We start from the raw sequence: 56,967 nt of genomic DNA, 5'->3' as shown, positions 1-56,967 counted from the left end.
GGCGACTTTCTCAAAAACAACCTGCACAAGCTCGCTATCTTGAAATACGGCTTCAAGTTCCGCAAAGGCGAGATCACCGAGCAGATCGTCCATGAGTCGATGGAACACGTCTGCGGCAAATTGCTGGCCGACATCCGCACTTCCGGCAACCCGATGCGCGCCGTGATTCAGGGCGTGGACGACACTTGGGAAATCTGCCTGCTCAAGTTCACCGTGGAGATGATCGAGAAGTCCCAGAACATCAACCTCTTCGATTTCAAACGCCGAGGCCTCCTCGGTTGAGCGAGCATTGTTTGACGCGCAAATGGCACGCACCCAGATCAAACTGCTGATTTTCCTCATCACCGTGGGCCTCGTCGCCGGCACGCTGGCGATGGGTTACTGGGTTTACATGAACATCCTGCTCAAGGAGAGCCAGGTCGAAAACGACATCGCCGCCATGAAGGGCAAGGACCGACCACGCATTGACCCCGGCGTCCGCCGCTTTGAAGCCGCCGTCGATCTCATCCGCGCAGGCAAGATCGAAGAAGGCCGCGACGCCCTCTACAAGCTCCGCCAGCAGTTCCCCGACTCCGCCACCTGCGCCGACGCCATGCGCATCATCGGCGAAATCAACATGGACCAGCTCTTCTCCCCTGCGAACTCCGCAGGGAAGAAGGATTACATCGTGCAACCCGGCAACACTCTCCTCGGCATCGCCACGAAGCACGACACCACGATTGACTCCATCGTCCGTGCCAGCGGACTCATGAGCTTCAATCTCCAGCCTGGCGATCACCTCACCATCATCCCGATGGATTTCCATCTCGGCGTCAGCATCTCCAAAAAGCAGGTCATGCTCCTGCGCAAGGTCGGCGACAAGGAATACCTCTTCAAAGTCTATGACGCGAAGGACATCCGCCTTCCCCCCGGCACACGCCTGCCCGTCCAGATGGAACTCGCGGGCAAAAACGCCACATTCGAAGGCAAAACCATCCTCCCCACCGACCCGCACTACGCGGAGGCTGAAAAATGGATCTCGGGCACCAAGGCCGGTGTCGTGATCCGCACGCCTCCCGTCGCCAAAGCCATCCCCGTCGAAGCCCCCAAGGCTGCGGCTGCGAAAGGTTCGTCACCAGACGCCGCCCCGGTGCCACCTCCATCCGCAGCCTCTGAAACCGGCATCTTCCTCCCTCGTGAAGACATTGAAGAACTCTTTGCGCTTGTCCGCAAAGGCTCAAAGTTGAGCCTCGTGAGGTGATCCCCCTCAACCCCTTCCCCGCCCTGCCATGAAACAAGTTTTGGAATTCGAAAAGCCCATCGTCAAACTCCGCGAAGAAATCGAGGAGACAAAAAAGAAGCTCGCCACCAAGCCCAGCGACAAGCTCACCCAGCAGGTCGCCGACCTCGAGCGCAAGCTGGGCGACCTGCAGCGCGACATCCACGCCAACCTCTCCCCCTGGCAGCGCGTCCAGATCTCGCGCCACATCGCACGGCCTTACATGCTCGATTATGTGAAGCACATCTGCGATGAATTCGTCGAGCTGCACGGCGACCGACACATCGGCGACGACAACGCCATGCCTGCCGGCTTTGCCACCATCGGCGGACAGCGTGTCGCCATCCTCGGCCATCAAAAAGGCCGCGACACCAAGGAAAACCTCCTGCGCAACTTCGGCAGCGCCCATCCCGAGGGCTATCGGAAGGCCCTCCGCCTCATGCGCATGGCGGAAAAGTTCAGCCTTCCCATCGTCACCCTTATTGACACCCCCGGAGCCTTCCCCGGCATCGGAGCCGAGGAGCGCAACATCGCCGAGGCCATCGCCTTCAATCTGCGCGAAATGATGACACTCCGTACACCGGTCATCGCCATTGTCATCGGCGAAGGCGGCTCAGGTGGCGCGCTCGGCATCGGCATCGCAGATCGAGTGCTCATGATGGAAAACGCCTACTACTCCGTCATCAGCCCCGAAGGTTGCGCCGCCATCCTCTGGAAACACCGCGAGCACGCCCCGGAGGCCGCCTCCGCGCTCAAACTCAGTGCCCAGGACCTCTCCAAGCTCGGCATCATCGACGGCGTCATCCCAGAGCCCCTCGGTGGTGCTCACAACGACCCAGCCGCTGCTGCCGTATCGCTCAAAGACGCTTTGCTCAGCACGCTGACTGAACTCGGCAAAGTACCAACCGCCAAGTTGCTTGAGCAACGTTATCAGAAGTTCCGCGCTCTCGGCCAGTTCACCCAACAATAACCGAGATCACCGCTTCAAGCGGTTCAGTGTGTAGTAGGCCATGCGGTGCCACAGCGGCGTGCCGTCCTTGGCTTGGAGCTGCGGAAGCTCAAATTCATGCACATAACCTTCGCGAAGATTGGCGATGGTGACATCGAGAGTGAGACCGTCATCGCTGAGTTTAGTGGCGGAGATTTGCAGAGGCTTCGCATCGAGTTCTTCGCCGCCGTATTTGCTTTGGAAGGGGTAGGTGTAACTCTGACCGGTGAGTTCGCAGACTTTCTCGACAGGCAGAGTGAAGGTGAAGCGGAAACCGGTTTCGGTGAGTTCGAGCTTTTGCACATCGAGCGGCTTCTTCTTCGTCCAGACGATCTTTTGCAGGCCAAAGGGGCGGTTGCCCTTGCTGTTCCAGCCGCGGTTTGACTCGCCGACGACGAGGGAGCCATCCGGCAGCGTCGTCAAAGCCAGCGCGGCGCATTGCAGGCCGTCGATGAAGGGAAAGCAGGCTCCCTGGTACTCGCCGCCGACTTTTTCGAGGAAGACACGGTTCACGCCGCTGAGCACGAATTCTCCCATGAACAGCTGTTTCTCGAAGGGGCCGAATTTGCCACCGCTGCGGTCGCAGACGATGCCGGTGCCGCTCTGGCCCATCTTCACATACGGCAGCCACACGGCGGGTGGGCAGTAGCCGGGCACTTTTTTCATCGCCTCGGCCACGGTGATGCCATCGGGCTGCTTCGCGTTGATTTTTACCGGCGAATCCGGGCGCATGGCATCCGGAATGGAGTCGGCATGGCTGAAGTAAGCGCCTTTCCTCGCGTGGAAGATGGGCGTGGTGGGCATCCAGTTGCCTTGCTGGTCACTGACAAAGACATCGCCCTCGAAATTCGTGCCGATGCCGCAGGGACTTCGAAAACCGGCGCACCAGGGCTCCATCTGGCCGCTCGGTGAAGTGCGCACGACCCAGCCACGCCAGAGCGTGTCGCCTTTGATCATGGGCTTGCCCATGCTGCAATTCAGCGAGGTGTACAAATTTCCCGCGGCATCGAAAACGGGTCCATAAGCATACTCGTGGTAAGCGCCGCTCACGCCCCAACCTGCGGCGGCGGTGAGGTATTCATCGGCAGTGCCGTCGCCATCGGTGTCGCGGATCTTGGTGACCTCCGCACGCTGCGTGGCGTAAAGCGCACCCTCATGAAACGCGAGGCCCAGAATCTCATGCAGGCCGCTGGCGAAGAGCTTGAAGCCCTTTTCGCCTTCCACCCAAACCTCACCTTTGCGCAGCCCGACGGCCAGTTTGCCGTTTGGCATCACCGCAAGGCCGCTGGCTTCGAAATTGACGCCTTGTGGCAGGTTGTAGGTCTCGATGCGGTAGTAATCCTGGGCGGAGAGCAACGTGGGCAGGAGTAAAACGAGTTTTCCAACTCGTTTCAATGCTGCGCTGCTGGTTCGGGTAACGAGTTGGAAAACTCGTTCTACGTTCTTTACCATGACACGACCTCCTTCGTTTCTTTGCCTTTGGTTTTGATGGTGCGCTCGAAGTGGTCGCCGGCAGGCTTGAGTGTGTCTTCGACCTGCTGACCGTTTTCGCGGTAGAGGAAGGTCGGAACGCCGTCTTTGCCGATTCGATAGCCGCCGAAGACGCGTTCGCCTGCGACGGGGAGTTCCTTCACGTCGGTGCCTAAAGGTTTGATCGGGGGCATGGCGCGGTCTTGCCAGTTGCTCATCGCATCAAGGAAGCGGCCCTTCCACACGATGGCCCAGCGACTTGTTTTGCCGTCAAAGGCCGCGTTCAGGCCGCCAGGGAAGCCGACTCCGATGGCGTGCGTGCCGACGCCTTCGATGAAGCTGCGGAAGATGATGGGTTTGTCGGTGGGCTTGAGTTCGAAGTCGGCGGCGGACATGAGGCCTTCGGGTAGCGGTTGGCCTTCGACCTCGCGGAGGTAAGTCCAGATGCTCTCGATATCCTTGTCGGCCGTTTTGCGGCCCACAAACATCGGCGGCATCACCGTGCCGGGCTGCGTGACCTGTGGGTTGAGCAGCAACTCTTTGAAATACTCCGGCTGGAGTCGCTCCACCGTGTGCGTGAGGCGAATGACGGGCGGGCCGAGGGATTTACGATCTTTGAGGCCGTGGCATGAAACGCACGCAAGGCCCGTGGCACCGAGCAGCTTGCGACCAAGCTCGGCGCGGTGGTGTTTTTCGAGGCCGCTGACATCAATCTTCACAGGTGGATCGAGTTCGTCGGCCTCATTGAAAGCGCTGATGAGCATCTCCGTCTGCGCTTGGCCGAAGTTCGGCATGCGGATGTCCATGTAGGGCCTCACGCTGCCGTTTTGGCCCCAGAGGATTTTTTCAAACCAGCTGCGTGTGAGCTTGCGGCCGACCTTGTCGAGATTCGGTGGCAGGTGGGCGAGTTCGCCGAGCGATTCGGCGGTGGGATCGTTCACGCCAAAATACTGCGCCCGCGGATCTTCCGGGCCGCCTTTGCCGTCGCGATCATGGCAGGCGTAGCAATTGAGGCGGGACATTTGCCAGTCGATTTGCTGCTGTGCGGTGAGTTTCGGTGCAGGTTTCTGGATTTCCGACAAGGCGAGGCGCAGCGCTCGTTTTTGGAGATCGTTCAAATCGAAGCGTGGCGTGCCGGTGGGCTGTTTTTCGGCGAGGCAGCCTGCGGTGGGTGTTTGGATGGGACGAGGATGACCTGATTGACCTGATTGATGGCAGGCGATGCAATTCATGGCTGAAAAGAGCGCTTTGCCCTTTTCGATGCCCTGTTTCGGAATGTTCAGCGCGGCGCGGGCGGTGGCTTTTTCGGCGATGCGGCCGGTGTGGAGGTAGGCGGCCAGATCGGAGGCTTCTTGATCGCTGAGGCGCATGTCGGGCATGCGGCCTGCAGGACGTGTGTGGAGCGGATTCTTCAAAAAGGCGGCCAAGGCGTTGAATTCATACGCATCGGCCAGTGCGATGGGCACGGAGGCATTGCCCGGTTTTTCGACTTCGGCATCGGCGGGGACTTTGGGAGGCCGCACATCGAGCGCGGGCTCGTGGCAGGCCACGCAGCCGACTTTGTGGTAGAGGTCTTTGCCACGCTCCGCATCGCCGGCGGGCATTTTGTGCGTTTCGCCCTTCAACGAGGCCAGATACTCGACCAGCGCTTCGGCCTTTTCGTCATCGCCTTCTTCACCGGCGAAGAGGCCGGGCATTTGCGTGCCCTTTTTGCGATGCTGTGGGCTGCGGATCATGAGCCAGAGCGTGTCTTCATCGAGCCGCGAGCCCACCACGCTCAAATCCGGCGCGGGTTTCGGTTTAAGCCGCTCCTGCCATGCTTTCGGCACTTCATGACACGCGGTGCAATTCAGCTCGGCCATCAAAAGCAAGCCGCCCGTGACAAGATGCTCATCAGGATCTTCGGGCAGGTTGAACTGATCGAAGTTGAAGACGTAGGCGTGGTTGATGGGTTCGGCCTGCAAAGGGTGAGCATCCGATTGGCCGCAAAAGATCGCAGAGACCGCAAAGAAGGACAGGGCTTGGGCTCGATTCATGTTTTTGCGGTCTTTGCGTTCTCTTGCGGCTGTTAAATGCCCATCTTTGCACGCTCAGCGTCCAGCGCCTTGATCCAAGGGCCGATGAAATGCCCGCTGTCATGATACGTGCGTCCGCTGAACATGTGCTGGTCGATGACGCAGGGTTCGTTCACATAGATGCCGCCGCAGATTTCGAGGTCGAACTTGCACTTCGCGACGGTGGCCATACGAAGGCCTTTGACGATGTCGGCACGGGCGGGGATCTCGACGCCGTGGCAGACGCTGGCGCAGGGCTTTTTGTTGTCCCAGAACCATTTGGTGATGCGCAGCAGGTCGGCGTCTTCGCGGATGTATTCCGGTGCACGGCCGCCGCTGAAGAAGATGCCGACGTATTCCTCGGGCTTGATGTCCTTGAAAGCGATGTCGGCATCGATGCTGTAGCCTTCCCATTCCTTCGTGATGGTCCAGCCGGGTTTGATCTCATGCAGCACCATTTGATACTTCCGCTTTTCCGGCGCGGCGACGACCGGCTTGTAGCCGCCTTCGATGAGACGGTAGAATGGGTAGAGCGTGTCAACGGTCTCGGTGGCGTCACCGACGATGAGGAGGACTTTGGCTTCAGGCATGGGGAGTGAGTAGTTTGTGGGATTGAAGAAGAGAAATCATAACATGAGGCGTTTCACGATCGGAATAAACGCTTTAGCGTGGCATCCTTCATTCAGACTTTGGTTTCGCTGCTTCAGGTTTTGCAGCAGCACATCAGCTTGCCTTTTTCGCCTCATAGAGGGACGCGATGCCAAACGTGAGCTGTTTCGCGCACGCCGATTGAAAGCCGTTCGCGCAAATCAGCGCCTCCATTTCCTTGCCGGATGGGAAGCGCTCGATGGAGCCGCAAAGATAGACGTAGGCCTCGCGCTGGCCTGTGATCCAGCCGGCGATCCTCGTCATGACGTGTTTCAGATAGAACAGATAAAGCTGACGGATGCCAGGGATGCGCGGAATGGAGAAATCGAGCACAAAAAGGGTGCCGCCGGGTCGCAGCACACGGCTCATCTCCTGGAGCGCGGCGGGCCAGGAGGCCATGTTGCGCAGACCGAAGGCAACCGTGAGCACATCGAAGACATCATCCTTGAATGGCAGCGCCATGCCATCCGCCGCGATGAGTTGGTGAAAGCGGCGTGCTTGCGCCTCGCGCATCATGGGCACGGAAAAATCGGCTCCGAGCACCTTCGCCTCCGGGCAGGCCTTTTGAATTGCCTGGGCGAGGTCGCCGCTGCCGGTGGCGAGATCGAGGACAAGCTTCGGCTTGAGCTGCACAATGCGATTTGCCGTGGTGCGACGCCACAGGCAGTCGATTCCCAGGCTAAGAACGTGGTTGGCGAGCACGTAACGCGATGCGATTCCCGCAAATGCCTTCCTGACGAATCCTGCGTCTTGCATGGTGATTTGATCCGGTCCCCCGGCAATGCCAGGGGTTGATGGTGCTCACGAAAGGACTCGAACCTTCACGATGTTACTCACTAGAACCTGAATCTAGCGCGTCTACCAATTCCGCCACGTGAGCAACGCAGGGGGTCGGGTGACCGGGAAGCGAGTTTTGACCAAGGCCCGGATTTCTCAAGCGGGAAAATGAGTTTCTTCTGGCGGTGCACGGAGGTTCAGGCTAGTCGCATCCGCATGTCCTTCCGCCTCGAAATGCTCCAAGTGGCCCGTCTTGCGCCCAAGCTGCTCGGAGAGTCTGCGGAACTTGTCGAAGGCTTCCTGCAATCGCGCATCTCACCAGCGGGCGGCTTTTTGGACCGCGATGAGAAGCCTGACCTCTATTACACCGTGTTCGGGCTGGAGGGTTTGCAGGCGCTGTCCGTGAACGCGTCGAAAATTCCTGATGTGAGGCCCTGGCTCGCTGCTTTCGGTGACGGAGCAGGACTGGACTTTGTACATTTATGCTGCCTGGCACGTTGCTGGGCGAACGCCGGCATCGTTGATCTTCCCACGGCATCACGCGAGGCATTGGCGTCGCGTATTGAGGCGTTTCGTTGCGCGGACGGCGGTTATCATCAGGCACCGGGGCGCAGCAAGGGCAGTGCCTATGGGTGCCTGCTGGCCTGGGGTGCCTATCAAGATCTCGGTGGTCTGCCACCTGAGCCGTGGCGGCTTGCGGAATGCATGGGCGGCCTACGCACGAAGGACGGCGCATGGTCGAACGAGCCGGGCATCCCTGTTGGCTCCACCACGGCAACGGCGGCGATGGTGGCGCTTCATCGCCATCTGGACATGCCGCCGCCACCAGAGGCCGTGGAGTGGTTAATGAAACAATGCCTGCCACAAGGAGGCTTCCTCGCGCTGCCGGCGGCTCCCCTGCCCGATCTGCTCTCCACCGCCGTTGCTTTGCACGCGCTGGACGCCGTGCAGGCGGATTTTTCCCATCTCAAAGAGCCCTGTCTCGACTTTGTGGATTCGCTTTGGGATGCCACTGGAGGATTTCACGGCAACTGGACCGACGACACGCTGGACTGTGAATATACTTATTACGGTCTTCTCGCACTCGGGCATCTCAGCCTCTGAAACACAAAAAACCCGGACATCTCTGCCCGGGTTTTCTGTGAGAATCTGCGTGATTGCGGATCAGGCGAGAGCTTCCGTAAGAATGCGACCACCGTTGACGATGTCGATCGGACGGACGCCATCAGCGACAATGCGCTTCTCACCATTGATGCCGAGGAGGCGATACATGGTCTTGGCAAGATCTTCCGGACCGACCGCGTCACGATCTGGCTCACCACCGAGGGCGTCAGAAGCACCGTGGATGTAGCCTTCTTTGACACCACCACCAGCAAGGGCGACTGAGAACACGCGCGGCCAGTGGTCGCGGCCGTTGGTGCCGTTGATCTTCGGCGTGCGGCCGAATTCGGAGCTGACCATGACAAGCGTGCGCTTGAGCATGCCGCGTTCTTCGAGATCGGTGATGAGACGTGCGAAAGCTTGGTCGAAGCTCGGAGCCTGGCCTTCAAACGCCCCCTTAATGTTGGAGTGGTGGTCCCAGCCGCCGTAGTTGACGGAAACCATGCGGACACCGGCTTCAACAAGGCGACGGGCAAGCAGGAAGCGCTGACCGGCGGAGTTGCGGCCGTATTCGTCGCGGAGCTTGTCGCTTTCCTTCGAGATGTCGAAGGCCTCACGGGCTTTCTGGCTGCTGATAAGGCCGTAGGCGGCCTGATAGAAGCTGTCCATGGCACTGATGGAGTCGGCTTTTTCCACCGCCTTGAAGTGCTCGTCCACTGCGCCCAGAAGGTTGCGGCGGCGGTCAAAACGCTTTTCATCAACGTCCTTTGGCGTGAGGAGGTCACGCACGCTGAAACCACGATCAGCCGGGTCGCTGCCAAGCGCGAAGGGACCGTAGGCGCTGCTCATATAGCCCGTGCCCTGTTCAGGAGCAAAGACGCTTGGCACCACCACGTAGGGAGGCAGATTGTTGCGGCTGCCCTGCTCGTGGGAGATGATGGAGCCGAAGCTGGGGAACTTGATCGCCGGGCTGGGGCGGTAACCGGTGAACATGTTGTGGGTGCCACGCTCATGAGCGGCCTCACCGTGGGTCATCGAGCGGATGACGGTGAGTTTGTTCATGATCTTGGCGATGTTCTGGAACTTCTCACCGACATATTCTCCGGGGATGGAGGTCTTGATCGGCGTGAAAGGACCACGGTAGTCCGGGGAAGCAAAGGGCTTCGGATCCCAGGACTCGTGCTGGGCCATACCACCCGGGAGGTAAATGTGAATCACCGAATCGGCGATCGGCTTGAAGGTTTCCACCTCAGGCATCATCGGAGCGGCCTGAAGACGGAGAAGCTCTGGCAGCGAGAGGCCGAGGCCGCCGAGCATGCCGACGTAGAGGAAGTCACGGCGGCTGGCACCGGAGCGCAGATCAAGGTGGTTGCCTTGGCAGAGAGGATGCATTTTCATATCGTTTGATGGGGGTGTTGTTGCTGGAATCGTGGGCAATTACGAGAGGAGGCAAGCCTTCTTGCAAATCTTGCGAAAAATTACGCAATTCGTGATCTTCGGCAAGAATCCCTTTATTTTAAGACCCAACCGGATTGCACAAATTGATGAATCCAAACTTGGAAATCAGCCGTGGCGTCCAAGGGAAACTTGAGCCTCAAGATCATCGGCACCGTCGCATCATTGCTCTTTTGCACCCAGTAGTCGATCTCCCTGGCCATCGGACTCGACTTGCTCACGTATCCGTAAACCACCTTGGCTCCTGGTTCGGAGATGTTGCGCAGGCTGTAGCATGCGAGTTCCGCAGGATTGCCGAACTGGTTCTCATAATGCCCTGCCGGCGAGACCAGCACGCGGAAAAGCGACGGGGTGGCAGGCTTTGAATCGATGAAATCGGACCAGGCCATCTCACCTGCGCCAACAAACGATTCCCAGTCCACACGCGGACCTTCGGCGGTGTGCTCAACGGTGGCCAGACGTCGGCCTCCTCCTTGGAAAACGACCACATGCTCGCTGAGCTTCGCCGAGACATCCGCCGCTTCGACGATCGAATCGAAAGGAATCGGTCCATCGGCGTTTTTGGCGTAATACGCGCTCATCAGAGGTGCCACGCGCAGCTTGTCGCGCGCCAACAGAGCGCGCTGCTTCCAATCAGCCGCTTGCAGGAATTTGCCCAGCACAGCCTCGGCGGCCGCCAGCTTGGCAAGGCTTTCAGTGTTGACCTTGTTCGTGGTAGCCTGGGCTGTCTTGAGTTGCTCGCTGCCCGGAGGACGAAAAACCAGATTCCCGGAGGTGACCGGCGGCTGGATTTCTTCTGGTTGGATCATTGAAGCCGTCGCAGAGGGTTTTGTTCCTTCTTCTTCAACGGGTTGCTTCACCAAACGCTGATCATCGGAGGAGCGCAGAATGGCCATGACCAGCAATCCAACAACGATCACAGTCACAAAAACGGCCCCGATCACCAGACGACGGCGGAACTGGTGAATCTCAGGATCCATGCGCATGCGTTCGAAAGCGTCTCCAGGCAGCGGCTGCGGCTCGTCAAAAGCCTTGGTCTGCGGAGGAGTCACCGGAGCGGGTGGCTCGTTCTGTCCCATCAAAAGAGCCCGCCGCTTCGTTTTCGTGCTTTTCTCCGCCATCTGCAGCATCACGATCTCACCGCATTCCGGGCATGGACGCGAACGTGTCACCGTCGAGGCCTGGATTTCGACAGTTTTTTCGCAGTGAGGGCAGACAAGGGTGGTGGCCGGCATTCTGGGCTGAACGATTAGGGGAGAAAATCAGTGTGTCTTCGGGAATGGCTGGTCGCAACCTGCGGTTGATTCAATTTCCCATCCAAGCCAGCGCCACACCGCCGCGTGAGCGCAGGCGCTGCAAGCCCCAGCTCATCATGATGCGGGCGTCCTCCCAGATGTATTTGGTCTTCGTGCCGAGCTGTACCAGGATCACCTCCCGGCTGCCGCTGGCGGCACTGGAGATCAGGCAGCGTCCGCTGGCCACCGTGTAGCCCGTTTTCATCCCGTTGCACTCCGGCATCACACCGAGCAGCTCGTTCGTGTTCTCCAAAGTCACCATGCGTCCGTCCGCGCGACGGAAGGTGTAGTATTTCCGGCGCACCACGTCACGAATGATGCCATTGCGGTAGCACGCCATCGCCACGCGGGCCATGTCCCGAGCTGTCGAATACTGCCCGCCAACCGTAAGGCCATGCGGGTTCTTGAAATTCGAGTTCGTGCAGCCCAGCGAGCGCACCTTCGCGTTCATCTTCGCCGCAAAGGCGCTGATGCTGCCCGCGTTGTCGCGCGCAAGAACATTCGCCACATCATTCGCGCTCTTCACCAAAAAGGCATAAAGGAGCGTGCGCCGCGAATACACCTCTCCCGGCTTCAAGCCCAGCCGCGTTGGCTCCACCGCCACATCCGAGGCCTGCACGCGAACCATTTTGTCCAGATTTCCCGCGTCGAGCACCACCAGAGCCGTCACCAGCTTCTGCGTGCTGGCCACCGCCCTCGCGGTTTCAAAACTGCGACCCGCCAGATGCTGCCCGGTGCGCGCATCGAGCAGCAAATAAGAGGCGGCACGGATCGAAGGCCCGGTCGTCGCCACCAGCATCGGGCTTTCCGGCAGCAGTACAGGCATCACCTGCGCGCTGTCGCCCTCGGCATAAAGATGCTGCGAGTTTGGGGCGACCGGGATCGCCTTCACGACGCCAAAATCAGCGCAACTGCTCAGCGACACGCAGGCCGCCGCTGTCATCAAAATCGGGATCAATCTCATCATCATGGGAGGCAACGCGGCACATGACCGCAGTTTTCATGCCGGGCAGCCCGGGCCCGCGCATCTATGCCACCGGGCATGCGTTGTCAAACCTTGCGCCCCTGCGCTCCCGCGCCATCATCGCCGCCACCATGGCACTTATCATCAACGGCGAACACATCGACGACGAAATCATCGAGGCGGAGTTCCGCCAAATTAAAGGACATTTCGAGCGCACCCTCCAGGTCGCCTGCTGCGAGCGTGATCCCGAGTTTCGCGGCATGGCCAAGGACAACCTCATCTCCCGCGCCCTCCTCGGCCAGGAGAGCCGCCGCCGCTTCCCCGAAGTGCCGGAGGCCGACGTCACCGCTCGCCTGCAAAGGCTCATCGACGAGGCCGGCGGTGAAACTCAGTTCTACCTCAACATCGGGATGCCCGTCAAAGACGAGGCCATCATCCGCGAGAACGTCTCCGGCGGCGTCCGCCTCGACAAGACACTGCAGGAAATCTACCAGCCCGAACCTGAGCCCTCCGAAGCTGAATTGCGGACGTGCTACGAGAAAAACCTCAAGCATTACATGACCGACGAGGAGATCAAAGCCTCCCACATCACCAAAAGCCTCCAGGGAGCCACGAGCCGGCAGGACGTGTATCAAACCATGCGCGATCTGCGCTCCCAACTCCTCGCCGGAGCCGATTTTGCCAGACTCGCCGAAGAACACCGCGCCGACGAGCAGCAGCAGATCGACCTCGGCTGGTTCAAACGCGGCGAGTTCATGGAAGAATTCGAGATCATCGCCTTTTCGATGGGCGAAGGCGAAATAAGCCCCGTTTTCACCACCCAGCTCGGCTTCCACATCTGCACCGTCACTGGCCGCAAACCATCCGTCGCCCGTCCCTTCGAAGAGGTGAAGGAAGACGTGAAACATCGCTTCCTCGAAGAGCACCGCGACAGAAAGTTCAACACCTTCCTAGAAAAACTCAAGACAGCTGCCAAGATCGAGGATACCGATCCGCCCGATGAAGGCGTGAATTGCGGCCATTGAGCCTGTTGGAGTTACCTCAAACGCCTTGGCTTACTGCCACATCGAATGACGAATGAGTAATTCCGAATGACGAATGAATGTTGAAAGTCGAATGCCCAATTGAAGCATTCATTCGTCATTCCTCATTCTGGTTTCGTCATTCCTAACTCACTTTCGACAAGACCGGCACCGGTGTCCGCGTGGTCGTCTCATCCGGCTCCGGCAGCGAGTCCACTGGCGGCGGACCAGGAAAATTGTCATCCACGAAGCGTCGCCACGTGTCACGAGTCTTCTGCGAGATCATCCCCTGCACCGTGTCTCCGCATTTCCCGCAGATCATCACGCTGTGGAGCAGCGAGATGCCTTCGCACACGCCCGTGATCACAAAATCGTCCATCCCAGGCGCGTCGCGTCGCGCATTGCACACCGCGCACGAGTCCAGGCCGCGGTCCAGCGTGACCTCCTCGTCCTGGAACTGGGCCAGGCGCTTTTTCGACTCCTGGGAGAACTCCTCCATCATTTTCGTGCGGCAATGGTCGCACAGCGCATACTCCATCACGCACTCGCCGCGTTTGTAGGCCTTCGAGATTTGAAATCCGCCCGGAAAGTCTGGCAGCGACTCGCCGCAGCGCGTGCAGTTCTGAAACGGCCTCTCCTCGTATTCACATCCCAGCTCAGGCGGGATCGGCGGTGGCTTCTGGAGATCGTGATCAGACATCGGCTTGTTTGCAACAAAGCGTATCTCAGGCCAGTTTCACAGTCCAAACTCATGCGCTCCACGATTTTCCTGTGTCTCCTCATCGCCTCCGCCGTCCAGGCCCAAAACGCCGACTGGATTCACAACCGCGGCAACGAAGCTATGACCGGCACCTCCACCGTCGAGCTCAAATTCCCCCTCGAACTCGCCTGGCAGTTCAAGCTCATGGACAAACCCAAGGGACAGGCAGAGATGCTCGTCTCCAGCGCCGTCGTGCGTGCCGGCAAAGTCCATCTCGGCTGCAAGGACGGCAAATTCTTCTGCCTCGACCTCGCCACCGGAAAAGAAGTGTGGAAAGCCGAGGCCAAAGGCGCTTTCGACGGTGCCGCCGCCTTCGCGGGTGATCTCGTCGTCGCAGGCTGCCAGGACGGCTTTGTCTATGCCTGGAACGCTGACACCGGCAAAGAAGCCTGGAAGTTTGAAACGGAGGCCGAGATCCACGCCTCCGCCAATGTCTGGACCGATCCCGACACGAAGGCGCAAAAGATCATCATCGGCTCCTACGACTACAAGGTCTATTGCCTCGACGCCAAGACGGGCAAGCAGGAGTGGGCCGCAGAAACTGGCTACTACATCAATGGCGGCGCTGCTGTTGGCGACGGCAAGGTCGTCTTCGGCGGCTGCGACAGCGTCCTGCACGTCCACGATGTGAAAACCGGCAAGGAGGAGAAGCAGATCGAAGTCGGCGCTTACATCGGCAACAACGTCGCCATCGCCGACGGCGTCATCTACGTCAGCCACTACGGCAACCGCGTCAGCGCTTACAGCATCAGCGACGGCATGCAGGTCTGGGAATACGGCGAACGCGACTTCGAATACTACGCCGCCCCTGCCATCTGGGAGAAAGGCGTGTATGTCGGTGGCCGGAACAAACGTTTCCACGCCATCGACCGCATCACCGGCAAACAACTCTGGGAATTCCGCGCCCGCGACCGCATCGACAGCAGCGCCGTCATCTGCGCTGGCAAAGTCGCCATCTTCGGCAGCGACGACGGCTACCTCTACGCCCTCGACCTCCAGACCGGCAAAGAAGTCTGGCACAACGAAATCGGCGCCCCCATCAAAACCAACCCCGCCATCGCCGGCGACTACATCCTCGTCGGCGCGGACGATGGCGTGCTGTATGCGTTCAAGAACGGGATGTAACACTCCTGATGAAAAGCCACTACTTCATAGCCCTTCTGACGCTCGTCTTGTTTTCATGCGCGGATGTCGATCCCTCGACGAAACACGCAGCTTCTACTGCAGAGCCGATCCCAGCCACCCTCGACGAAGCGCATCGCGAGCTTGAGCGAACACTGCCAAAATCTGAATTGGCAAAGATTGACGCTATGAAGTCGGAGCACGGTATGATTGCATATCATTTCGGCCCTGGCATCTGGATGCGTAATCAATGGGAGCTTTGGGGTAACGGTCCGTTAGCAAAGCACATGAACAAGCTCGGGTTCACTCATCCAGACGATATGTCCGCGACGATTTTGAAAACCTTCTGGTGCAAACGGCATGGCAAGGATTTTCGACTTCAGGAGCGAGCAGCCTATTACGCGAACTATTGGAAAGCCTCGAAAGACCCGCCTAGCAGCACCAGAGACCCACAAGATCGATCTCGGATTGATTGGGGTTGTTCAATCGACATGGGCGGCATGCCACACCGTATCATTCACGCAGGGAAAAGCCAAAAGACTGGCCGCTGGCTGGCTTACGAGCATGACAAAGGTGTCTATGTTCCCGATGCCAGTCTCTTGAAGCTCTTCACAGAATCATTCAGGCCAAGGTAGCAAGCATGGAAGTCTCCTTTTCTGCGTGGAAACGCCCGCCTTGCATCGCCCTCTCACACCGCTAAAGACAACGAGTGCGCATCATCTCCGGCACAGCAGGCGGGCTTCCGCTCGAAGTCCCGAAAACCGTCACGCGACCCACGCAGGATCGTGTGCGGCAGGCCGTGTTCTCGATGCTCGGGGAGCTCGTTCCTGGCGCGCATGTGCTCGATCTTTTCGCCGGCACGGGCGCCATCGGCCTCGAATGCCTGAGCCGCGGAGCCGCGTCCGCCTTGATGGTGGATGAAAACAAAGGCGCTTGCGATGTGATCCGCCGCAACATCGCCAAAACCCGCCTCACCGGCGCCACCGTGCGTCACAGCGATGTCTTCCGGCTGCTGCCGCTGCTCAAAAGCGATGGCAAGCAGTTCGACCTCATCTTCGCCGATCCACCCTACACGCATCGCGACGGTGATACCGACTTCATTGCCCAACTCCTCGCCGATGAGGCCCTGCCCGCGTTGCTGCACGACGACAGCCACCTCCTTCTCGAAAGCCACCACTTCAACAAGCAAACCACAAGCTGGCCCGGCTGGCAGGTGCTGACCGACCGCAATTACGGTTCCACCCGCATCGTCTGGCTGCGCAAACTCCCGCATGGCATCGAAAGCGCTTAGCCTCACTCTCTACAACCTGCTGCTGCCCCTCGGCCTCGTTGCCATGCTGCCGGGTGCCATCGTGAAGATGCGCCGCCGTAACGGCCGCTGGCGCGATCTCGCGCAACGTGTGGGCTGTTTTGATGAGACGACCACCAATGCCATTGCCGCATTGCCGCAACGCGAACGTCTTTGGATCCATGCGGTGAGCGTCGGCGAAGTCGGAGTCGCGAAAAAGCTCATCACCCGCCTGCTCAAAACGCAGCCCGATCTCGGCATCGTCCTCAGCACCACCACCCCCACCGGTCACGCCATCGCCGAAGAACTTGCCGCACAGAATACCGGACGACTCGTCGCCATTTTCAGCCCGGTTGACCTTCCCGGCATCGGCCGTCTCATGCTGGAGCGCATCCAGCCCACGCAGCTCGTTCTCGTCGAGGCCGAGGTGTGGCCGAATCTGACGCATTCCGCCGAAAAACTCGGCATTCCCGTCTCGCTGGTCAACGCCCGCCTCTCGCCACGCAGCGAGCGTCGTTACCGCAAGTTCCGCTGGCTCATCGAACCCGTCTTCCGCATGCTGAAACAAGTCCTCGTCCAGGAGGAGGACGACATCGTCCGCTGGGAAGGCCTCGGGGTCGATCGTCAGCGCATTCACCTCACCGGCAGCATCAAATACGATCCCGAAGGGGCCACCGTCGCCCCGGCGAAGATCGACGAACTGCGCGAGGCGATGAACCGCACCGGCATCACCTCCACACAGCCTGTAATCCTTGCAGCCAGCACACACGCAGGTGAGGAAATCGAGCTCGCCCGTGTCTTCCAGCGTCTGCGCCAACAAATCCACGACCTCGCCTTCCTCATCGTGCCGCGTCACGTTGAGCGCCGCACCGAAATCAACGCCGCGCTCAACACCCTCGGCATCGCGCCCGCCTTGCGCAGCGATCCGGCCTCACGCGTCGATTCAAACGCTCCTGTATTCGTCATCGACACCACCGGCGAACTCGCCGCCTGGCAGCACCTCGCCACGCTCGTCGTCGTCGGCAAAAGCTTCCTCGCCGAAGGCGGTCAAAACCCCGCTGAGGCCGCATTGGCGCAGAAACCCGTCCTATTCGGCCCGCACATGGAAAACTTCACGCCGCTGGTCGACCTCCTCCTCAAAAAGAATGGCGCGCAACAGGTCGCCGATTTCAGCGAACTCGAGTCCGCCTGCCTCGCGCTGCTCCAAGACTCATCCAAAGCTGCTCACATGGGCCAGGCTGGCCATCGTGCCTTGCAGGCTCATCAAGGTGCCACGCAGCGCAGTGTGGAGCGATTGATCCACGCGTGATCAAACTGGCAACCTACGGTGCGTCAGCGTTTTGGAGTGCGGTGGCCCTACACCGCTTTCCGTAAACCCCAACACACGCGAGAGCGCCAGAAGACTGGCGCACTCCAGGACGCTGACGCGAAACTCAACCCCACAGCGACTGCGGATACTCGCCTGCGTCGATGAGTTTGCGAATGCTGGCAACAACCTCGGCCTTGTCCTCGGGATACGTGACGCCGAACCACTTGCCGGTCGTTTCGAGCACACGCACCTCTGCCTGGCCGGCATGGATGAGCGCATCGACTTCGGCGGGCACGTAGCACTCGGACTTGAGTTCGGTGCCGCGCTTGGAGAGGAACTCGACGAAGGCTTTGCGCAGATGCGGGAAGATGTCCGGTGTGAAGCCGAAGAAGTTCATCGACACCACTTCATCGCCAGTGAGCGGCACGTAAGCGCCCTCCACCTCGCGGTTTTCAGCCGCGTTGCCGTGTTTGAAGATCTTCGTCATCTCCAGCACGGTGGTGAGCATGCCATTCGCATCGCGAGTGCAGACACCGCGTGACACGCTGCCGTGATCGGAGAGGGTGTTCTTCAAGTAGAAGCCGACCATGGACCAGTGGCTCTTGCCGTCGTTCGGACGCGGCTGCACGAGGTCGGCGGCGATCTTCTTGTAGGCGTCCTGGCCGTAGAAGTCGTCGGCGTTGATCATGAGAAAGGGCTCGTTCACCACGTTCGCGGCGGAAAGCAGCGCATGCGCGGTGCCCCAGGGCTTCGTGCGGCCCTCGGGCACCTTGAAGCCATCTGGCAGGTCGTTCAAATCCTGAAACGCATACTCCACGGCGATTCGGCCCTCGAACTTCGACCCAATCTGCGAGCGAAACAGCTCCTCGATGTCACGGCGGATCACGAACACGACCTTTCCAAAGCCGGCGCGGATGGCGTCATACACGGAATAGTCCAGCACCACCTCCCCGGACGGGCCCATCGCATCGAGTTGTTTCAGGCCGCCGTAACGGCTGCCCATGCCGGCAGCGAGGATGAGAAGGGTGGGTTTCATTAAAAAGTACGTGGAAGAGTGGAGAGCGCGCATCATTTGGTCGGGCGGTCGAATGGTCAAGAAATTCGCGGTTTCCGGCTCACCGTTCTCAGTGGTCCGCAAACCGCGAACCGAGAACTGTGAACTTGTGCTTCTTCCACGACTCGGCTTACATGCGGGCACATGCATCCGGCCATTCCGAAACTTCTTCAACTCCAGGAGCGCGACCAGCGCATCCGTCAGCTTCAAAAAGACCTCAAAGACGTCCCCAACCAGCAAACGCGGGCCAAAATGCAACTCGCCGGCGATCAGGCCGCCGTGGAGGCGGCGAGCCAGCATGTGAAGGAGGTCGAGGTGAAGATCAAAAGCATCCAGCTCGATGTGCAGACGCGCCAGACCACCATCAAGCGCCTCCAAGACCAGCAGTTTGAGACACGCAAGAACGACGAGTTCACCGCGCTCGGCCACGAGATCAAACGCTACCAGGAAGACGTCACGAAGCTCGAAGACGGAGAGATCGAGCAAATGGAACTGCTCGAAGGCAGCAAGGCGAAGCTCAAGGAAGCGCAGGCCAAACTGGGAGAGACACAAAAACGCGTGAACGAGGAGCTGAAAATCCTCGAGGAACGCGCCGAGACGATCAAAAAGCGCCTCGAAGAGCTGAATGCCGAGCGCAAGGAACTCTCCGCACCCATCGAGGAGGACACGCTCGATCTTTACACCCGAATCTTCCACAAAAAGGGCGACGCAGCGGTCGTGCCGATGGAAAATGCCCAGTGCGGCGGCTGCCACATGAAGGTGGTCGTCGGCGTCATCCAGTCGCTGAAGCAGTCCGAGTCGCTAACGCATTGCGAGAGCTGCGGGCGCATTCTCTACATGGTCGAATAGACGGCACTACACCGTGACTCCGAGCGCCGCGAGCGTCTTTAGCACGATGGGCTCGCCGGGCTTGAGTTTCTCCCGTTCGTCAAAAAGCACGAGAGTCACCTTTTCATAAGCTGGCAGGGTGCCGGTGCGCCGTTGGGCCAGCAGCCGCACATAGCGAACGGAGCGGTCGATGAGCTTGTTGTTGCTCGGCTTCACGAAGGTCATGAGATTGTCAAGGTAGCGGCCCAGACGGCCCATGACGAGCGTGGAGTGGATGTTGATGAGCATCTTCAGCAGCAGATGCGCATGGAACTCATGGACACCGGCCAGATCGACTCGCGCACGGAGGTCATCAAACTCCCACATCATTTCTCCGACACCACCACCGATCCGGAATCGATGATGCTCGGCATTGTGCGTGCGAATCTGACGCCGGGCGAGGAGCTGCGCGGAGAAATCATAGCATGCCAGCACCTCCGCACCGGCAACGTGACGCACATCCGGCCAATCCAGCGTGCGCGGATCGCGATGCAGCAGGGCTTTCCACGCCGCATGGGCTCCAGGTTGCTCCGGCATGATGAAATGGCACCACGAGGCCGGCGCAGCCGGATCATCCTGCTTCTCAAACGCCGCCAGACTGAAGGTGGGCGCACGTTCGGTCGTGTCGGTGACGACCGTGATGCCAAAACGACCGCTCTCATACAAAACGAAGGCACCGCGCTCATACACCGCCGCCTCGCGCTCGATGAACGGCGCGAGAAACTGCCCGTCGCAGTGCGCGACATGCCGCATGAGTTGCAACACCTCCGCAGGCGCATGCTCCGGATCGCGCTGATGCATGAACGCAAAACCAATCGCCGCCATCAGCACCGTGCTGGCCTGCATCCGCGTGCTGCCTGCGACAGCCATGGCTCCCACGGCGAGGTTCAGCTTGTGAATCAGCGGGTTTTCAATCACGCGTTTCGAGCGGGCGGCGGCCTTGATGAGCTGCTCGTCGGGATTGCAATAGAGGAACCACGGCTGGTTAGAGGAGAGCTCCGCCGCACGTTCCGTCGCACCGATCACGAACGGCGTTTCCCCGCCCTCGGTCGATGAGATCAGCAGGTCTCCCTGCGTGAAGCCCAACTCCTCAAGCTGACGCGCGCCGTATTCAGGATGGTCCTCGAAATTCTCGATGGCTTTGATCAAGGCGAGATCCCCGCCGGCCATGAAGGCCACGACGCGTTCGGGGTCCGGACAAGGCAGCACGCCCATGCGGCAGAAAATCTCAATGCTCAGCGACAAACGCCCCGTGGCCCCGCAACCGCACAGGAACACCCTCTTTCCTGCCTCAAACGTCGCCGCGACGGCGCGGGCGAGATCTGCCAGCGGCGCGGCCTTGGCCTGCATCTGCCGCAGGGCGTGCACATCGACCTGATGCATCAGCTTGATCGCCTCCGGCAGATCCTCGCGTGCCATCTGGGAGAGCGAGAGCGTGAATGGATGCTGCGACTCCGTGTCGAGACTGCCGAGCTGGTAATCGGGGGCCACTTTGAGGAATTCGTCAGCAGGGCTCATGCAAATGATTCGACTGACGCACGCGAACGGATGTTCAGTTGTGAACTTTCACATCTTGCACGCCGCATCAGGCGTTTCACTATGCAGACAGAATCGCATGATGGAATTCGCTTTGTTCAGGCTGCCCGACGGACGGGCGTGGCTCGGAGAAGGCCCCTTCACCTCGCTGGCCGCCGCGCCGGCGGGAGGAGGAGCCTTCTACGTCAACGACTTCGATTTGAGCGACCCGCAGCCGTGGAAGGTGCCGTCAAAGCTCCATGTCATCACCAGCGAAAGCCTGCCAAAGGCCATTCACCTGAACGGCTCCCAAAAACCCCGCGTTACCTGGGCCAAACCGGCCACTGAATGGTTCAAGATGGCCTTCCGCCGCATCCGCCGCGAGGTGCTGGCCAAAAAGATCGAAAAAATGGTGCCCGTGCTCACCGAGACCGGCACGCTCGTCTCCGGCGATCCGCGCCGCCTGCTCGAATCCGTGATGAACGCGCCGGGAAACATGTGGGGCTACGCGCATGTGACTCCAAAGGGCGGCTTTCTTGGCGCGACGCCGGAACTGCTCTTCAAATCACATGGCAAGAACCTCGAAACGATGGCCTTGGCCGGAACAGCCAAACCAGGCCAGCAGGAGGCTTTTCTGAATGACGTGAAGGAAATCGAGGAGCATGAGATCGTGGTCCGGTTTTTATGCGAGCGTCTGCAAACACTTGGCGAGGTCTCACGCGAGCCGCGTTCTCTCTGCCAGACCGCGGGACTTGTGCATTTTCAGTCGCAGCTCAGCGTCAAACTGAGTGAGGAAACGGATCCTGCGCAGCTCGTGCCGCTGCTACATCCCACGCCGGCCGTCGGCTGCCTGCCTCGTGACGAGGCCTCCCTCGCGAAGCTGCGGGAATATCGCCAGCAGCTCAAGGTGCCCGGCTTTTTCGGCTCCCCTTTCGGTTTCATCGAAAACGACGGCACGGCGCATGTTGTCGTCGCCATCCGTGGCATCGCTTGGCAGGGGGACACGATCAGCCTGCCCTCCGGGTGCGGCATTGTTGGCGGCAGCGCGTTTGATCACGAATGGCGCGAACTGCGCTTGAAACGCGAGGCGGTGCTGCGTCTGCTGGCTCTTCACTCATGACTCAGGAACAGCTCATCCAGCAGGCGTTGAGCGCGCTCGCCCACTTTGGCGTGCGGGAGGTGTGCATCGCCGCCGGGGCACGAAACGCGCCGCTGATCGCCGCGTTGCTCACCAGCCCGGGCATCAAAATTTGGAATTTCTTCGAGGAGCGCAGCGCCGCGTTCTTCGCGCTGGGACGCATGATTGTGGACCGCAAACCGGTGGCCGTGGTAACGACCAGCGGCACGGCGGCGGCGGAATGCCTGCCAGCGGTGATCGAGGCGCATTACCAGGGATTGCCTCTCTTTGTGCTCACGGCGGACCGCCCGAAAAGTTATCGCGGCAGCGGAGCGCCGCAGGCCATCGAACAGCATCACCTGTTTGGTGTTTACGCGCAGATGCTGGGTGACTGGGACGTGACGGACGAGTCGCTGGCCATGTATCAGACGACAGATGACCGTCCGAGGCACCTGAACGTGTGCCTGGATGAGCCCCTGGAGACAAACATCATCGGCGTGGACTTCTCCCGGGCTCAAACGCCGGTGCTGGAAGCACGCACGCATGCCTGCTCGCTCGACTGTGACCTCGTGCTCGCTTCCGGCATGCATCCGGCGGATGCCAAGGAAGCCGCGCCGATGCTCGCCAAACTCGGCGCTCCGATCGTCGCGGAGGCCACATCAAACCTGCACCATTTTCGCGACCTTCAGCCTCTCCTCATTCCAGGCGGCGAGAGAGCGCTGCAATCTGCCAAACCAACCCACGTGCTGCGTCTCGGCGCGGTTCCCTCATGGCGCTGGTGGAGGGATTTGGAGTCTCAGCCGAAAATTCGTGTCACCAACATCACGCGCTCAGGATTCAGCGGTCTGGCTCGGAAGGAAGAGGTGGTGACGCTACCGTGGGAGGCGGTGAAAAGCGCCCAGTGCCCGGCGGCATGCGCGTCTTGCGGCATTTTGCGCTTTGAGCCGGAGTTGGAGAAGTTTGAGCAATCCGAGCCAAACTGGATGCGGAAGCTGATCGAGGTCATTCCGGCACGTTCACGGGTATTTTTGGGCAACAGCCTGCCGATTCGCGAGCTGAACCTCGCCTTGAAGTCTGCGCAGCCTGGAGTGGATTTTTTTGCAAATCGTGGCGCAAACGGCATCGACGGTTTGGTTTCGACCTTTCTGGGCGTCAGCGCCTCCCACCGCGAGGAATGCTGGCTGATCGTTGGTGATCTGAGCACGCTCTACGACCTGGCAGCCCCGTGGGTCATCGCGCAGATGGATCATCCGAAGCTGCGCATCGTCGTGATCAACAATGGCGGGGGAAAGATTTTCTCCCGCGTGAACAGCCTGCGCGCGCTGTCAGAAAAGTCGCTCGCCGTGATCGAAAACCGCCACGAACTCGGCTTTGAGCCATGGGCACAGATGTGGGGCATGGAATATGTTCAGACAGATGACGCGAGCGATCTCGTGGATCTGCTCCACGTGCCGATCGTGATCGAAATCCGGCCTAACCCGCTGCAAACGGAGGCATTCTGGAAGGACTGGCAGCGCCCGGTGATCAGGCCGCGATGAAGTCGCGGAAGGCCTCGATGATCACGACCACCGAGCAGGCTCCGGCGTCAGGAAAGCCGATGCAGGCCTCTCCGAGTGTTTTTGCCCGGCCAAATTTGGCGATCATGGCCTTGCTGGCATCCTTGCCGGCAATCGTAGCGTCCGTGACGGCCTGCATGGCCTCCGGCAACGGTTGATTCGCGACTTCAGCCGCCTTGTTCGCGGCGGGTTCCATCGCGTCCACGCAGGTTTTGTCTCCCACAGCAGCACCGCCGCGTTGCTTCACACCATCGACGCCCGCCTTGAGGAAATCGGCGAGTCCGGCGGCGTCGAAGGCGTCTTTGCCCGCGAGGGCTTTTCCCCCGTTGCGGAAGAAGGTGCCGAAGATCGCGCCGCTCGCGCCGCCCATGCTGCTCATCATTGCCATGCCGACAGAGGAAAAAGCCTTCTCGATGCTTTCGGCATCCGCAGCCCCGAGCTTCTCCTTCGCCGCCGTCATGCCGCGCTGCATACCGAGGCCATGGTCGCCATCACCTAGATTGCGGTCGGCTTCGGAGAGCATCGGCTCGGCGGCAATGATGCGCTCACAGGCGAGGGTGAGCATGGCTTTGACTTCGTCTTTGGAGAGGCTGGCTTTGGGCATGGGACCGCGATTGTTGGCGCGCTGGCCGTGAAGTCAAACGGGAAGCCGGTCACATCGAAGAGGCCCGTTGGTCGGCTTTGCGGAGCCTCTCGGCCATGCCCTTCATGACATGGATGGCAAAGAGCGGTGTTTCATCGACCATGAAGAGGAAGTGATGGCGGTTCACCGGCAGCAGTTTGCAATCAGTCTTCGCCACGGCATCAGCGCTGCGGACGGAGTCGTCGATGAGGGACATCTCGCCGAAAAAGCCGTCCGGACCGATGGTTTCGACGACCTTGCCGTTGATGACAATGTCCACCTCGCCGCTTTGAACCACAAACATCTCCAAGGCCTCGTCACCTTTTTGAAAGATCAAGGCATCCTTGGGGAAGGAGCGGATGTTGGTGGGATTGGAGAAGATTTGCGGCAGTTTCATGGTGATGCGGGGTTATAGCTTGGTGTAGCCCACGCTCTCGCAGGGCATGTCCCAGAGTTTTTTCAGCTCGGCGTCGAGCTTGGTGATGCTGAAGCTCACACCGGCCATTTCCTGACAGGTCACGATGTTGTCCACGATCGTCTGGTGGATTTTGATGCCGCGTTTTTCGAGGATCGGCTTCGCACCGCGCAGCAGGATAAGCAGTTCCATCATATGGGTGCTGCCGAGGCTGTTGACGAAGAAGACGATCTCGTCGCCGGCGTTCAGCGCAAGATCGTCGGCAAAGAGCAGATCGAGAATCTTCACAGCAAGCTCGTCCGCTGTGCACATCGGGATAAGCGCGACGCCTTTTTCCCCGTGAATGCCCATGCCGAGGCCGATCACATCGTCGGCGAGTTCAAACGTCGGCTTGCCGGTGGCGGGGATGCTGCCGGGTTTGGTGGAGACACCGACGGTGCGCGTCATATCGACGGCCTTCTGCGCGATGCGGGCCAGTTCATCGAGCGAGTCCACGGTCTGCGCGGCGGCTCCGGCAAGCTTGGTGATCGGCACGAGGCCGGCGACACCGCGGCGTTTGCCTTTTTCATTGGGCGGGGCGGAACAGACGTCGTCGTTGATGATGACGGTTTTCACAGTGATGCCCTCTTCAGCAGCGAGTTCCGCGCCAATGTCAAAGTTCATCACGTCCCCGGCGTAGTTGCCGTAGAGGTAGAGCACGCCCTTGCCGCGGTTCACCGCCTGCGTGGCCTCAAGCACGATGTCCGGCGGCGGAGCGGCGAAGATTTCCCCGACGGCGGCACCATCGGCCATACCTTTGCCAATGAGGCCGTGATAAATCGGCTCATGGCCGGAACCACCGCCAACAAGGAGCGCGGGAGCGTCCGGACGCAGATCATTCATCACAATCGAACGCGTACCGACGCGGCGAGCCTTGCCGTCATAGGCGAGCACGAGCCCGTCAAACAGCTCGTCGGCGCATTTGAGCGGGTTGTTGATGATCTTCTTGGCGGGATTGGCGTTGCTCATGGTCGGGAGGGTGGATGTGGAAAAAGAGCCGCCAGTTTGAAGCATGCCCCGGTGCTGTCAAAGCACGATTCAGCGCCCAGCCATCGAACTGTCCGGCAATTGGAAAGCGTTTTCGATGATGTGGACGCGGGGCAGTTCGCCTTCGATGAGAACGACCTCGGCGATGTCAAAGCGGAACTTGATGCGCGGATGACCGAGCAGCCTCAGCCAGTCCTGCGCACCGCGCTGGATGAGTCGTTGCTTGTCCGGCCCGACCGCGTCCGCAGGACGGCCGAAGGCGGTGCTGGTGCGCGTCTTGACCTCAATAAAAGTAAGCACGTCACGATGGCGGGCGACGATGTCCACCTCGCCACGATTCACGCCGCGATAGTTACGGTAAAGCACTCGCCTTCCGTGTGTGGCGAGCCAACGGACGGCGATGAGCTCCCCCATACGGCCGATTTCGGCACGATCCATCTTCCTCCCGGCCAGACGGCGATGACACAGACGCAGCGGGCGAGAACGCAGCCACAGAAAAACACCACGCACACTGGCAACCCCGGTCACCCTCCGCCGCAGCCAGCGCCAGAGGCTTTCCGGGCGGGGAACACGGCGTTTCATGCGAGGTCGAGTTCGAGCTGAGCGACGGGTGCGAAGCTACGCCGGTGGTGCGGACACGGGCCGTGAGCTTTCAATGCGGCGAGATGCGCGGGCGTGGGATAGCCTTTGTGTATCGCAAAGCCGTATTCAGGGTGCTGCTGACCTAGCTCGATCATGAGACGGTCACGCGTGACTTTGGCGATGATGCTCGCGGCGGCGATCGAGTAGCTGAGACTGTCGCCCTTCACGAGCGCGACGTGATGCACGGGAAAACGCTTCACCGGCTTGCCGTCGATGAGAGCGGCGTCGGGTCTGGGCTGCAAACCGAGCGCCGCACGACGCATGCCCTCCCATGTGGCCTGGAGGATGTTGATGCGGTCGATTTCCGCCGGCTCGATGCTGACGCAGTGCCACGCGATGCGCACGTCACCCGTGATCTCTTCATAAAGCCGCTCCCGCTTCGCCTCGGAGAGCTGCTTCGAGTCATTCAGCATAGGATGGCTGAAATCGTCCGGTAGAATGACCGCGGCCACGCAAACAGGGCCCGCTAGCGGTCCGCGGCCGGCCTCGTCGATACCTGCAACGACGCGGAAACCCGAGGCCCGCAGTGCGTTCTCATGGTCGAGCGTGGGCATGGCGAGAGATCAACGGGAGACTTCCACGGGGAGCGTGATCTTTGCAGGAGCCCCCGACTCCGGCGCCTGCCAGCGCAGCACTTCCCTGCCCGGCTTTTCGGGATCATTCGAGAGGATGTAGATGCGGAATTGCAACGAGGCCTTTTCGCCCTGCGGAACCGTCACGGGCTTGATGTTCAGCGTGACTTCATTGTGTCCATTGACGAGACCACCTATGATCGTTTCCTGGGCCAGGCCGTCCTGCACCGGCTCATAATCGAAACCGTTCATGCCAATTGTCGTCTCGTAGCCGAAGGATTGCAGCTTGTAGCCGGCCTTGTGATCCGGCACCCGGCAAAGCGGTGGCACGGCAGGCGCCTTGCCAGGCGGCGTGAACTCGGGTGTGTCTAAAAAGTCCGGAGCTTTTCCTGCAAGCAACGCCTGACGCACTTCCTGCGCAGCGCCCAGACTGCTGATGCGGTTGCTGTCAAATTTCCAGACGCCGTCTTCGTTGAGGAATTTCAGCTTCAAAAGATCGTCATGCAGGAGTTCGCGATCCTGGCCCATGTCGATCTTGCCAAAGTAAACAAGATGCGCGGTCTCACCGACCGCCTGCGCCTCCAGCAGTCTCAAACCGTTGAGGGCGGGCGGCGTCAATTCGGACGAAAACACCGCATCAGGAAAGGCCTTCCGCTCGCTGACGATGGAGTTGCGCATCACCGTCTGGCGGTAGCGCGTGATAGAGGCGGCCCATGCGTGCGGATCTTTGCGGATCATCGCATCACGCCATTGAGAGTAGGATTTTTCTAAAACTGAACGCAGCGCGTCTTCACCGCTTTGAGCGGACAGCGGGCGGAGAGGTTGGCAGACAACGAGAGCAAGCAGCAGGAAAAAGCGACGCATGGCGGAGGTGAGAAGAATACCAACAAGTCCACGTTCCACGCGAAAACAACCATTGATCAGCATTTTAAGGCTAGCATCTGCTGAAAACCACCTTGATAGTTTCAACACTGGCACAAAACCATTTGCCGTTTTGGCGATTCTGGTAAACGTCAACTTTCCTCACCCACAAAACATGGAGTCACTCAGCGAAGGCCAGCCCCGCATCCCCCCTATCGACCGTAGCCGGGAGCTGCTGAAGACCGCCCGCGAGGAAATTTACAAGAGCGTCGGTGGAGTGAACCTTTCGGCTTACATCTGGGAGCCGGAGATGGACAAAGCGCCGTCGTATCCGAAATCAGTCGCCGCTTTCTTCTTCAGCAGTGGTTGGGACAACGGCCAGGTGGCCCAGTTTGCCCCGCACTGCGTTTATTTCGCTTCTCGTGGCATGACCACGATCTGTTTTCACTACCGCGTGGCCACACGTCACGGTACCGGCCCGGTGGAGGCCATGGCCGATGCTCGTTCCGCCATCCGCTGGATTCGCATGAATGCTGTCGAACTTGGCATCAATCCCGGCAAGATCGTCGGTGTTGGCGGTTCCGGCGGCGGCCACGCGATCGCTTCAGCGGCGATCCTCAACGGTTTCGATGATCCCTCCGACGCGCTTGATTGCAGTCCGGCCCCCAACGCCATCGTGCTCTTCAATCCGGTCATGGACACCTACTCGAAGTATGCCTTTGGACGTGATCGCTGGCCCGACCAGGCCACCTGCAAGGCCGCCGACCTCATCCGCGGCATCAAGCCCGGCCTGCCGCCGATGCTGATCATGCACGGCACCGCTGACCGCGTCGTGCCCTTCGGCGGCTCGTATGAGTTTGCCCGCAAAACCAAGAAGAAGAAGAACCTCTGCCGCTTGATCGAATTTGAGGGCCAAGGCCACGGCTTCTTCAACTTCAACCTCTCCTTCGAGATGTACGAGGCCACGCTCATGGCCATGGACGAGCTTTTTGTCGAGCTCGGCTTCCTCGAACCCGATCCGAACGCCGGCCTCGGAAAGGTGGACTGAACCGCCTCCGGCGGGAATGACGAAATCCGAATGACGAATTCCCGCACACATGCCGTTTCGTCATTCGTTCATTGAAGCATTCATTCGTCCTTCTGAATTCGGAATTCGTCATTATTCCCCAACCACCGCCGCACCACCATGCTCCGCGCCCTCGTCTCACTCCTTGTTGCCTCATCCCTTTCCGCCGCCACATGGCCCCAGGACGCCAGCGACCTCAAAGCTGATCCGAAAGCCGAGTTCGGCACGCTGGAAAACGGCCTCCGTTATGTGATCCTGCCTCATGCGGAGCCGCCTGGACGCGCCAGCATCCGCCTCTACATGGACGTCGGCTCCTTGATGGAGCAGGACGACCAGCAGGGCATGGCGCACTACCTTGAGCACATGGCCTTCAACGGCTCCCGTCACTTCAAAGGCGGTGAGATGGTCGAGTACTTCCAGCGCCTCGGCATGGGCTTCGGCGCGGACACCAACGCCCACACCTCCTTCAAGGAAACCGTTTACATGCTCGAACTCCCAAAGGTCGAGCCGAAGTTCATTACTGAGGGCATGCAGCTCTTCCGCGATTATCTCGACGGTATGTTGCTCGGCGAGGCCGAGATCGACAAGGAGCGAGGCATCATCCTCAGCGAGAAGCTCAGCCGCGACTCCATCGAGTACCGCACCATGATCGCAGGCTACAAATTCGCCCTGCCGGAGTCCATCCTCCCGCACCGCCTGCCCATTGGCCAGGAGGAGACGATCAAAACGATGAAGCGTCCGCGCTTTGTGGATTTCTACGAGGGCTACTACACGCCCAAACGCGCCACCATCGTCGCTGTCGGTGATTTCAAGGACACCGCCGCCGTGAAGGCCGAGATCGAAAAGCAATTCGCCGACGCTAGACCAAAAGGGACTGAGCTTAAAGACCCCAACCTCGGCAAAGTGCCGTCCGGCTACGGAATCATCGCCAAGCTGCACACCGAGATGGAGGCCCAGGCGCTCACCATCTCGGTCGAAATCCCCCGCCCTGCAGAGAACAAGCCCGACAACGCCGCCACCCGCCGCGAAAAGCTCATCCGCGACCTCGCCGACATGATGATCAACCAGCGCCTGTCGAAACTCGCCAAGGCAGAAGGCGCTCCCATCCTCGGTGCGGAAAGCTATAGCTATGAGTACCTTGAATTCGTCAGCGTGAACGGCATCCAGGCCCAGTGTGACCCGAAAAACTGGCAACCTGCGCTCACCCTGCTCGAAACCGAATTGCGCCGCGCCCTGGAACACGGCTTCACCGATGCTGAATTCGAGGAAGCCAAGGCCACCGTGCTCAAAAGCGCCAAACTTCGCGCTGACCAGGCCGACAGCCGTAAATCTCGCGATCTCGCCAGCGGCATCGTCAGCGTGCTCGTGTCTAAAAAAATCTTCACGCATCCCGCCGACGACCTTGCGCGTGTTTCCACCGTGCTCGCCGGTTTGAAAAAGGAGGACAGCCACGCCGCCCTCGTCAAAGATTGGAAGGGCGATGACACGCAGCTCTTCCTCGGCGGCAATTTGAAGCTCGAAGGCGACGCGGCGGCACAGATCATCGCCACCTTCAAAGCCAGCCGTGCCAAACCTGTCTCGCCGCCTGCCAAGGAAGAAGTTGCCACGTTCGCTTACACCGGCTTCGGCGCCGCAGGCAAGGTGGCCAGCCGCGCCGAGGCAAAGGATCTCGAAATCACCCAGGCCGTTTTTGAAAACAACGTGCGCTTCAACCACAAGCGCACCGAGTTCGAAAAAGGCACCATCCGTGTTCTCATCAACTTCGGCGGCGGCAAGCTGAGCACACCCGCCGGCAAGCCGGGCCTCATTGCCTTCGCCAGCAGCACCTTCCAGCTAGGCGGGCTCGAAAAGCACGGCGTCGATGACATCCGCCGCATCTTCGCCAGCCGCACCGTGGGCAGTGATTTCTCCATCGGTGACGAGGCGTTTCTTCTCTCCGGCCGCACCACGCCTGCGGACCTCGAAGCGCAGCTTCAACTCCTCACCGCCTACCTCACCGCACCCGGCTACCGCGATGAGGCGGCACGCCAGTTTGAGAAAAATCTCGATCCACTCTACACCCAGCTCCAGCACACCGCCGAAGGCGTCATGAACAACGACGTCGTCGCCTTCATGCACTCCGGCGACGAACGCTGGGGCTTTCCGAAGAAGGAAGAGCTGCAAAAACGCACGCTAGCCGAACTGAAGGAGTGGCTCACTCCGGCGCTCACGCAGGAGTATCTCGAGGTCAGCGTGCTCGGAGACGTGGATGCCGACACCGCCCTCAACGCCGTGGCCAGGACTCTCGGCGCGCTGCCCAAACGTGCTGAAAAGAAGCCCGCGTATGAAAAAGAACGCGCCGTCGCCTTCCCGAAGCCGCAGGCCAGCAAGGACTTCACCTTTGAAACCGAAATCCCGAAGGCCATCGCCACAATCTACTGGCCAACCACGGACATGAGCAACATCCAGCGCACCCGCCGCCTCACGCTGCTCGGCTCCATCCTCGATGATCGTCTCCGCATCAAGGTGCGCGAGGAGCTCGGAGACACTTACAGCCCGGCCTGCTACCACGTCGCCAACGACACCTTCACCGGCTACGGCTACATGACCGCCATGATCGAGTGCAAACCTGAGCTCGCCGACAAGCTGTCCAAGCTCGTCGTCGAAATCGGCGACAAGCTCGCCGCAGGCCCCATCAGCGACGACGAGTTCGATCGTGCGATGAAACCGATGATCGCCCAGCTTGAACAAATGCGCCGCGACAACCGCTACTGGTCCATGAACGTGCTGCGCTGCTCGCAGGAGCATCCGGAGCGCCTCGACTGGGCCCGCACCTTTGTCAGCGACTTCTCCGGCATCAAAAAAGCCGAGATCGAAGCCCTGGCTAAGGAGTATCTAGGCGCCAAACGCGCCGTCACCGCCGGCATCATCCCGCAGGTGAAGAAATAGCAGGCAGACGCTGTTTCAGCGCCCGCACCTCGCCGCTTACATCCGCGGCGAGGAGAAAGGCGGAGACGACAACCACGCGCTTCGCCCCTGCGGCCACGATTTCATCCAACCTTGCCGCATTGACGCCGCCGATGCAGAAAACTGGCAGCCAGACGCGGCGATGCACCTCCGCGATGTCGTTCAGACCAATGGGAAGATAGTCAGGCTTCGTTCCTGTCGCATACAGCGGCCCGAAGCCGATGTAATCCGCGCCTTCCGCCTGGGCGTTCTCGGCCTGGGCCAGGCTGTGCGTCGATTTGCCGACAAAACACGACGAACCTACCACTGCGCGTGCTTTGGCGACCGCATCGTCATCCTGGCCGACGTGAACCCCCTCGCTGCCGACCGAGGCGGCCACATCGAGGTGATCATTGATGACCAGGGGCACTCCATGCTCGCGAGTGACCAGCAACATGATCCGCGCGAGGCGCTCCACCTCGCTCTTCACGATTTTTTTGGCACGAAGCTGCAGCACATCCACGCCGCCCTCGCACAGCGCCTGCGTCATGCGCCAGACGTTCTCCGGCTGCACGTAGCCGAGATCAACGATGCCATAAAGCTGTGCGTCCTGAATGCGTTTCATGGCCCATTGCATTCGCTTTGGCGGCGTCTCGCGCAAGCATAGTTTCCATTTGCCCGCATCGTTGATGCGGTTATGATCAGTCATGGCGGGAGTCGTCCTAGTGACGTCTCCCGTTCTCTTTTTTGTTCGCAGATGCAGGGAAGGCCGTGAGAACCGGCCACAGTGGCGCTGCGGTATCGGGTTACAGACCTCCATTCGTGCGTGAGCACGGAGCAAAGCCAATCGGGAGCGATCCTTGGTGAAGGCGGAGGCGAGGAAGGCGGCAAAACCGCCATTTCGAATTTCAAATCTGAAATTTCAAATGGCTGCGCAGCAGCCGGAAACCCGGAGTCCGAACATCTCGCTGCGAACATGTCATCCGACCCGCCAGGTGGCGGTGCGCGGATGATTTCATCGAACCAATGAAACTCCAAAACACATGTTCATCCACATCCCTCGTGGCCGCTGCCTCGTGCTCGCGGCTCTCCTGCCAGGTGCCGTTCTCGGCCTGAGAGCCCAGACTCCCAAAAAATCGGGCGGTTTGCCCGAAATCGTCGTCACCGCGACAAAAAACGAAACCGAGCGCTGGCGCACCGCCAGCAGCGTCGCTGTCATCGACCGCAAGACAATCGAAGAGCAGCAGCTCAGGATGGTTCCTGATGCCCTGCGGCAGGTTCCTGGCCTCGTCATCGCAGATCGCGGCACCGCTGGTTCCACCAGCGGCATCTTCCTTCGCGGGACAAACAGTGACCAGACACTCGTGGTCATCGACGGACGTCCCGTGCCAGCGAACCTGGCCGGTCTTTACAACATCGAAACCATGACGCTCGACAACGTGGAGCGCATCGAAGTGCTGCGCGGCCCGGCGGCCAGTCTGTACGGCGGCAGGACGCTCGGCGGTGTCATCAACATCATCACCCGCAGCGGGCGCGGGCTGGAGAAGCCGGAGACCGCGCTTTCGTGGGAAGGCGGCAGTTTCGGACATTCACGCGAAGGTTTCGGAACGCGTGGCTCATCTGGCATCTATGACTGGAGCCTCGAACTCAGCCGCACAGACACCCAGGGCTACCGCATCAACAGCCAGATGCAGTTGAACAACACGGCGGCCAAATTCGGTGCCCAACTGGCCGACACGCTTCGCTTTGACCTCGACCTGCGTTACTACAACGCGGATGTGGGTGATCCAAACAACAACGATGATCCCGACAATCACGTCCTCACCGAATTCTGGAGCATCTCGCCCCGGCTCGTGTGGGAGACCAGCGAGCGCTGGAAGCAGACGCTGACCTGTCAGCTCGGCAATTTCCGCCAGGCGGCCACGGGCTACAACTTCGGCGGCGGCAACAACCGCATCACCTCTCGCAGTCACTTCTGGGAATATCAAAGTGTGTTCAAAGCGACCGACACATGGAGCATCACCAGCGGTGCCTGGCTTCAGGATCTCGGTTACTCGCGTTACAACGACGACGCGCCGGGACTTTTCAACCCAGGCGGCAAATCCTACGATGTGGACCAGGCGGAGACCAATTGGGCCGTCTTCCTGCAATCGCAGGCGGAGATTCTGCCCGGATGGAATCTCACCGGCGGCATCCGGCACGACAGCTATTCCGATTTCGAAGACGCCACCACCTGGCGTGCTGGCACGAGTTGGCGCGTGCCTTGGACGCAAACCGTGCTGCATGCCAGCTACGGCACCGCCTTTGCCCCGGCGAGCCCGCAAAACCGCGAAGCCGCGCTTTTTGGTGATCCCGCCTTCAACAAGCCGGAGCGTAGCAAGGGCATCGAACTCGGCATTGAGCAGCCTTTCGCGAACAACAAGGCCTCCCTCAGCCTCACTTGGTTCCGCAACAGCATCCGCAATCTCATCGTCTTCGACCCGAACCTGTTTCTGCTCACGCAGATCAACCAGGCGCGAACCCAAGGTTTGGAAACCGCGTTCAACTGGCAGCCCGGCGACCGTTTCGGCTTAAGCGCCCAGTACACCTATCTGGATGCGGACGACCTCAGCGCTGGGAGGCGCCTCGTGCGCCGGCCGCGGCACACGATCTCGGCTGATACTTGGATCAAGCCGGTGCCAAAATTCCGCCTCGGCCTGGGGGCGCTTTACACAATCGACCGCGAAGACGGCTTCGGCGCGGCTCAACGTGATGTCGAAGACTACCTGCGCCTGCGGCTGACAGCGAGCTACGAGGTCAGCAAAAGCCTCGAACTCTTTGCCCGGGTGGAGAATCTCCTCGGCGAACGCTACTCCGAAGTGCTCGGCTTCCCGTCCATGCGAACCGGGGCCTACGCGGGATTCCGCCTGCGTTTTTAACGGGCCATGCTAAATCAGCCGCGTGAGCACCACCCGGTCACGCCCTGAGTCCCCGGCCGCGCTGCGCGAACGATTCATCCGCCGCGTCAGCGCGGACAGCCCGTTCTACCGGCTGTTCGATCATCTGCCTGATCTCGCCTTCTTCGCCAAGGACCGCGAATTCCGCCTCATGTGCGCCAGCCGCCGCTTCGTCGAGCGCTTCGGTTTCACGGATGAAAGCGATATCGTCGGCAAAACCGACTTCGATCTCTTCCCCGCACGTCTCGCCGAAAATTTCCGCCGCGATGACGAGGGGATTTTTGGCAGCGGCAAACCGAAGCTCAACATCGTCGAGCTGTTCTTCACGGACCAGGGCATCCCCGATTGGTTCGTGACGAACAAGCTGCCGTTGTTCGACGACAAAGGCCGCGTCATCGGCATCATGGGCATCGTGCAGAGCTTTGAGGGGAAGAAGCAGGTGCTGCAGCCCTACCTCCAAATCGACCGCGCCCTGGCCTACATCCGCGAGCACTTCCGCACCGGCGTCTCGATCACCGAACTGGCCCAGATCGTCCATCTCTCCCCGCGTCAGTTGCATCGCAAGTTCGTCGAGACCTTCGGCGCCAGTCCCCAAGCCTTCATCATGAAGCTGCGCATCCAAGCCGCCTGCGAGGCACTGCAAAAAGAAGGAGCGCAGATCACCGAGGTGGCGCGCGACCTAGGCTTCTGCGATCAAAGCGCCTTCACCCACCACTTTCACCGCCACATGGGCATGACGCCGCTCAAATACCTCCGCCAGTTCCGGCTGAGGCGCGGCTAAAAATCCGGTTGCCGCAGCCACCAAGTCCGGTTACAGACTGCGCCCCGTAATTTTCGCGCGCTTAGCTCAGCGGTAGAGCACTGCCTTCACACGGCAGGGGTCGCAGGTTCGAACCCTGCAGCGCGCACCACCTTTTTTCGAGGTTTGAATTGGGAAATCAGGCGATTGAAATCCTTCAGCCTGCCTCCGGCATCACCATATCGTCCTGCTGCATACATTTCAGCCAGCATCTTGATTTGCGCGGAAAGTTCAGGACGCGCCTGCGCAACACGCTCCGCGTAAGCCAGCGGTCCTTCGCTGGCAAAGCGGGCCCGCACGCCCGCCTTCGTCAGTTTCCGGCATGTCCGCTGCCATGCACGGCCCCAGGGATCGGCAGCGGGCGCTGGACGCCGCAACCACCAGGCGACCAAACCGGTAACGAAAAGCACAGCGGCAATGCTGGCGATCAACAACACCCACTTGCTCCGCTCCAATCCGATCTGCCCCAGCAGGCCGCGTTGCGCCTCCTGATTGTAGTCGATGACGCGGTCCTGCCACGCATAGCTGAGGCTGTCCCACAGCAGACGCATCCGCTGTGTGGAGCGCCACCACAGGCTGCTGCGCTGCCGTTCGGCGGCCTCGGCTCCACCGGCCAGCCAGGCACGGAGGTCAATGTTCACGCGATCCGGGGCCAGCGCGGCGGTGGGGTCGATGCGGAACCAGCCGTAGCGCTCCAGCCACACCTCAGTCCACGCATGCACGTCGCTCTGCTTCACGATGAGATAGCCGCCGTTGTGGTCGGAATACTCGCCGCCGAGATAGCCGACGACGAGACGCGACGGCACGCCCGCCATGCGCATGAGCGTGGCAAAGCTGGCGCTGAAATGCTCGCAGAAACCGGTGCGGCGGTTGATGAAGAAATCTTCCAGCCCGCCAGGCCCCGCGTACTGTCCCGGCTCCAGCGTGTAGGTGAAGCCCTGCGAACGCAGGTGGTTCAGCGCCAGGTTCACGATCTGTTCGTCATTTTGCGCCGACGCCTCCCAGGCGTCCGTGATCTGGCGCAAGCGTGGTGAGATAGCCTCCGGCAGTTGCAGCGCGGCCTCACGATGATGCTCAGGCAGCGGACGGGGCGCGGGACGCGGCTGTGTGTAGTCCTCCATGCGCGAGATGACCTCGATCCGTTCAGAACTCCGGATGGGCACCCCCGAAGTGAGCGTTTGGTCGAACTCCGGCAACATTTTGCTCCCGCGCATGGCAGCGTTCAGCGGCAGATCGAGCGCGGGCAGCCACTGGCGGCCATGCGCCTCCAGATCGATGATCTGCCGCACATCATTCGAGCCTTTTTTCGCGAGAATCGGCGGCAGATAGCCGAGGCGCTCGCCTCGCGTCCAGCGCAGGCCGTCGCAGTCCCACAGGGTGATGCAGCGCCAGTAACGGCTCGCGTTCGCAGGCGGCTCGCCGTCGGGAAAACGCGCGCGGAAAACCACATCGGAGCTCAATGCCACGCCAGCGATGCTGCCGGGGTCCAGTGTATTGTCGATGCCTGTCTCGCCGAAACGGCTGCGGCCCAGCGCGGCGCTCAAGTCGAGCAAACCGCGAGGGAACACGAAAAACAGCATCAGCACGAGCGGCAGCGCCTGCGCAAGCAGTGTGAGCGTCACCCGCGCCGGTTCGCGCGCTCCCGGCGCGCTGCGGCGGAAGCGCACCATGCACGCGGTGATGAGCAGAAACACCGTGATGACCCAAACCGCGCGTGAAAGGTGGTTTTCGAGCAAAATGACGCAGAACGCGAGGAACCAGCCGATCAGCCCCAGCACTTGAAATTCGCGCGGCGTGCGGCTTTCGAGCACTTTCGCGCCCGCGAGCACCAGCAGCAGCGCGATGCCCGGCTCCATGCCGCGCAGCTCGCCATACTCCCACCACACGGCGGCAATGCCCGCGACGATGACAACAGCGCGCACAATCACATGCGGCACGCCCAGACGCAGCACGCCGCGCCACAGCAGGCAGGCCGCGCACACCACCATTCCCGCCATGGCGATGTAGCCTTGCATCGGCCAGATCGCCAACAACAGGGCAAGACTGAGAAACAACAGCGGACGCGATGGCAGGTGCGATGAACGCTCAAAGCCGATCTCGCCGGAACCACCGCCCGCCTTCAATTCACCCGAGGCAGCCGTCCCCGCTTCCGCGCTGGTTTGCAGGGCCAGCGCGTCGAGGCAGCGCCGCCGGTGAGCCTGCCCCAAGGAGGCGCGGAGGGTCGTTTCAGGCAACCGCAGCTCATACGGACGGCCTTCCTCCTCGCAAATCTCGATCCAGCGGGCGATTTGCGAAGCACGGGCGGCTTCGTCGAGCTTCAAAGCATGCCAGTCGAGCACGACAACACCCTGCGCGCTGGAACTCCACGACTTGACCATCAAAGGCCCGCCACGAGCCGCGGAACGCCAGTCGATGTGACGTGGGGAATCACCCGCGCGCCATTCCCGCAGCCCGGCAAAGTCATCGCCGCCTGCCTGAGTTCTGGCGGTAACCGCAACCGCCGCATCACCCGTCAACGAAGGGGCCGGCGCGGGCAGCGGCAGTTCGCCCGCCGGTTGGGGATGCACCCGGCGCACCCATGTGGTCTCCATCACCGCCTCTGCCGTGAAAAGCCCCAGCGGATAGACGCTGCGCACAAGAACGCGCAAAGAACCGCCTGCGGATCGCACTGGTGGCGGCAGATCAATCGTGACTGCGCCACCGGCTGGCACGCGCTCGACAAACACCGGCTTCTCCGCGCCAATGACCATCACCTCCAGTCCGCAGGGTGAAAAAGCGCCGCTCGCACGCAATTCCACAGGAATGCGCCTCGACTCATCCTGCGCCACCGGCCGCGCCCCGATGAGACGCACACCCAGACCGCACAAATTCGCGCGCGCATGCAGCCACGACACAAGTCCCATGGCCGCGACCAGAAGCGCGATGAGATGCGCCGCGCCGTTTGACTGCGCCTCCGCCGCATACCACATGCCGCCGACGATGGCGAGCAACGCAAGCGTGTGCCGGTTCCAGCGGACGCGGGTTTTCATCACATCACGGCAGTGGCGTTTCGGCAATGAGCTGCTTCGCGAATTCGACACCGCTCATGCCGTCCATCGCATGCTCAAGACGATGGCCCATCACAGGAACCGCCACCGACTGCACATCCTCCGGCAGGACCATCGCCCTGCCACTGAGCAAGGCCCACGCGCGCGAAGCAGCCAGCACAGCAAGCCCGGCGCGAGGTGAAAGCCCGTGCCCCTGCACACGGCTGGCCGCCAGCAGATCCTGCAAATAGTCCAGCAACGCCGGCGCGGCATGCACCGCGCGCACCCAAAGCTGCAACTGCTGCAACTCGATCATCGACATGGCAGGTTGCATCTCCCGCAGCAGTTCGCGCCGTTCCTGTCCTTCGAGCAAGGCGCGCTCCGCAGCACGATCGGGCACTCCCAAGGCCAGCCGCATCAGAAAGCGGTCCAACTGCGACTCCGGCAGCATGAAGGTGCCCACTTGGGTTGAAGGATTCTGCGTGGCGATGACGAAGAACGGCTCCGGCAGCGGATGCGTGGCGCCATCGGCGGTCACCTTGCCCTCCTCCATCGCCTCCAGCAGCGCGGACTGTGTTTTCGGCGTGGCGCGATTGATCTCGTCCGCCAGCAGCACCTGTGTGAAGACCGGGCCGCGATGGAAATGAAACGCGGCGCTGTCACGGTCATAAACCGAAGCGCCAAGAATGTCCGCCGGCAGCAGGTCGCTGGTGAATTGCACGCGGCGAAATCCAAGTCCCAGCGCCTGTGCGAGCGCTTGAGAAAGCATCGTCTTCCCCACGCCCGGCTGATCCTCAAAAAGCAGATGCCCGCGCGCCAGCAGGCACGTCACCGCGAGACGGACGACCTCCTCCTTGCCCAGGATGATCTGCGAGACGCGCTGGATGATCGTTTCGATCTGCTGCTGCGCTGTTTTCGCCGTGGCGGCGGGCAGCATGGCGTCGGCGGGAGAATGTGGCACGCGTGAGGACATTGATGACGTGAATCTCGCAGATTTGCAGGTCGGAAGGCAAGCCTGCAATCGCCCGCACTCATAAAAATGACGAAACAAAAATGATGAGTGACGAATGAATGCCCAATGACGGATTCGGACGTCGAGTTCGAGCTACTTCGTCATTCGGAAATTCGTCCTTCGTCATTGCTGGCGCAGCCAGGTCAGATTTGCTGCAGCTTGTTCCGCTCGTTCGGTGTGCGGCACACCGGGCAGATCGTCACCTCGATCTTGCGCTTCGGCTCGCAGGCATAGGCCGTGCCACAGATGCGGCACTGGATGGCGATGCGCCGGCGATAGACCTCCCGCTTGCGCTCACGCCAGAAGCTGTGGAACCACAGCACACAGACCGTGGTCACCCCGACGGCCATGAACAGGATGATCAATCCACCGAGAGGAATGGAGATCATGGCGCGGCGACCGCCTCCCAACGGAAGGAGATTTCCCCCCATTCCATATTATTTGCTTCAGAGGGAGCGAATCGCAGGTTGCTGACAGCGGCATGCAACTGCCGCATCACCCCGGCATCGTCAGCGCTGCTCAGAGGCAAAGCGGTCACAATCTGCCCGGCGGGGCCGACCGCCACGCGGAACTGCACACGCGTCGGCTGCGTGAGCAGGATGCCCTCCAGTTCCACGCTCGCAGGACCGCGCTTTGCCAGGGACGGACTCATGACGGCGCGCAAAGTCGCGGCTGGCGGCGCGGTGACCGGCTCGGTGGCGCGTCGTGGCACCGGAGGCAGCACATCCGGCCGCACGGCCAGCATTCGCGGCTGTGTCGGACCGGATGAGGACTCCAGACCACGCAGCCCGATCTGATGCCCCTCGAACGAGGGACGGAAGGAAAACATCGGGCCGTCCAGGGGCAAAACACTGTCCGTGTCACTCAGCAACGCGAAACTGCGGTCCTGCGCCCGATGGATCAGCGCCAGCGCCACCGGATCGCGCGGATCGAGCGAAATCACATGCTGCGGCGTAACCAGCGTGCGCTGCGCCACCGGCTGGACGATACGAAAAATGAAGAAGAACCCCGCCATCCCGGCCATCAGCAGCAGCAACGCCACCACCAGATGCCAAAGAGAGTGATCCCGCGCTTTCCACGCGAATATCAGCGTCCCGGATGTTGGTGTCCTGTCGGGCATCGGCATGGGCGTGGTCAAGATTTCGGCGGCACTGTGGAATAAGCCACCTCGTAGCCCAGATCGAGCGCCATGTTACCGATCTCGATCACACGTCCATGCGGCGCATGTTTGTCGGCGTGGATAATCGCGCGGCGTTCGCCCTCGCGATTCGCCTTGAGTTTCTCCCGCAGCTCCGGTTGGGAGATGCGCAGGCCGTCAAAATAAAGAGCGCTGTCAGTTCCGGCGGCTACGGTGATGATGTGGGCCCGGTCAAAACCCGTGAGCCTTGAATTCGACTCGGGATGCTCCACCGAGATGCCTGACTGCACCACGAAGTCGCTGGTGAAAAGAAAGTACACCAGCAGCAGCAGGATGGTGTTCAGCAGCGGCGCGGTGTAGAGCCACGGGCTTTGCTTCGGCAGATTGCTTTCGAGCTTCATGGTTGGTGCTCAAGAGTTCTCGGTTCGCGGAATCATCGGAAAGGAGCGGCCGGCGGCCTATCCCTTCAATCCGCGGATCCGCTTGCCCGTCTTCGGCGCCTCCACCTCCGCCGGGCGGAATTCGACGATGTTGTCACTGCCTTTCGCGTCCTCGATCAGGTTCACGATCTCGATTCCAGCGCGCTCCAGATCGTGCATGAGCGAGCGGGCACGGGCACTGAGAAAGGCGAAGGACAGGTAGGCCGGAATCGCCACAACGAGACCGAGCGCGGAGGTGATAAGGCTCTGATAAACCCCGCGAGCCACATCCGCATGCGTTGCCACACCATTGGCGGATGCCAGCCCGGTGAAACTGTCGAGCAGACCGATCACCGTTCCCAGCAGGCCGATCAGCGGCCCCGCGTGGGCGATCGCGTTTAGAATGCCGAGGAAACGCTCCAGGCGCGGCACTTCAAGCTGCCCCGCCTCCTGCACGATCTCCTTCAACTGCTCTCTCGGCGCGTGATGCCTCAGCAGCGCCGCGTGAATCACACGTCCGGCAGGCACCCGCGTCGCCACGCACTCCTGCAACGCCTCGGCGAAATTCCGCCGGCGGATCAGGCTCGCCAGTCCGGCCAAAAATTCGCCGATGTTCATGCTGGCACGGTGGAAATAAGCCAGGCGCTCGATGAAAATCGCCCCGGCGAAGCACAGGCACCCGATCAGGAGCCAGACAAGAGGTCCGCCTTTGGAGATGAGATCAATCATGAGCCTGAATCAGGGAGTGGTAAGGAAAATGCCAGAGCGCAGCACGGAATCGGGAGTGTACATCGCTCAAAGCATGTTTTATGCCGAGTCGGGCGGCTTGTAAACACTGGAAATAAACGGGAAAACACCAAGAAGGTCAAGCAGGCGGGACGGGCTCCTGCTTGGCCGTGAAGCCGCCAGCATGACATTCATACCAAAACCCATCACCGCCCGGTCTTGCTTCCCTTCCCCGAACCCGCTCCAATGTCGGCCATGAAACCTTTCGATCTCCAGGTCAATGGCTACGCAGGCACCGACTTCAATAGCGACAACCTCACCGCCGAAGCCCTCCACCATGCCTGCGAGTGCCTCGTTGAAGACGGCTGCGACAACATTCTTGCCACCTTCATCACCGATGAAATCCCCACCTTGGAGCGCCGCATCGGCAAACTCGTCGAATTGCGCGAAAAGGATGAACTCGCCCGCAGGATGATCACCGGCATTCACATTGAGGGGCCGTTCATCAATCCCATCAAAGGCTACGTCGGCGCCCATCCGCCCCAGGCCGTGAAACCGGCCAATGTGAACGATGCCAAGCGCCTCCTCGCCGCCGCCGGGGGTCTCGCAAAGCTCGTCACCCTCGCTCCCGAGCACGATGAGAGCAGCAAAACGACCGCCTTTCTCGTTTCACAGGGCGTCACCGTCTCCGCTGGCCACTGCGATCCCTCGCTCGATCAGCTCAATGCTGCCTGCGATGCCGGTTTGAGCATGTTCACCCACCTCGGGAACGGCTGCCCCATCCAGATGCACCGCCACGACAACATCATCCAGCGCGCCCTCAGCCTGCATGATCGCCTCTGGCTCTGCTTCATCCCGGATGGTGTGCATGTGCCCTTCTTCGTGCTGAAAAACTGTCTCGCCAGCATCGGCCTCGACCGCACCATCTTCGTCACTGATGCCATCTCCGCCGCCCGCCTCGGCCCTGGCCGCTACACCCTCGCCGGTTGGGACATCCTCATCGGCGACGACCTCGTCGCCCGCTCCCCCGACGCCACCCACTTCGTCGGCAGCACCGTCACCGTCCCGCGCATCAAAAAGAACGCGTATGAGCAGTTGGGGATGAGCGAGGAGGAGTTGCAGCGGGTGCTGGATGTGAATCCGCGGAAGGCGATTGCCGTATAATTTTTTCGACACATTCTCCTGTTTATGGACCCATTTACAGCACTCCGCCTGCTCGAATTAGGCATCGAAGTATCGAAGGAGATCAGACTTCATCGTGACCACATCCAGAATCAGGAAATGGATGGAAGGATTCAAGAATTGAGCGCCGCCATATCTCAAGCGCAAGCCCATCTGCAAGAGGCGATCAATGTGGTAGGCGAGAAGATTATCGAGAAAATCGAATCCGATAAGTTCGAGCAGTTTCAATCTCGGATAGGGAACATGGAGATGTTGATACAACTCAATAACACAAAAGAGCTTTTCTCATACGCCCTTCAACTCAAGGAATCGGTCGACTACGCTCGAAATCGAGTCAACGAAGGCAAATACAGCTGGCTCATCCCCTACCTAACCGGCTTGCCTCTGTTTGCTTTGGCCCTGAGAATTCAAGGCGAGGACACTTCAAAACTGGACCAGCAATTCGCCAATGCCGTTGAGCGATGGAAACAACTCACGCTTGATTCCGTGGCAGAAAATCTTTTCCAAGTAGACGTCAAGATTCCATGGCCACTAATTCACAACGTGCTCAACAACACGGAAAATAGCATCACCGAGCTGTCAGAGTTCTGTGAAAGCAAGTTGGTTGAGTATGAGGATGACGAGGAGAGCGAAGAAGAGGAACAAGAAGAAGACCCAGGTTTTCCGCTGTGCCCAAGAGGACATGGACGGACAAAACTTTGGATCGACAAATATCGCTGCTACAAATGCGGTTGGCCTGCCAAGTAGTTTGGTCCGCGCAACATGCCACTTCATTCGCGTGGACCCGCTCTCCTGGCTCGAAACCCATCGCGGACGCTACAGCGTCGTCCGCTGGCTGTTTCCGCGGCTGCTGGCAGCGATCTACCTGATCGCCTTCATCTCGTGGGGTGTGCAGTATGACGGTTTGGTCGGTGAGAACGGCATCCTACCCGCGAAGAACCTCATCGAGAACATTCACGCCTTCGAGGAGCGCGAGCACAAGACGCTGTTCTGGCAGTTCCCGAGCATCTTCCACTGGCATTACAGCGATGCCTTCGCGCACGGCTGCCTGATCGCCTGCGGCGTTCTTTGTGTGCTGGTGATGGCCGGGGTGGCGCAGGGGCCGCTGCTGGCGCTGCTGTGGTTCGGTTATCTCTCCTTTGCCACCACGGGCGATATCTTCATGGGCTACCAATGGGATGCGCTGCTGCTGGAAGCCGGATTTCTCGCAGTATTCGTCGCGCCGTGGCGGTTTTGGTCGTGTCGCGACGTCACCGAGCCACCACGTGGCTCGATCTTCCTCCTGCACTGGCTTCTGTTCCGCCTGATGTTCCTCTCCGGCTACGTCAAGATCGGCGGCGGCGATCTGCCGTGGGAAAACATGACCGCGCTGCTCTACCACTACGAAACGCAGCCGCTGCCGAATGGTTTTTCGTGGTTCGCGCACCACTGGCCGCGCTGGTTCCACGTGGCGGGCTGCCGGATCATGTATGTCATCGAGCTCATGGTGCCTTTTGCGATTTTTCTCGGTCGCTGGGGCCTTCTGGCCGCCGCGCTCGGCTTCGTGGGCCTGATGGCCGTCATTTTCGTCACAGGGAACTACAATTTCTTCAACCTCCTCACCGCCGCGCTTTCCCTGACGCTGCTCGATGACCGCTGGTGGCCCAAACGCCTCCGCCATTGGCTGCGCATCGACGACAACGCCCCGCGTCCACCTTTCGGCCATTGGACGCAATGGCCCTCCCTCGCGGCCGTCGCCCCCATCATGCTCTTCACCGTTCTGGCGGCCGATTCCTTTCTCGCCGGACGCATTCGCGGCTACCAGACCAAGCTGCCGCAAAGCTGGCACGAAACACTCGACGTCGCCATTCACCGCACCCGCAGCTTCAACGCCTACGGCCTCTTTCAGGACATGACCGAGGAACGCCCCGAGGTGATCATCGAGGTCAGTGACGATGGCGCGCTCTTCCTGCCGCTCGATTTCAAATACAAACCCGGCGATCCCAAGCGCCGTCCGCCCTTCATCGCCCCTCATCAGCCGCGACTCGACTGGCAGATGTGGTTCGCCGCGCTCTATCCCGGCTACGATCCACAGCGCGACGCGAATCCCGGCTCTCCCATGCACTGGTTTGGCCAGTTCTATCTCGCCCTGCTCCAGAACAAGCAGCCCGTTTGGGACCTACTCGAAGCACCGCCCTTCCCTGTCGAAAAAATCACCCACATCCGCGCCCGGCTCTACCGCTACCACTTCACCCCGCCCGAGGCCCAAAAAGTCTCCGGAGAATGGTGGGAACGCCAACTCCTAGGCAACTTCAGCGGCACCGTGACGCTGAACACCGGGAGGCGCTGAGCATTTCGTCAGTCGGAATTCTGGTTTCGTCATTCTCCCGCCGCCTTTCCCCTTGCGCCTTTGCGATTCGCGGCGACTATCGCCGCCCCTCGCCAAACCGGCCAGGGTCTCATTTCGGGACGTAGCTCAGCCTGGTAGAGCGCTTGCTTTGGGAGCAAGAAGTCGTGAGTTCGAATCTCGCCGTCCCGACCACTTCCACGAGGTGGTCCGGTTTGTTCAACCGACGCGCCGGACACCGCCCACCGCCGAACCGAACATGTCCGCCCTCTACGCCACCGCCCTCAGCACCTTCAAGGAGATGGGATGGCATTACCGCGAGGTTCCGGAACACAATGTCATCGAGAGCGACTTCGAGGCGCACCACACCAAGATCCCGCTGCATATGCAGGTGTTTGGGGACACGCACATCGTCAGCGTCGTCGCCACAGCCACTCTGCAGGTGCCCTCGACGCACCGCCTGCCGGTGTGCGAGCTGCTCATGCGGGTGAACAAGGAGCTGAACCTCGGCAACTTCGAGCTCGAGTGGGACGGCGGCCAGGTGATGTTCCGCATCACAAACATCTTCCCGCCGCACAGGCACGATTCGCGCATCCTCGCCAGCATGGTTCACTCCGCCGTGGCCGAGATGGACCGTCTCACACCCTTCCTCGGGGAAATCATTCGCACACCCAAGGGAGAACTGCTGCTGCTGAAAGTCGCTGATTTAATGAAGCGCGAAGATTTGCTCCCGCCCGTGCCTGATGCAGAGTGAAGGCGGCCCGGGACAGCCTCCCGCCTCCTTCTTCCGCCATGTCAGCCCGCTACACGCTTCAAAACCACCCGGCCTTTGGCGACCCGCTGTCGAAAAACGATCTCTACACGCTCGTCGCACGCGGGTCCCTTGCCCGGGGCGAGATGTGCGTGGATGAAGACACCGGACTCACCCACACCGTGGGCGAGCTCATCAGCGGCATGCGGCCCAACAACGTGCAATCACGCCTCAACCGCCCTGCTTATCGTGAGATCAGCCCGGATCACGAGATCGTGACCGAGGAAGAACTCATCGCTGAAGAAGAGCTGCCCGAGGACGACGAGCCTGAGCCTGAAGAAGACGAAGATGACAATCACAACTACACCCCGAGCGGCGAGGTCATCCTGCATCACGCGCACCCGTCCTGGCTGGGCTACACGAAGGCCCTCTTCCTCGTCCTGCTGCTTCTCGTCGCCACAGGACTGCTGTTTACCATCCAGCTCGAATACGCCGTCATCACCCTCCTCTGCGCCTCCTCCACGCTCATCGCCATCGGCATCGCCCGCTATTCGCACGACTACATCGTCACCCGTGAACGCGTGGAACTCATCTGGGGCATCATCGGCCGCAGTTCCAAGGAAGCGCGCATCTGCGACATCCGCAGCATCGACGTTTACGAGTCCGGCCTCAAAGGCCTCCTCGGCCTCGGCACCATCGACTTCTCCACCGCCGCCAACGCCGGCATCGAAGTGCAGTTCAAAGACATGCGCCAGGCTCATGAGGTGAAGGATCTCGTGCGGAAGTTGCAAAAAGGCGTCGATCCCACGGAGGACTGAAAAATGACAGCCGAGCGAAGCGAGACAGGCGACTGAAAGGAGCCCGGAGGGTGAACGAAGTGAATCAAATGAGTAAATCCAAATGAGGAACGAAGGCCGAATACAGAATGATGAACCCGTCAGCGCGTCATCGCACCTCGCGAACACTCGTCATTCCGGCTTCGTCATTCTGTCATCATTCCTCATTGCTTCGCTTTGCTCACCCCTTTGGGGCAGCACACGCTTCGCGGTGCTGGCTGTGTCGCTTTGCTCGGCTCTGGTTTCGTCCTTGTCAGCACAACTGACGACCGCTCTCGACATACGCACACTGCCCTACGAACGCAGTCTGGAAAAACTGCCCGTCGAGCTCACCGCCACGGTCGGGTTCGTCGAGAGCAGCACCACGGTCTTCGTGCAGGACGACACCGCGGGCACGCATCTGCATTTCAAATCCGGCCGCAACGACCTTCGCGTGGGTGATCACATCCGTGTCAAAGGAACCACCACCGCAGGACTCTATTTTCCCGGTGTTGACGTCGCAGAACTGCAAATTCTCGGCCACGAATCACCTCCCACCGCCGCACCCGCCGCTTACGACGACCTCGCCACAGGACGTTTCCATTACCAACGTGTCGTCGTCGAAGGCCTCGGCCGCACATTGACGCCGCTCGATGAAAACCGCTCACTCTTGCGTCTGGCTATGGGAAGCCGAGTGATTGAGGTCCGCGTCGATTCACCGCCCGAATCCGCGCCCGATGTCGTCGATGCTCGCCTGCGCATCACCGCTCTCGCCGCCGGCGGCATCAACGACCGCCGCCAGCTCGTGTTCCCTTACCTTCGCGTCACCGATTGGGGAGATGTTACGATCACAAAGGCATCCGCATCGCCCGAATCACTGCCCATCACCTCCGTCGCAACCCTGCTGCGCTTTGGCGCCGCCGACGAGCCGCATCATCGTGCGCGCATCCGCGGCAGCGTGCTCGCCGTGTTCGCCGATGGCCGCGTTTTCCTGCGTGACTCGACTCCGCCACCGCCGCCACGCGAAATACCGAAGGATGAACCTCCACGGCCACCACTATCGCCCTCCATCGCGATTCACCTCACCACGCCCGTAAGTCTGACGCCCGGCGATTTCGCCGAAATCACCGGATTCCCCGTCATGGCCGGCTTCAGCGCCTCCTTAGCCGACGCGCGGGTGCTACTGACCGAACCCGCCGAATCGCCCGCTGCCTCGATTGTTTCGCTCAGACAATTTCAGGACGGCTCGCACGACGCCGATCTCGTCCAGCTCACCGCGCCTGCCGTCTTGAACGACTTCTTCCGCACCCGCGACGGCTACGAGCTGCGGCTCACCTCCGGCGGCACCTCCATCCGCGCCTTCCTTCTGCAAAACACCGCGCCCAGTCTCCAGCTCGGCTCCCTCTGCCAGCTCACCGGCATCTGCCTCGTCGAGTCCGCCACCACGGACAAAGGCTTCCGCTCCGAGCCCGACCGCGCCTCGCTCCTCCTGCGCTCCGCCGCAGACATCCAAGTGCTCAGCACCGCGCCCTTTTGGAATGCCCGCCGACTCGTCTTCGCCATCGCCCTGCTCGGCGGGCTGGTTTTGCTCACCCTCTTCTGGATCACCCTCCAGCGCCGACAGATCACCCGTTTGGAAAGCAAAATCGCCCACCAAGCCACGCTCGACGAGCGCCAGCGCATCGCCCGCGAGTTTCACGATACCCTGGAGCAGGAGCTCACCGGCCTCTCCCTCCGTCTCGATGCCGCCACCACTCGCCCCCTGGAGGAAAAAGCCCGCACCCTGCTCGAAACCAGCCGCAGCCTCGTCTCCCGCATCCAGAGCGAAGCCCGCAACCTCGTCTCCGACCTCCGCGAAACCGGCCACGCCACCACCTTGACCGAGGCCCTCCAACTCCTCGCCAACCGCGCCCCCGAAGACATCGCCATCACCCTCGATCTCCACCCCATCGGCCCCATCCCCCCGCACGTCACCCACCACCTCCGCATGATCGCCCAAGAGGCCATCACCAACGCCCTCAAACACGCCCACCCCACCCAAATCCAGCTCCATCTCTCCACCACTCCATCACTCCTCACTCTCCGGGTCACCGACAACGGCCACGGCTTCGACCCCACCGCCCAAACCCACGGCCAACCCGGCCACTTCGGATGCATCGGCATCCGCGAACGAGCGAGGAAAGTCGGCGCCGAGGTGAAATGGGAGAGCGAGCCGGGAAAGGGCACGACGGTGTGTGTCGAGTTCCCGATTGGGAAATGAGGAAACCAGAATGAGGAATGACGAATGAAGTCTGAATGCCAAATGACGATGGTGCGTGCGTTTCGCGTACCGTTCTAATGTTCGGTTACGATGGTGTTCACGGTGAAATGGCGACGCGAGAATTCATCTGGATGACAGCCAACGTGGCCAGAGATATGCGCCTGTCGCTATCAGGGCCGCAGATGCAAGAATCTGGAGCCAATGAAAGTGGAGCATGCACGTGCAGAACTTTTGAAGATATTCCAACGGTGTCTGAGTGAGGTGGCCCCATTTTTCGGCCAGGGAAACGCAAAGTTAAGTTAGCTTGGCGACGGCTTGGGTGTGATTTGTTTCGTTCTTGGATGGCGGCTGCGCAAGGACTTTGCTCCGCAATTGAGGCTGCTGTGAACCAGTCAGCTCGCTACGCTCGCCTCCATGTTCACAGCAGCCTCAATTGCGGTCGCCGCCGGGGGGGGGATTATGCGGCGCGTTGCATCCCTTCGATCGATGGCTTGGATTTGTGATTTGGACGATACACCGCATTGGGTGTAAGGTTGCCAAGCGTCTCGTGCGGCCGCCAGGTATTGTAGCGTGTCATCCAGCTTTCGATGTCCTCTTCCAGCGCGTCCACTGTGGTGTATTCTTTGATGTAGAGTCCTCGTATTTGAGGCTTCGCCACAGCAGCTCGATGAACACGTTGTCCATCCAGCGCCCTTTGCCATCCATGCTGATATTCACGCCCCACTTGCTGAGCCTGCCCGTCCATTCTGCGCTGGTGAACTGGCTGCCTTGATCCGTGTTAAAGATCTCCGGCACGCACTTCGCCCGTGCTTTGGCTCGCCCCAACGCGAGCAGGCAAAACGAGGTGTCCATCGCGTTGCTCACCGCCCAGCCCAACACGCAGCGTGTGTGCCAGTCCATCACCGCGCAGAGATAGACGCTGCCGCGTTTCATCGGGATGTAGGTGATGTCGGCGCACCACACCTGATCGGCACGCGTGATGCTCAACTCACGCAGCAAGTAGGCATGGATGCGGTCTGCCTTGTTGGCGATGCTCGTGTGTGGATTGCAGTAGATGGCCTCCAGGCCCATCTCAAGTCGCAAACGCTGAACACGCTTGCGATGGACCTCAATGCCGTGATCGCGCGCCAACACAGTGACCAGCTTGCGTGATCCCAGGCAGGGCTCGCGCAGGTAGAGTTCATCAAGCTGGCGCTTGATCTGCGCATTGAGCGCCGCCCCCCACTGGCACATAATCCAGGCTGGAGCGTGCCACTCCCAGCAGTTGGCATTGGGTTCTCATGCTGAGTTTCGCGTGTCGAGTTTCAATGAGTCCGGCAGCCCGCTCCACACTCCGTGCTGCTTGGATTTTTTACCACGAAGTCCAGTTTCACGGTGAGTTCGCCGATCTTGGAGTGCAGATCGCTGCGCTCCGCGCTGAAGTCCTCGACCTCGCGCTCCTTGCCGCTCTCAAACACGCTGCCGGCCTGCGAACTGAGCCTCTTTTTACACTCCGTGACCTGCACGGGATGCAAGTCGAAGTCCTTGGCGATTTGTTGCACTGTCTTGATCCGTTTGAGGGCCTCTAAAGCCACACGGGCCTTGAACTGCAGGTCATGTCTTTTGCGTTTTGCTTTCACTGGCTATTGGGGTGTCTGGGTTGCTATTCCCAACCCGCTCCCAATCTAAACTCAGAACTCTCCGCCACTGGCTCGAATTTCGGGACCCACCTCAGTTGCCGCCTGTTCGGCCTTCGCTACCACAGCTTTCTCAACTTGCTTGGTGATTTCCGTGGTGGTCTTGGAGGTAATTTGAGCTGAGGCTGTCATAGCGGTTCTATTTCCGATATTGGCCAGCCCCCCCTTTAGCCACATCCGTCAGGCTACCGCCGAAATTGAACCAATCGGTTATGCTCTTGGCATGAGTTGTATTATCAAAAAAACCAAGCTGCATCAGTGCCGATGAAGGAACCCTTGTCGTATCGAACGCCATCCTCAACAACGTTCTTTATTCCTGTCACGCCGGGCTTAAAAAGACAGTATTTCGTTTATCGTTCTTCTGAAGTAGGATTAAACGCGCACCCTTATAGAATCCGCCATCCTTTGAGTTCTTCTGCACCTTGGTGGCATATTCATAATCTTCCGTTTTTCGGAAATACACGACAGCCTTCACCCCATCCGAATCGAACACGGTCCAAGGACTCTGCTTCACATAGGCATACAGATTGGGGCCATCCTCGAAGCCTGTCGCGTCATGGCAGAGCCAGCCGCCTGGGTTGACACCCAGGGGAGGTGCGTCCGGGTCCGTCTCAGTCACCCGAATGAAAGTCTGGCTTGCCGTGGCAGGCTCATGGCAGACAATCCTGCCACAAGAACTGGTCCGCGCACCCAGGAGAACAAGGATGCAGAGGCAAAGCTGGAGGATCAGGCGCATGGGACGCCTGTCTCTTACCCGTTGCCGGACCGTCAGGGAAGGATTTTTCACGGCAGGCCGGATGCGTACGCCGATGCAGCTGCTGCAACAGCTTGATGGAAACCTCGGTGTAAATCTGGGTGGTCTCCAATTTGGCTTGACCGAGCAGTTTCTGGATGACCCGCACATCGGCCCCATGCTCCAGCATGTGCGTGGCGCAGGCATGGCGCAGAAGGTGGCAACCACCCGCGCGGCGGGGATGGACCTGGTGAATCATCTGCTTGATCAAACTGCCCAGCGAGCCGGTGCTGAACCCGTGACCGTAGCCGGTCAGAAACAAGGCCTGCTCCTCCGGCTGGAGGCAGAGCAAGGGCCGAACCTCCTGCAAGTAACGCAGCAGCCAGGCCAGCGCGGGACGCCCCAGAGGAACGACGCGATCTTTGCCGCCTTTGCCCAGCACATAGAGCGTCTGCCGTTCCCGGTGAACGTCACGCAGTTCCAGCCGTGCCAGTTCGATGCGACGGATGCCCGTGGACTACAGCACCTCCAGCATCGCACGATTGCGCACACCAAGCGGGTCGTGAACGTTCGGCACCCGAAGGATGGCGATGACCTCCGCCTCACTGAGGGTATTGGCGGGCAAGCAGCGCTCCTCTCTGGGCAGGTCAAGCAGCGCGGAGGGATCGTGATCGAGCAGACCCTGGCGGCACAACCAGCGAAACAAACCACGAACAGCGGTCGGGCGGCCGATCTGCATGCCAGCGGCCAGGTGTTTGCCGCTTCGGGTGCGGTGTTCCCAGAGATGGAGCTGATACCCTTGCAGAATCGGGCGTGTGATTTGGGCCGGAAGCATCAGCCCGCCTTTCTGACACCAGTGGATGAAGAGCACCAGCCAACGCCTGCGAGTTTCGATGGTGCGCGGGCTTTGCCCCTTAACCGCCAGCCATTCCAAATAAGAGTCCATCTGACATGCCAGACTGTTTGTGAGCAAACGATCCAGCCCATCTGTGGACGATGGTCTTCCCCGTCCCGGCACCAGGCCTTGCAAGAGCCTGGCGCGTGCAAATCCGGACTGGCGCATGATAATGAGACGTGTGCGGCAGAGAGACTATTCTGCGGAATTTTTTGATGATTGTCTGGATCAGTCCGAGGCAGCGTGCCGTGAGTGGTTGGCAAGCCTCAGTCAGCGATTGAAACCCCAATCCTGCGCATCGGCCCTGTCTTCTCCCCCGCGTGCTCCGCCTTCGCCTTTTTGGCCTTCGCAATCTCCGCCTCGATCATCTCCTGCGTCCACCTCCAATTCGCCGAATCCACATCCGTGCTCCCCGCATGAATCGCGTTCACGCACACATTCAGAATGTCCCCACCGCTGAGGCCGCGTGATAGCTCCGCGAGAACCGCGTAATCAGCCTCCACTCTCAGGGTTGGGTAGATGGGAAACGAGGTCGGGTGCAAAGAATTGACAAAACAAGTCTTGAAGACGCCCGGCACCTAACCGGCCAGGCTTTTCCTTGAGCGTGCCTCATCTCCGCCCAGCTCATCACTCATGCCTCAGCGCCTCGACCGGATTCATCTTCGCGGCGCGGCGGGCGGGATAGATGCCGAAGGCGATGCCGGTGAGGACGGAGATCGAGAACGCGAGGATCGGCGACCACATTTTGATGACGGTGGTCACGCCGGCGAACTTCTGCACGGCGATGGGGATGCCCAGGCCGAGCGCCACACCGAGAACGCCGCCCGCACCGGCCAGCAGGACCGTTTCGATGAGGAACTGCACCACAATATCCGCCTGCCGAGCGCCGAGGGCGCGGCGGATGCCGATTTCCCGCGTGCGCTCGGTCACGCTGGCGAGCATGATGTTCATGATGCCGATGCCACCGACGAGCAGCGAGATGGCGGCGATGCTGCCGAGCACGATGCTGAAGATCTGCTTCGTGCGCTCCGCCTGCTTCAGCAACTCGACCGGGACGATGATGCGCCAGTCCTGCTTCTTGTGATTGCTCGTCATGAGGTGGCGGATGGCCTCGGCGCGGCTTTCCACCTGGTTCACATCCTCGACACGGATGACCGCCTCGTGGAACTCCACCTTCTCCGCCTCGAAGCTGCCGGTGCGGTAGCGGAAGAAGGTCTCCCCATATTGGTCCATGAGCGTGGCGAAGGGGATCATGATCTGCGCCTGCGCGTTGTTCACGGTGCTGCCCGCGTCCGTGCCGACCATCTGGCCCTCGTCCTGGATGATGCCGATGATCTTGTAGTAGTAGCCCTTCACGCGCACGGATTTGCCAGTGGGCGTGGACAGGGGAAAGAGCCTGGCCGCGACGGTCTGGCTGATGACGCAGACCGGCACGCGTCCGTCCATTTCGATGTCTGTGAAAAAGCGTCCCTGCACCAGCTCGCGGTTGCGCATCTGCGGATAGACCGGCAGCACGCCCATGATCTGGCCGTCCACGCTGCGGTCGAGGTTCCAGATGTTCTCGGTGATGAAGCGGCTGGGCACCACGACGCTGATGCCCGGCACCGTCTGGCGGATCTGCTGGATGTCCCGCAGCGTGATGCCGTATTCGCTGATGAAACTGCGCGCCTCCGTGGTGGAGCCCTGCCCGTCCGGGGGCTTCACACTGTTCAGGATGATGTTCTGGCTGCCAAGCTTGCGAATCTGCTCCTGCGCCTCATGGCTGGCGCCTTCCCCGATGGCCAGCATGGCCACGACCGATGCCACGCCGAAGACGACACCGAGCATGGTCAGAAACGAGCGCAGCTTGTGCAGCCAGATCGTCTTGATGCCCAGGGACAACGTTCTCCACAGATGCTGAGGCGAGGCGACGAGACGAAGAACCGGATGCTGGGCCAGGAATGACATGGGGGCCTTATCATACGCCCAAAGCCGCCTGAAATTGCCACCATCTGAATCAGGCTTTCCGCTTCAACAGGTGCGAACATGGGAGCGTATGGCTGCGGGCAAACGCAGCCGGCTCGTCAGCACCAAGGTCTGCTATTAGTCGGGAAAGAAGTTCGCCAAGTGATCCAAACCGCGGACGAGCCGTCTGCTCTCCAGGCCTTTACCACGCCAGGCACCACAGCACCTTGAGGTAGCGGCCTTCCGGGCAGTTGGACATGACGGGATGATCGGCGCCGGCGCCGGTGCGGTCGAGGATTTGCAGCCGGCGTTTGTTGCGGTGCGCGGCGCGCATGACGATGTCCTCGAACTCCGCCACATCGAGCAATCCCGAGCAGGAACAGGTGACGAAGAGACCTCCGCGCTTCAGCAGGCCGAGGGCGACGGCGTTCATGTCGTAGTATTTGTTGCGGCCTAGCTGCCCTTCCTCGGGATCGCGGGAGAAGACGAGCTTCGGCGGGTCGAGCACGACGGTGTCCCATTGCTTCCCGTTCTGCTGCATCTGGCGGCCCCAGGTGAAGGTGTCGGCGTGAACCCAGTCGAGGCGGACCTGGTTGAGGTCGGCGTTCTTCTTCGCCTGGGCGATGGCTTTTTCGTCGAGATCGACACCGGTGACATCCTCGCAGCCGCCGAGCACCCTGGCGCTGAGGGCGAAGCCTCCGGTGTAGCTGCACAAGTCGAGCACGCTTCGCCCTTTGGCGAGGTGCGCGAACTTGAGGCGGTTGTCACGCTGGTCGCAGAAGAAGCCGGTTTTGTGTCCGTCCTCGAAGCTCACCTGATAGCGCACGTTGTTCTCGCGGATCCGCACGCTGCGGGGCGCTGGATCGTCCGCCTCGGGCACGTTGGCCCAGCGCATGGCCTCGATGCGGGCGATGTCGGGATCGACCTCGATGACATGCTGGGTTGTGCCCAGCCGCTCGTGCAATTTCGGCAACCAGCGGCGGAGACGACGCCAGATGCCGAGGGTTGTCACTTCGATCGACAAAACATCAGCGTAGCGGTCCACGACAAGCCCGCTCAGCCCGTCGCCATCCGAATGGACGGCCCGCCAGGCGTCGGTGGTGCTGTCGAGGCGCAGTGTGTTCAGGCGCAGGTCGAGAGCAGCGTCGAGACGGGCGTCGAGCTTTTCCTCCGTGAGCACGTCCTCGCCATGCTGCAGCACGCGGAGCGGCACGCGGGCTTTCGGATTGAAAAAGCCGCTGCCAAAGAGCTGCCCCTCCTTGTCCATCACATGCACGAGATCGCCGGGGCCGGCGTCAGGCGAGACGGCGCGGATCATGTTCGGATAAACCGCCGGATGAAATGAGAAATACTTCATCTGCGCCCATGGACGCGGCCAGTGCTCGCTGCCGGGCGGCGGAGCGGCGGTGGCGGAGGATTCACGGCGGGGCGGGCGCGGGGGAGGGGGCATGGGTGCTGTTTGTTTGCAGTGTTTCCGCGGGTTTGCAATCGAGGATGCCGGGGGCGATGCAGGCTGAGGTATGGCGACCTCATCGACGGGCCCTTTTCGACGGGCCCTTTTCCTGCTGGCATGCATGACGCTTCCCGTTTAGATGCAAATGTCCTTCACGCGCTCCTCTCCCATGGCCTCCGAAAAGCCCGTCACGCTCAAAGACCTTACCATCCTTGGCAAAGAAAACCTGCCATCAGGCGGCGGATTCATGATCCTGCCCAGCCAGTTGGGCTACTTTGACCTTCTCCGGTTGGAAATCGTGCTGGAGGGCAGGGAACTCATTTATCTGGTCAAGAAGGGAGCCGCGCTGCATCCGCTCCAGCGCGTGCATCTGGAACAGGACAACGTTCACGCCATGGAGTTCACTCCGGGCGAGACGGAGGTTTCCGCCTACCGCCGCGCCATGGCGGACGCGGTCAAAGGCGGGGCCATCGTCGTCTATCTGCCCGCCGAGGCCGCCGCGATGTCATCGCCCATGACCACCGTGCCGGGCACGAAGCTGGAATTTCTCCTCAAGGCGGAGATTCCGGTGCTGCCGCTGCATGTTCATCATCGGCAGGACACCGCGTTACCAATTGAGCGGCGCTTCACTGACGCTGAGACGATCTTCACCTTCGGGAAACTGCTGCAGGGGCCGGATGTGAACCTCGCCAGCTATCAGGAAAGCCTTCTGCTGCTGGCGGAGCAGAGCTTCAGCGAAAACCCGGAGCTCGACATCAGCCTCGGCTACGCCCTGATCCAGGGTTTCAAAAAACATGGCACGCGCAACAGCGTCGTCGATGGCAAGGACGACAAAATCATCCGCTTCGACAAGGTCTTCGCCATCGCCCTCGCCCTGGCCCAGGTCGTGAAAAAGGAGACGAAGAAGGAGCGGGTCGGCATCATCCTGCCGCCGGGCCTCGGCGGCCTCATCTGCAATGTGGCGGTCCTCATGGCGGGCAAAATCCCGGTGAATCTCAATTTCACCGCCGGCCGCGCCGCCATCGACAGCTCCATCCGTCAGGGGCAGATCGACCGCTTCCTCACCGCCGACATCTTTGTGCGGAAAATGCAGAGCTTTCCCTGGCCGCCGATGAAGCAGCTCATCC

General features: G+C 60.6%; 50 protein-coding genes, 3 tRNA genes, 2 pseudogenes and 1 riboswitch (1 of these 56 only partly in view). Of the genes and pseudogenes, 25 read left to right on the top strand and 30 right to left on the bottom strand.

What is annotated here, in order from left to right; translation table 11 throughout:
* The 3 genes in view from ACILSE_RS10870 to ACILSE_RS10860 are tightly spaced (at most 28 nt apart) and all read left to right on the top strand, a layout consistent with a single transcriptional unit that may run on beyond the window.
* Positions 1-282 carry the 3' portion of a hypothetical protein gene (locus tag ACILSE_RS10870; RefSeq protein ID WP_395717408.1) on the top strand. It extends 246 nt beyond the left edge of the window, so only the last 282 of its 528 coding nucleotides appear in the window; the start codon falls outside the window, past its left edge; the stop codon is at positions 280-282.
* 22 nt (positions 283-304) lie between these two features.
* On the top strand, positions 305-1,240 hold the full coding sequence (locus tag ACILSE_RS10865) for a LysM peptidoglycan-binding domain-containing protein (RefSeq protein WP_395717407.1): 936 nt from the start codon (positions 305-307) through the stop codon (positions 1,238-1,240).
* Between the two features lie 28 nt (positions 1,241-1,268).
* Positions 1,269-2,228 carry an acetyl-CoA carboxylase carboxyltransferase subunit alpha gene (locus ACILSE_RS10860; RefSeq protein WP_395717406.1) on the top strand — a complete coding sequence of 320 codons (960 nt, stop codon included), beginning with the start codon at positions 1,269-1,271 and terminating at the stop codon, positions 2,226-2,228.
* A gap of 6 nt (positions 2,229-2,234) precedes the next feature.
* Here ACILSE_RS10860 and ACILSE_RS10855 read toward each other — a convergent pair whose 3' ends face one another.
* The 5 genes from ACILSE_RS10855 to ACILSE_RS10835 form a co-directional block, all read right to left on the bottom strand.
* Positions 2,235-3,602 (bottom strand): hypothetical protein, encoded by a 1,368-nt coding sequence (locus ACILSE_RS10855; protein ID WP_395717405.1) that lies wholly within the window; start codon positions 3,600-3,602, stop codon positions 2,235-2,237.
* An 89-nt stretch (positions 3,603-3,691) separates the two neighbouring features.
* Positions 3,692-5,752 (bottom strand): c-type cytochrome, encoded by a 2,061-nt coding sequence (locus ACILSE_RS10850; RefSeq protein WP_395717404.1) that lies wholly within the window; start codon positions 5,750-5,752, stop codon positions 3,692-3,694.
* A gap of 32 nt (positions 5,753-5,784) precedes the next feature.
* Entirely contained in the window at positions 5,785-6,360 is a 576-nt protein-coding gene (locus ACILSE_RS10845) for a DJ-1/PfpI family protein (protein WP_395717403.1), read from the bottom strand.
* Between the two features lie 133 nt (positions 6,361-6,493).
* A complete protein-coding gene (locus ACILSE_RS10840) occupies positions 6,494-7,174 on the bottom strand; it encodes a ubiquinone/menaquinone biosynthesis methyltransferase (RefSeq protein WP_395717402.1) in 681 nt (226 codons plus the stop codon).
* Positions 7,175-7,213: 39 nt separating this feature from the next.
* Positions 7,214-7,298, bottom strand: a tRNA-Leu gene (locus ACILSE_RS10835).
* A gap of 113 nt (positions 7,299-7,411) precedes the next feature.
* Between ACILSE_RS10835 and ACILSE_RS10830 the strand changes: the two genes are divergently transcribed.
* The gene (locus tag ACILSE_RS10830; RefSeq protein WP_395717401.1) at positions 7,412-8,299 is read left to right on the top strand and encodes a prenyltransferase/squalene oxidase repeat-containing protein; all 888 of its coding nucleotides are present in this window, start codon (positions 7,412-7,414) and stop codon (positions 8,297-8,299) included.
* A 60-nt stretch (positions 8,300-8,359) separates the two neighbouring features.
* Here the strand turns inward: ACILSE_RS10830 and ACILSE_RS10825 are convergent, their stop codons facing one another.
* The 3 genes from ACILSE_RS10825 to ACILSE_RS10815 all read right to left on the bottom strand — a co-directional run bounded on the left by ACILSE_RS10825 (position 8,360) and on the right by ACILSE_RS10815 (position 12,010).
* Entirely contained in the window at positions 8,360-9,694 is a 1,335-nt protein-coding gene (locus tag ACILSE_RS10825) for a DUF1501 domain-containing protein (protein WP_395717400.1), read from the bottom strand.
* 113 nt (positions 9,695-9,807) lie between these two features.
* Positions 9,808-10,986 (bottom strand): hypothetical protein, encoded by a 1,179-nt coding sequence (locus ACILSE_RS10820; RefSeq protein WP_395717399.1) that lies wholly within the window; start codon positions 10,984-10,986, stop codon positions 9,808-9,810.
* Positions 10,987-11,056: 70 nt separating this feature from the next.
* Complete coding sequence (locus ACILSE_RS10815) at positions 11,057-12,010, bottom strand: D-alanyl-D-alanine carboxypeptidase family protein (protein ID WP_395717398.1); 954 nt, start codon at positions 12,008-12,010, stop codon at positions 11,057-11,059.
* 23 nt (positions 12,011-12,033) lie between these two features.
* Between ACILSE_RS10815 and ACILSE_RS10810 the strand changes: the two genes are divergently transcribed.
* Entirely contained in the window at positions 12,034-13,035 is a 1,002-nt protein-coding gene (locus ACILSE_RS10810; protein WP_395717397.1) for a peptidylprolyl isomerase, read from the top strand.
* A gap of 142 nt (positions 13,036-13,177) precedes the next feature.
* Here ACILSE_RS10810 and ACILSE_RS10805 read toward each other — a convergent pair whose 3' ends face one another.
* Positions 13,178-13,732 carry a hypothetical protein gene (locus ACILSE_RS10805; protein ID WP_395717396.1) on the bottom strand — a complete coding sequence of 185 codons (555 nt, stop codon included), beginning with the start codon at positions 13,730-13,732 and terminating at the stop codon, positions 13,178-13,180.
* Between the two features lie 51 nt (positions 13,733-13,783).
* On the opposite strand from ACILSE_RS10805, the gene ACILSE_RS10800 reads away from it, so the two are divergent.
* The 4 genes from ACILSE_RS10800 to ACILSE_RS10785 all read left to right on the top strand — a co-directional run bounded on the left by ACILSE_RS10800 (position 13,784) and on the right by ACILSE_RS10785 (position 17,511).
* On the top strand, positions 13,784-14,917 hold the full coding sequence (locus ACILSE_RS10800; RefSeq protein WP_395717395.1) for a PQQ-binding-like beta-propeller repeat protein: 1,134 nt from the start codon (positions 13,784-13,786) through the stop codon (positions 14,915-14,917).
* An 8-nt stretch (positions 14,918-14,925) separates the two neighbouring features.
* Positions 14,926-15,549 (top strand): DUF6794 domain-containing protein, encoded by a 624-nt coding sequence (locus ACILSE_RS10795; RefSeq protein WP_395717394.1) that lies wholly within the window; start codon positions 14,926-14,928, stop codon positions 15,547-15,549.
* A 74-nt stretch (positions 15,550-15,623) separates the two neighbouring features.
* On the top strand, positions 15,624-16,205 hold the full coding sequence (gene rsmD / locus ACILSE_RS10790) for a 16S rRNA (guanine(966)-N(2))-methyltransferase RsmD (protein ID WP_395717393.1): 582 nt from the start codon (positions 15,624-15,626) through the stop codon (positions 16,203-16,205).
* Positions 16,186-17,511, top strand: coding sequence for a 3-deoxy-D-manno-octulosonic acid transferase (locus tag ACILSE_RS10785; RefSeq protein ID WP_395717392.1), 1,326 nt, complete (start codon positions 16,186-16,188; stop codon positions 17,509-17,511). Before rsmD ends, ACILSE_RS10785 begins: the two co-directional genes overlap by 20 nt.
* Positions 17,512-17,635: 124 nt before the next feature.
* On the opposite strand, the gene ACILSE_RS10780 is transcribed toward ACILSE_RS10785, so the two are convergent.
* On the bottom strand, positions 17,636-18,547 hold the full coding sequence (locus tag ACILSE_RS10780; protein WP_395717391.1) for an NDP-sugar synthase: 912 nt from the start codon (positions 18,545-18,547) through the stop codon (positions 17,636-17,638).
* Positions 18,548-18,709: 162 nt separating this feature from the next.
* Between ACILSE_RS10780 and ACILSE_RS10775 the strand changes: the two genes are divergently transcribed.
* A complete protein-coding gene (locus ACILSE_RS10775; protein ID WP_395717390.1) occupies positions 18,710-19,414 on the top strand; it encodes a zinc ribbon domain-containing protein in 705 nt (234 codons plus the stop codon).
* A gap of 6 nt (positions 19,415-19,420) precedes the next feature.
* Here ACILSE_RS10775 and ACILSE_RS10770 read toward each other — a convergent pair whose 3' ends face one another.
* Positions 19,421-20,950 carry an SIS domain-containing protein gene (locus tag ACILSE_RS10770; protein ID WP_395717389.1) on the bottom strand — a complete coding sequence of 510 codons (1,530 nt, stop codon included), beginning with the start codon at positions 20,948-20,950 and terminating at the stop codon, positions 19,421-19,423.
* A 97-nt stretch (positions 20,951-21,047) separates the two neighbouring features.
* Here ACILSE_RS10770 and ACILSE_RS10765 point away from each other — a divergent pair, with 97 nt between their 5' ends.
* Together ACILSE_RS10765 and menD are read left to right on the top strand one after the other, a co-directional pair.
* Positions 21,048-22,067 carry a chorismate-binding protein gene (locus ACILSE_RS10765; protein WP_395717388.1) on the top strand — a complete coding sequence of 340 codons (1,020 nt, stop codon included), beginning with the start codon at positions 21,048-21,050 and terminating at the stop codon, positions 22,065-22,067.
* Positions 22,064-23,602, top strand: a complete 1,539-nt coding sequence (gene menD / locus ACILSE_RS10760; RefSeq protein WP_395717387.1) for a 2-succinyl-5-enolpyruvyl-6-hydroxy-3-cyclohexene-1-carboxylic-acid synthase — start codon at positions 22,064-22,066, stop codon at positions 23,600-23,602. Before ACILSE_RS10765 ends, menD begins: the two co-directional genes overlap by 4 nt.
* Here menD and dhaL read toward each other — a convergent pair.
* From dhaL to ACILSE_RS10730, 6 genes are all read right to left on the bottom strand, one after another.
* The gene (gene dhaL / locus ACILSE_RS10755; RefSeq protein ID WP_395717386.1) at positions 23,589-24,224 is read right to left on the bottom strand and encodes a dihydroxyacetone kinase subunit DhaL; all 636 of its coding nucleotides are present in this window, start codon (positions 24,222-24,224) and stop codon (positions 23,589-23,591) included. The genes menD and dhaL overlap by 14 nt on opposite strands.
* A 49-nt stretch (positions 24,225-24,273) precedes the next feature.
* Positions 24,274-24,639: a Crp/Fnr family transcriptional regulator gene (locus ACILSE_RS10750; RefSeq protein WP_395717385.1), complete on the bottom strand. Its 366-nt coding sequence runs from the start codon at positions 24,637-24,639 to the stop codon at positions 24,274-24,276.
* A gap of 12 nt (positions 24,640-24,651) precedes the next feature.
* A complete protein-coding gene (locus ACILSE_RS10745; protein WP_395717384.1) occupies positions 24,652-25,665 on the bottom strand; it encodes a dihydroxyacetone kinase subunit DhaK in 1,014 nt (337 codons plus the stop codon).
* 69 nt (positions 25,666-25,734) lie between these two features.
* Positions 25,735-26,265 (bottom strand): YraN family protein, encoded by a 531-nt coding sequence (locus ACILSE_RS10740; RefSeq protein ID WP_395717383.1) that lies wholly within the window; start codon positions 26,263-26,265, stop codon positions 25,735-25,737.
* Positions 26,262-26,879 (bottom strand): ribonuclease HII, encoded by a 618-nt coding sequence (locus tag ACILSE_RS10735; protein ID WP_395717382.1) that lies wholly within the window; start codon positions 26,877-26,879, stop codon positions 26,262-26,264. The genes ACILSE_RS10740 and ACILSE_RS10735 overlap by 4 nt, the downstream gene beginning before the upstream one ends.
* Before the next feature lie 9 nt (positions 26,880-26,888).
* On the bottom strand, positions 26,889-27,761 hold the full coding sequence (locus ACILSE_RS10730; RefSeq protein ID WP_395717381.1) for a hypothetical protein: 873 nt from the start codon (positions 27,759-27,761) through the stop codon (positions 26,889-26,891).
* Between the two features lie 172 nt (positions 27,762-27,933).
* Here ACILSE_RS10730 and ACILSE_RS10725 point away from each other — a divergent pair, with 172 nt between their 5' ends.
* Together ACILSE_RS10725 and ACILSE_RS10720 are read left to right on the top strand one after the other, a co-directional pair.
* Positions 27,934-28,806 carry an alpha/beta hydrolase gene (locus ACILSE_RS10725; RefSeq protein WP_395717380.1) on the top strand — a complete coding sequence of 291 codons (873 nt, stop codon included), beginning with the start codon at positions 27,934-27,936 and terminating at the stop codon, positions 28,804-28,806.
* Between the two features lie 138 nt (positions 28,807-28,944).
* Positions 28,945-31,752 carry a M16 family metallopeptidase gene (locus ACILSE_RS10720; protein WP_395717379.1) on the top strand — a complete coding sequence of 936 codons (2,808 nt, stop codon included), beginning with the start codon at positions 28,945-28,947 and terminating at the stop codon, positions 31,750-31,752.
* Here ACILSE_RS10720 and thiE read toward each other — a convergent pair.
* A complete protein-coding gene (thiE, locus tag ACILSE_RS10715; protein WP_395717378.1) occupies positions 31,730-32,458 on the bottom strand; it encodes a thiamine phosphate synthase in 729 nt (242 codons plus the stop codon). The genes ACILSE_RS10720 and thiE overlap by 23 nt on opposite strands.
* A 52-nt stretch (positions 32,459-32,510) precedes the next feature.
* A riboswitch (cobalamin riboswitch) is annotated at positions 32,511-32,715 on the top strand.
* A 77-nt stretch (positions 32,716-32,792) separates the two neighbouring features.
* Between thiE and ACILSE_RS10710 the strand changes: the two genes are divergently transcribed.
* The 3 genes from ACILSE_RS10710 to ACILSE_RS10700 all read left to right on the top strand — a co-directional run bounded on the left by ACILSE_RS10710 (position 32,793) and on the right by ACILSE_RS10700 (position 35,596).
* Positions 32,793-34,667 carry a TonB-dependent receptor gene (locus ACILSE_RS10710; protein WP_395717377.1) on the top strand — a complete coding sequence of 625 codons (1,875 nt, stop codon included), beginning with the start codon at positions 32,793-32,795 and terminating at the stop codon, positions 34,665-34,667.
* Positions 34,668-34,689: 22 nt separating this feature from the next.
* On the top strand, positions 34,690-35,466 hold the full coding sequence (locus ACILSE_RS10705; RefSeq protein WP_395717376.1) for a helix-turn-helix domain-containing protein: 777 nt from the start codon (positions 34,690-34,692) through the stop codon (positions 35,464-35,466).
* Positions 35,467-35,521: 55 nt separating this feature from the next.
* Positions 35,522-35,596: transfer RNA gene (locus ACILSE_RS10700), tRNA-Val, on the top strand.
* On the opposite strand, the gene ACILSE_RS10695 is transcribed toward ACILSE_RS10700, so the two are convergent.
* The 6 genes from ACILSE_RS10695 to ACILSE_RS10670 all read right to left on the bottom strand — a co-directional run bounded on the left by ACILSE_RS10695 (position 35,553) and on the right by ACILSE_RS10670 (position 41,808).
* Entirely contained in the window at positions 35,553-38,075 is a 2,523-nt protein-coding gene (locus ACILSE_RS10695; protein WP_395717495.1) for a transglutaminaseTgpA domain-containing protein, read from the bottom strand. The genes ACILSE_RS10700 and ACILSE_RS10695 overlap by 44 nt on opposite strands.
* A gap of 442 nt (positions 38,076-38,517) precedes the next feature.
* Complete coding sequence (locus tag ACILSE_RS10690; protein WP_395717494.1) at positions 38,518-39,447, bottom strand: AAA family ATPase; 930 nt, start codon at positions 39,445-39,447, stop codon at positions 38,518-38,520.
* A gap of 218 nt (positions 39,448-39,665) precedes the next feature.
* Complete coding sequence (locus ACILSE_RS10685; RefSeq protein ID WP_395717375.1) at positions 39,666-39,911, bottom strand: hypothetical protein; 246 nt, start codon at positions 39,909-39,911, stop codon at positions 39,666-39,668.
* Positions 39,908-40,648, bottom strand: coding sequence for a hypothetical protein (locus ACILSE_RS10680; RefSeq protein ID WP_395717374.1), 741 nt, complete (start codon positions 40,646-40,648; stop codon positions 39,908-39,910). The genes ACILSE_RS10685 and ACILSE_RS10680 overlap by 4 nt, the downstream gene beginning before the upstream one ends.
* Before the next feature lie 8 nt (positions 40,649-40,656).
* Positions 40,657-41,061 (bottom strand): ExbD/TolR family protein, encoded by a 405-nt coding sequence (locus ACILSE_RS10675; protein WP_395717373.1) that lies wholly within the window; start codon positions 41,059-41,061, stop codon positions 40,657-40,659.
* Between the two features lie 57 nt (positions 41,062-41,118).
* Complete coding sequence (locus ACILSE_RS10670; RefSeq protein ID WP_395717372.1) at positions 41,119-41,808, bottom strand: MotA/TolQ/ExbB proton channel family protein; 690 nt, start codon at positions 41,806-41,808, stop codon at positions 41,119-41,121.
* Positions 41,809-42,060: 252 nt separating this feature from the next.
* On the opposite strand from ACILSE_RS10670, the gene ACILSE_RS10665 reads away from it, so the two are divergent.
* The 7 genes from ACILSE_RS10665 to ACILSE_RS10635 all read left to right on the top strand — a co-directional run bounded on the left by ACILSE_RS10665 (position 42,061) and on the right by ACILSE_RS10635 (position 49,139).
* Positions 42,061-42,969, top strand: a complete 909-nt coding sequence (locus ACILSE_RS10665) for an N-acetylglucosamine-6-phosphate deacetylase (protein ID WP_395717371.1) — start codon at positions 42,061-42,063, stop codon at positions 42,967-42,969.
* Between the two features lie 24 nt (positions 42,970-42,993).
* Positions 42,994-43,734 carry a hypothetical protein gene (locus ACILSE_RS10660; protein WP_395717370.1) on the top strand — a complete coding sequence of 247 codons (741 nt, stop codon included), beginning with the start codon at positions 42,994-42,996 and terminating at the stop codon, positions 43,732-43,734.
* A gap of 31 nt (positions 43,735-43,765) precedes the next feature.
* Positions 43,766-45,316 carry a lipase maturation factor family protein gene (locus tag ACILSE_RS10655; RefSeq protein ID WP_395717369.1) on the top strand — a complete coding sequence of 517 codons (1,551 nt, stop codon included), beginning with the start codon at positions 43,766-43,768 and terminating at the stop codon, positions 45,314-45,316.
* Between the two features lie 115 nt (positions 45,317-45,431).
* Positions 45,432-45,508 (top strand) — tRNA-Pro (locus ACILSE_RS10650).
* Positions 45,509-45,572: 64 nt separating this feature from the next.
* Complete coding sequence (locus ACILSE_RS10645) at positions 45,573-46,067, top strand: hypothetical protein (protein ID WP_395717368.1); 495 nt, start codon at positions 45,573-45,575, stop codon at positions 46,065-46,067.
* Between the two features lie 38 nt (positions 46,068-46,105).
* Entirely contained in the window at positions 46,106-46,882 is a 777-nt protein-coding gene (locus ACILSE_RS10640; protein ID WP_395717367.1) for a PH domain-containing protein, read from the top strand.
* A 268-nt stretch (positions 46,883-47,150) separates the two neighbouring features.
* Entirely contained in the window at positions 47,151-49,139 is a 1,989-nt protein-coding gene (locus ACILSE_RS10635) for a sensor histidine kinase (RefSeq protein WP_395717366.1), read from the top strand.
* Positions 49,140-49,596: 457 nt separating this feature from the next.
* Here ACILSE_RS10635 and ACILSE_RS10630 read toward each other — a convergent pair.
* From ACILSE_RS10630 to ACILSE_RS10605, 6 genes and pseudogenes are all read right to left on the bottom strand, one after another.
* Positions 49,597-50,758 (bottom strand): annotated as a pseudogene (locus ACILSE_RS10630) (IS3 family transposase).
* Between the two features lie 376 nt (positions 50,759-51,134).
* On the bottom strand, positions 51,135-51,551 hold the full coding sequence (locus ACILSE_RS10625; protein WP_395717365.1) for a hypothetical protein: 417 nt from the start codon (positions 51,549-51,551) through the stop codon (positions 51,135-51,137).
* Positions 51,466-52,026 carry a tyrosine-type recombinase/integrase gene (locus ACILSE_RS10620; RefSeq protein ID WP_395717493.1) on the bottom strand — a complete coding sequence of 187 codons (561 nt, stop codon included), beginning with the start codon at positions 52,024-52,026 and terminating at the stop codon, positions 51,466-51,468. Before ACILSE_RS10620 ends, ACILSE_RS10625 begins: the two co-directional genes overlap by 86 nt.
* A 683-nt stretch (positions 52,027-52,709) precedes the next feature.
* A complete protein-coding gene (locus tag ACILSE_RS10615; RefSeq protein ID WP_395717364.1) occupies positions 52,710-52,985 on the bottom strand; it encodes a hypothetical protein in 276 nt (91 codons plus the stop codon).
* A gap of 85 nt (positions 52,986-53,070) precedes the next feature.
* Positions 53,071-54,390: an ABC transporter permease gene (locus ACILSE_RS10610; RefSeq protein ID WP_395717363.1), complete on the bottom strand. Its 1,320-nt coding sequence runs from the start codon at positions 54,388-54,390 to the stop codon at positions 53,071-53,073.
* A gap of 199 nt (positions 54,391-54,589) precedes the next feature.
* Entirely contained in the window at positions 54,590-55,837 is a 1,248-nt protein-coding gene (locus ACILSE_RS10605) for a class I SAM-dependent rRNA methyltransferase (RefSeq protein ID WP_395717362.1), read from the bottom strand.
* Between the two features lie 172 nt (positions 55,838-56,009).
* Here ACILSE_RS10605 and ACILSE_RS10600 point away from each other — a divergent pair.
* Positions 56,010-56,967, top strand: a pseudogene (locus ACILSE_RS10600) (2-acyl-glycerophospho-ethanolamine acyltransferase); the annotation flags it as partial.

Source organism: Prosthecobacter sp., assembly GCF_044236155.1.
Taxonomy (GTDB): Bacteria; Verrucomicrobiota; Verrucomicrobiia; order Verrucomicrobiales; family Verrucomicrobiaceae; genus Prosthecobacter.
This window is presented reverse-complemented; position numbering and strand designations above follow the sequence as displayed.

Excerpts from the sequence above, each read along its gene's own strand:
- ACILSE_RS10865 (WP_395717407.1), top strand. The coding sequence starts at position 305 with ATGGCACGCACCCAGATCAAACTGCTGATTTTCCTCATCACCGTGGGC.
- ACILSE_RS10860 (WP_395717406.1), top strand. The coding sequence starts at position 1,269 with ATGAAACAAGTTTTGGAATTCGAAAAGCCCATCGTCAAACTCCGCGAA.
- ACILSE_RS10850 (WP_395717404.1), bottom strand. The coding sequence starts at position 5,752 with ATGAATCGAGCCCAAGCCCTGTCCTTCTTTGCGGTCTCTGCGATCTTT.
- ACILSE_RS10845 (WP_395717403.1), bottom strand. The coding sequence starts at position 6,360 with ATGCCTGAAGCCAAAGTCCTCCTCATCGTCGGTGACGCCACCGAGACC.
- ACILSE_RS10840 (WP_395717402.1), bottom strand. The coding sequence starts at position 7,174 with ATGCAAGACGCAGGATTCGTCAGGAAGGCATTTGCGGGAATCGCATCG.
- ACILSE_RS10830 (WP_395717401.1), top strand. The coding sequence starts at position 7,412 with ATGTCCTTCCGCCTCGAAATGCTCCAAGTGGCCCGTCTTGCGCCCAAG.
- ACILSE_RS10825 (WP_395717400.1), bottom strand. The coding sequence starts at position 9,694 with ATGAAAATGCATCCTCTCTGCCAAGGCAACCACCTTGATCTGCGCTCC.
- ACILSE_RS10820 (WP_395717399.1), bottom strand. The coding sequence starts at position 10,986 with ATGCCGGCCACCACCCTTGTCTGCCCTCACTGCGAAAAAACTGTCGAA.
- ACILSE_RS10815 (WP_395717398.1), bottom strand. The coding sequence starts at position 12,010 with ATGAGATTGATCCCGATTTTGATGACAGCGGCGGCCTGCGTGTCGCTG.
- ACILSE_RS10810 (WP_395717397.1), top strand. The coding sequence starts at position 12,034 with ATGACCGCAGTTTTCATGCCGGGCAGCCCGGGCCCGCGCATCTATGCC.
- ACILSE_RS10805 (WP_395717396.1), bottom strand. The coding sequence starts at position 13,732 with ATGTCTGATCACGATCTCCAGAAGCCACCGCCGATCCCGCCTGAGCTG.
- ACILSE_RS10800 (WP_395717395.1), top strand. The coding sequence starts at position 13,784 with ATGCGCTCCACGATTTTCCTGTGTCTCCTCATCGCCTCCGCCGTCCAG.
- ACILSE_RS10795 (WP_395717394.1), top strand. The coding sequence starts at position 14,926 with ATGAAAAGCCACTACTTCATAGCCCTTCTGACGCTCGTCTTGTTTTCA.
- ACILSE_RS10785 (WP_395717392.1), top strand. The coding sequence starts at position 16,186 with ATGGCATCGAAAGCGCTTAGCCTCACTCTCTACAACCTGCTGCTGCCC.
- ACILSE_RS10780 (WP_395717391.1), bottom strand. The coding sequence starts at position 18,547 with ATGAAACCCACCCTTCTCATCCTCGCTGCCGGCATGGGCAGCCGTTAC.
- ACILSE_RS10775 (WP_395717390.1), top strand. The coding sequence starts at position 18,710 with ATGCATCCGGCCATTCCGAAACTTCTTCAACTCCAGGAGCGCGACCAG.
- ACILSE_RS10770 (WP_395717389.1), bottom strand. The coding sequence starts at position 20,950 with ATGAGCCCTGCTGACGAATTCCTCAAAGTGGCCCCCGATTACCAGCTC.
- ACILSE_RS10765 (WP_395717388.1), top strand. The coding sequence starts at position 21,048 with ATGATGGAATTCGCTTTGTTCAGGCTGCCCGACGGACGGGCGTGGCTC.
- menD (WP_395717387.1), top strand. The coding sequence starts at position 22,064 with ATGACTCAGGAACAGCTCATCCAGCAGGCGTTGAGCGCGCTCGCCCAC.
- dhaL (WP_395717386.1), bottom strand. The coding sequence starts at position 24,224 with ATGCCCAAAGCCAGCCTCTCCAAAGACGAAGTCAAAGCCATGCTCACC.
- ACILSE_RS10750 (WP_395717385.1), bottom strand. The coding sequence starts at position 24,639 with ATGAAACTGCCGCAAATCTTCTCCAATCCCACCAACATCCGCTCCTTC.
- ACILSE_RS10745 (WP_395717384.1), bottom strand. The coding sequence starts at position 25,665 with ATGAGCAACGCCAATCCCGCCAAGAAGATCATCAACAACCCGCTCAAA.
- ACILSE_RS10740 (WP_395717383.1), bottom strand. The coding sequence starts at position 26,265 with ATGAAACGCCGTGTTCCCCGCCCGGAAAGCCTCTGGCGCTGGCTGCGG.
- ACILSE_RS10735 (WP_395717382.1), bottom strand. The coding sequence starts at position 26,879 with ATGCCCACGCTCGACCATGAGAACGCACTGCGGGCCTCGGGTTTCCGC.
- ACILSE_RS10730 (WP_395717381.1), bottom strand. The coding sequence starts at position 27,761 with ATGCGTCGCTTTTTCCTGCTGCTTGCTCTCGTTGTCTGCCAACCTCTC.
- ACILSE_RS10725 (WP_395717380.1), top strand. The coding sequence starts at position 27,934 with ATGGAGTCACTCAGCGAAGGCCAGCCCCGCATCCCCCCTATCGACCGT.
- ACILSE_RS10720 (WP_395717379.1), top strand. The coding sequence starts at position 28,945 with ATGCTCCGCGCCCTCGTCTCACTCCTTGTTGCCTCATCCCTTTCCGCC.
- thiE (WP_395717378.1), bottom strand. The coding sequence starts at position 32,458 with ATGACTGATCATAACCGCATCAACGATGCGGGCAAATGGAAACTATGC.
- ACILSE_RS10710 (WP_395717377.1), top strand. The coding sequence starts at position 32,793 with ATGTTCATCCACATCCCTCGTGGCCGCTGCCTCGTGCTCGCGGCTCTC.
- ACILSE_RS10695 (WP_395717495.1), bottom strand. The coding sequence starts at position 38,075 with ATGGAGACCACATGGGTGCGCCGGGTGCATCCCCAACCGGCGGGCGAA.
- ACILSE_RS10690 (WP_395717494.1), bottom strand. The coding sequence starts at position 39,447 with ATGCTGCCCGCCGCCACGGCGAAAACAGCGCAGCAGCAGATCGAAACG.
- ACILSE_RS10685 (WP_395717375.1), bottom strand. The coding sequence starts at position 39,911 with ATGATCTCCATTCCTCTCGGTGGATTGATCATCCTGTTCATGGCCGTC.
- ACILSE_RS10680 (WP_395717374.1), bottom strand. The coding sequence starts at position 40,648 with ATGCCGATGCCCGACAGGACACCAACATCCGGGACGCTGATATTCGCG.
- ACILSE_RS10675 (WP_395717373.1), bottom strand. The coding sequence starts at position 41,061 with ATGAAGCTCGAAAGCAATCTGCCGAAGCAAAGCCCGTGGCTCTACACC.
- ACILSE_RS10670 (WP_395717372.1), bottom strand. The coding sequence starts at position 41,808 with ATGATTGATCTCATCTCCAAAGGCGGACCTCTTGTCTGGCTCCTGATC.
- ACILSE_RS10665 (WP_395717371.1), top strand. The coding sequence starts at position 42,061 with ATGAAACCTTTCGATCTCCAGGTCAATGGCTACGCAGGCACCGACTTC.
- ACILSE_RS10660 (WP_395717370.1), top strand. The coding sequence starts at position 42,994 with ATGGACCCATTTACAGCACTCCGCCTGCTCGAATTAGGCATCGAAGTA.
- ACILSE_RS10645 (WP_395717368.1), top strand. The coding sequence starts at position 45,573 with ATGTCCGCCCTCTACGCCACCGCCCTCAGCACCTTCAAGGAGATGGGA.
- ACILSE_RS10640 (WP_395717367.1), top strand. The coding sequence starts at position 46,106 with ATGTCAGCCCGCTACACGCTTCAAAACCACCCGGCCTTTGGCGACCCG.
- ACILSE_RS10625 (WP_395717365.1), bottom strand. The coding sequence starts at position 51,551 with ATGCGCCTGATCCTCCAGCTTTGCCTCTGCATCCTTGTTCTCCTGGGT.
- ACILSE_RS10610 (WP_395717363.1), bottom strand. The coding sequence starts at position 54,390 with ATGTCATTCCTGGCCCAGCATCCGGTTCTTCGTCTCGTCGCCTCGCCT.
- ACILSE_RS10605 (WP_395717362.1), bottom strand. The coding sequence starts at position 55,837 with ATGCCCCCTCCCCCGCGCCCGCCCCGCCGTGAATCCTCCGCCACCGCC.